The sequence below is a fragment of the Mammaliicoccus sp. P-M59 genome (assembly GCF_022386135.1).
Taxonomy (GTDB): domain Bacteria; phylum Bacillota; class Bacilli; order Staphylococcales; family Staphylococcaceae; genus Mammaliicoccus; species Mammaliicoccus sciuri_A.
In genome coordinates this window covers 1-57,671 of record NZ_JAJNJJ010000008.1, presented here as the reverse complement: position 1 = coordinate 57,671, position 57,671 = coordinate 1, and the positions used below count along the sequence as shown (strand labels likewise).

Genomic DNA, 57,671 nt, shown 5'->3' with positions numbered 1-57,671 from the left:
TTGATTTTTATTTTGTACCGAGTGTTTTAAATAGTAATAATGTTGACTTCCATAATGGTCTGCTTCAAAAAGCTGTTAAGGAATATGGCTATATGATGGATTTTGATGAAATTTTCTTAGAAGGCTATGTTGTCATGAATGAAGACAGTAAAGTAGCGCAATTGACAGATGCGAAAACAGATTTAGATGAAGAAGATTTAATCAGTTATGCAAGAATGGTGGATAAACTTTATCATTTACCTATTTTTTATTTAGAATACAGTGGTAAGTATGGAAAAGTGGAAGAAGTTAAAGCTGTTAAAGAACATTTAGAAAACGCCCGACTTATTTATGGTGGCGGTATAGATAATTTAGAAAAAGCGAAAGAAATGGCAGAATATGCTGACATAATTGTAGTCGGTAATGCCATTTATGAAGATTTGAAAAAAGCTTTACAAACAGTAAAAGTAAAACAATAAAGGAAGGTTTTTATGAACGCATTGTTAGATAGAATGAATGACGAACAGAAACAAGCAGTCAAAACAACTCAAGGGCCATTACTGATTATGGCAGGTGCAGGTAGTGGTAAAACGAGAGTATTAACGCACAGAATTGCGTATTTATTAGATGAGAAAGATGTTTCTCCTTATAATGTTTTGGCAATTACATTTACTAATAAAGCAGCTAAAGAGATGAAAGAAAGAATTAGCCATTTAGTTGGTCCTGAAGCTGAAAGTATTTGGATATCTACATTCCACTCAATGTGTGTAAGAATCTTAAGAAGAGACATTGACCGTATTGGAATTGAAAGAAACTTTACAATTATAGATCCGACTGACCAAAAATCAGTGATTAAAGAAATATTGAAAAAGCAAAATATAGATAGTAAAAAATATGACCCAAGAACATTTATTGGTGCGATTTCTAATTTAAAAAATGAATTAAAAACAGCAGAAGATGCTGAAAAAGAAGCTAGTGATTTTCATGCCAATATGGTTGCTAGTGTATACAAAGGCTACCAAGAAAAATTACTTAGAAATCACGCATTGGACTTTGATGATTTAATCATGATGACGATTCAATTATTTAATAGAGTGCCTGAAGTATTGGAGTACTACCAAAATAAATTCCAATATATTCATGTCGACGAATATCAAGATACTAACAAAGCACAATATACGCTCGTTAATTTATTAGCAAGTAAATTTGAAAATATATGTGTCGTAGGTGACTCTGACCAATCTATTTATGGTTGGAGAGGTGCAGACATTAAAAATATTTTATCATTTGAAGAAGACTATCCAAATGCACAAACAATTTTCTTGGAGCGTAACTATAGATCAACTAAGACGATTTTAACTGCAGCAAACGAAGTGATTCGTAATAATGCTGAACGTAAACCTAAAGCATTATGGACGGATAATAACTCAGGCGAAAAGATAAAATATTATGAAGCGACAACTGAAAGAGATGAAGCAGAATATGTCATCCGTCAAATATTAAAGAAAAAACAAGAAGGCTATAAAAACCAAGATATAGCTGTGTTATATCGAACAAATGCGCAATCACGTGTACTTGAAGAAACGTTCTTGAAATCTAACATTCCTTATACAATGGTTGGCGGAACAAAGTTCTATGACAGAAAAGAAATTAAAGACATTTTGAGTTATTTAAGATTAATTTCAAATAGTAATGATGATATTAGTTTTGAAAGAATCATTAACGTACCTAAAAGAGGTATTGGACCGACATCAGTTCAAAAAATTGCTCAATATGCAGCGATGAATCAATTGAGTTACTTTGATGCATTAGGAGAAGTTGATTTTATCGGTTTATCTAAAAAAGTTACTGAAGAAGGCGCAGCATTTTATGAGATGATGAACAACTTTATGCAACAACAAGAGTTCTTATCAGTAACTGAAATTGTAGAACAAATACTAGAAAAATCTGGTTATAGACGTATGTTAGAGAACGAACAAACGATTGAATCACAAAGTAGACTTGAGAATATTGATGAGTTCTTATCAGTACCAAGAGACTATGAGAAAAACACACCAGTTGAAGAGCAATCATTGATGAACTTCTTAACAGATTTATCACTCGTTGCAGATGTTGATGATGCAGATTTAGAAGCCGGTGTAACATTGATGACAATGCACTCAGCGAAAGGTCTAGAGTTCAAAGTTGTATTTATCATTGGTATGGAGGAAAGTATTTTTCCACACTTTAGAAGTCTTCAATCAGGTGAAGAACATGAAATGGAAGAAGAACGCCGAATTGCATATGTGGCTATTACGAGAGCCGAAGAAGAGTTACACTTATCTCATGCGACAACTCGTACATTGTTTGGTAGATCTCAAGCGAACTTAAAATCAAGATTTTTAAAAGAAATTCCAGAAGATTTACTGGATGGCGTGAAACCAAAAACATCATTCAAGCAAAAACAAACATCAACACCTAAACGTAGTTTTGCAGGGCGTATGAATACGAAGCAGAAACCAGAAACATCATGGAATGTTGGGGATAAAGTAACTCATAAATCATGGGGTGAAGGAATGGTAAGTGCTGTGAATGATAAAAATGGTTCTGTTGAATTAGATATCATTTTCAAAAAAGAAGGACCAAAACGTCTATTAGCGCAATTTGCACCTATTGAGAAGAAAGGGGAGTAAACTATGGAAGATTTAAAATCAAGAGTTAATGAACTTCATCAATTGTTACATCGTTATAACCATGAATATCATGTGTTAGATAATCCAACTGTTCCGGACAGTGAATATGATCAATTATTGCATGAGTTAATCTCTATAGAAGAAAAGCACCCTGAACTAAAAACGGACGATTCACCAACAGTTAGAGTTGGTGGACCACCGTTATCTCAATTTGAAAAAATTAATCATGACACACCTATGTTGTCATTAGGTAATGCTTTTAATGAAGAAGATTTAAGAAGATTTGATCAAAGAGTTAGAGAAAAAGTAGACAATGTTCGCTACACTTGTGAATTAAAAATTGATGGATTAGCAGTATCATTAAAGTATGTAAACGGACGATTTGTTCAAGGATTAACGCGTGGAGATGGTACAACTGGTGAGAATATCACTGAAAATTTAAAAACGATACATGCCATTCCATTAACAATTAAAGAACCTCTTTCTATTGAAGTTCGTGGTGAAGCATACATGCCTAGAAAATCTTTTGTTTCTTTGAATGAACAAAAAGAACAAAACGGTGAACAACTATTTGCAAACCCTAGAAATGCCGCTGCTGGTTCATTAAGACAGCTTGATTCAAAATTAACTGCTAAAAGAAAGCTCGATATTTTCTTATATAGTGTTAATGACTTAACGGAAATAGAAGCGGATAGTCAATCAGAGGCATTAAATAATTTAGATGAACTTGGCTTTAAGACAAATAAAGAAAGAGAAACATTTGATGATATAGAAGGTGTATTATCTTTTATAAGTAAGTGGACTGAACAACGCAATAATTTATCATATGATATAGATGGCATTGTCATTAAAGTTGATGATTTAAGTCAGCAAGAAGAATTAGGATTTACTCAGAAATCACCTAGATGGGCAATTGCGTACAAGTTCCCAGCTGAAGAAGTCTTAACTACATTAACAGATATTGAATTAAGTATAGGTAGAACGGGTGTTGTGACACCAACTGCGATATTAGAGCCTGTTAAAGTGGCAGGAACTACTGTTTCTCGTGCATCATTACATAACGAAGACTTAATCCATGAAAAAGATATCCGTATAGGAGATAAAGTTGTTATCAAAAAAGCAGGTGATATTATACCTGAAGTCGTTAAAAGTATTGCTGAAGAAAGAAGCGAAGATAGTGAAGTTTATCATATGCCAACACACTGTCCTAGTTGTGAGCATGAATTGGTTAGAATAGAAGGCGAAGTTGCATTAAGATGTATTAACCCTAAATGTTCTGCCCAATTAGTAGAAGGTATGATTCATTTCGTATCACGACAAGCTATGAATATCGACGGTTTAGGAGATAAAATAATCGAACAACTTTATCAAAACGATAAAATTAAAGATGTTGCGGATTTATATTATTTAACTAAAGATGATTTACTACCATTGGAAAGAATGGGCGAGAAGAAAGTTCATAAATTATTAACAGCAATCGAAGCTTCTAAAGAAAAATCACTTGAACATTTATTATTTGGTTTAGGTGTGAGACATTTAGGTACAAAAGCAAGTCGTGTAATAGCTGAAAAATATGAAACAATTGATCGTTTATTCGAAGTAACGATAGAAGATTTAACTGAAATTCCAGATGTGGGGCATAAGATGGCTCAATCACTTGTTACGTATATGGAAAATGATGATATAAAAGTATTAATCGATAAACTTAAACAAAAAAATGTTAACATGACTTATACAGGTATTAAGCAATCTGAAATTGAAGGTCATCCAGATTTTACTGGAAAAACATTCGTCTTAACTGGTAAAATGACAGAGATGACAAGACCTGAAGCAACAAAAGTAATCCAATCATTAGGTGCAAAGGTAACAGGAAGTGTCACTAAAAATACAGATGTTGTTATTGCTGGTGAAGATGCTGGATCCAAACTTGAAAAAGCTGAAAAATTAAATATAGAAGTTTGGTCAGAAGAAGATTGGTTAAACAAATATCGTAATATCAATGAATAGAGGTTAAAGATATGAAAAAAGGATTTCTTATTTTAGCGTCTGTAATATTGCTTACAGCATGTTCATCAGATACTACTCAAAAAGATAATCAAGATAAATCGGATAAAGAAAAAGAGCAAACAAAGCAAATTTCTACAGGTATGCAAATTTCCAGTGATTATTATCGAACATTACTACCTTTTAAAGTAAGTGCTGCTAGAGGATTAACTCAAGATAATATGATTTCTAGTTATAACAGTGAAGCATTTGAAAGTGGTTTGTTAGATATAAGTAAACAAACATTTTCACCTGATGATTACTTATACAGAGATGGCCAATTCTTAGATAAAGATACTGTTAGAGCATATTTAGCACCTAAATATACTAAAGCAGAAATTAAAGATATGAGTGATGATGAAAAAGAACAAAATAATGCTAGAGAAAATTTAGGTTTGAATCCAACTCATAAAGGGGAAACAGATCCTGAAAAAATAGCTGAGAATTCACCTACATATTTATCACATATCATCGAACAAGATTACTTCACAGAAAGTGATGCTAAAAAACAAAAGATTTCTGGTATGACAATTGGTTTAGCCATGAATAGTGAATATGTTTACCAAAAAGAAGAATACGGTGAAACATATACGAAGAAACTGGATAACAAAGAAGTAGAGAAAAAAGGTAAAGAAATGGCTGAAGAAATCCTTTCACGACTTCGTGTAAGAGATGACCTTAAAAATATTCCAATTAACTTTGGTATCTTCATACAGTCTGGAGAAGGTGACATCAAACCAGGTAAATTTGTTTCTTATGCTTCTAGTGAAGGCGGTAAGCGTAATGTTAAAAGTTGGGAAAAAATGAATCAAAAATATGTCACAATCCCATCAAACGATGCAGCAGATTTAGATGAAAATTTAAATTCTAATTTTGAACAGTTCAATCAAGACTTACAAAAATACTTCCCTAACTTTACACAATCAGTAGGAACAGGTAAATTTGATGACGATAAACTGACAGAACTAGAAATAAAAGTACCACTTGATTATTATGGAAAAGCAGAAGTAATTGGTGTGACTCAGTACGTAGCAGACCTATCTCAAAAATACTTTAAAGGTATAGATGATTTAGAAATATCTATCGTAGACGGAGAAGAACCACAAGCACTAATTACAAAGACTAAAGATGATGACGAACCACAAATTCATATTTATAAATAATTAAAAAGAGAGTCTGGAACAGAAATGTTCTAGACTCTTTTCGTATTTTCGGAAATATGGGCCTGAACATTGCAAGTGAGGCGTGACAAGCAATGTTGGGAGGACTGAATATTGCAAGTGGGGTGTGACAAGCAATGTTGGAGGACTGAACATTGCAAGTGAGGCGTGACAAGCAAAGTTGGGAGGCTGAACATTGCAAGTGAGGTGCGACAAGCAATGTTCAGGAGCTCGAATTTATCAAGACTTACGAAACAAGATAAATAGAAGGTCTGTATTTATCAAGACTAGCCAAACAAGATAAATATGAGCCTTGTATTTATCAAGACTAGCCAAACAAGCAACATAGACGCTCTCTATATTGCAAGACTGTCCAAACAATCAACATAGATCGCCCATATATTGCAAGACTAGCCAAACAAGCAACATAGAAGCTTCCCATATTGCAAGACTCCCTAAACAAGCAACATAGCCCCCAATGTTACAGCTATTTTTCCATAAAAAAAGAGTCTGGGACATAATGTAATGTCTCAGACTCTTTTAGTCTCTTGGCAGTAGATGTCTGAATTGAAAATGCGCTTGTACCAAGCTTTTTTCAACTCTAGTCATCCTTGGCGGGGCGGGACGACGAAATCTTTTTTATCTAAATTAGATTTCTGTCCCGCTCCCTCTTCCATATTAATCTTCTTTTAAGATACGTTTCATACGATCTAAGTTATCAATAACTTCTTTGTCTGGCTTTTTAGTAAATGAACTTACAATAACTGTAACGACGATGTTAGTGAAGAATCCTGGGATAATTTCGTATAATTCGAAAATACCGCCATGACTTTTCATCATAATCCAGAATAGTACGACGATTGAAGACGTAACCATACCTGCGATTGCACCGTTTTTCGTTAGGCCTTTCCAGTATAATGACATTAATACAAGTGGTCCAAATGCTGCACCGAATCCTGCCCAAGCATTACCTACAAGGTTAAGGATAGTATCGTTTGGAGTCCAAGCAAGTAATATTGCCACGACTGCTACAGCTAATACTGCAAATCTACCTACCATAACAAATTCTTTATCTCTATCTGGTTCATAACCACGTTTTTTAGTTATGATTTTATAGAAGTCTTGTGTTAAAGCACTTGATGTAACGAGTAATTGAGATGAAATTGTACTCATAATAGCTGCTAAAATTGCTGCTAAGAAGAACCCGCCAACTAATGGGTGGAATAACACTTGACTCATTAAGATGAAGATTGTTTCTGGGTTATCAATTGTTTGGCTCGTGTCATGAATGTATGCAATACCAGTTAAACCAACTAAACATGCACCTAATAATGAAACTGCCATCCAACCGATACCGAATCTTCTTGCTGTTGGTAATTGTTTATGTGATTTAATAGACATAAATCTTACAATAATATGTGGTTGTCCAAAATAACCAAGTCCCCATGCAATTAATCCTATGATACTTACAACTGAAGTTCCTTTAAACCAATCTAAGTTTGTTGGTTTAACTTCTGCTACAGTGTGGAAAGTATCTAACCCGTTTAAAGTTAATAATGCTGCGATAGGTACCATAACCATCGCTATTAACATGATCACACCTTGGAAGAAGTCTGTTAGAGAAACAGCTAAATATCCTCCGAAGAATGTATATATTACAACGATACCAGCAGTTAAGATAATACCAAGACGATAATCCATACCAAATGCACTTTCGAATAAAGTACCGCCTGAAACCATACCAACTGAAGTATATAGTGTAAAGAATACTACAATGATAATACCTGAAATAATTTTTAAAGCATGTGTATTATCTGCAACACGTTTCTCGAAGAAGTCTGGAATGGTAATAGCATTTCCAGTATGTTCAGTATATACACGTAATTTCGGTGCTACTAATATGTAATTTAACCATGCACCTACTGTTAAACCGATAGCAAGCCAAGTTGCTGATAATCCAATACTGTAAACTTCACCAGGAAGTCCCATAATCATCCAACCACTCATATCGGATGCACCAGCGGATAATGCTGTTACATAAGGACCTATACTACGGCCACCTAACATGTACTCATCTAAATTGCTTGTTGATTGTTTATAAGCATAATAACCAATTGCTAATAGAACAACAAAATAGGCTATAATCATGAAATAAGTTTGCCAGCCTGAAGCAACTCCAGTGCTCGCATCAATTTGTCCTAAAATAAACATATTCCCGCTCCTTTATTTAAATATTTTAAAGTTGCACGTTGACCATTATACACAAATAAAATAATAATCAAAGGGTAAAAAGTAAATTATCCGTATATTCAGTTTATCATTTATATAGAATGATGTCACAATTTGTTCATATTTAATATTGCTCTATGCCTTGCGGTGTAAATGTTTACAAAGGATATGCATATGACTTATTTTGCTCATAAAATTACGATGTAAACTTTTTTAAAAATTTTTAGCTTTTTAAAATTTGTTCCATGTCGTCAAACTTTTTAAGGTCATATTCAACAGGTGGTTTCGTCATTAAACTCACAATAACTGTTACAATCATACTTGAAATAAATCCAGGTATGATTTCGTAAAATTCAAAAATGCCACCATGATCTTTCATGAGTATCCAGAAAATAACGACTAATGAACCAGTCAAAATTCCTGCAATCGCGCCGTATTTAGTTAGACGTTTCCAATATAGTGATAATAATACTAAAGGTCCAAATGCTGCACCGAATCCAGCCCAAGCATTACCAACTAAATTTAAAATTGTATCATTTGGATTCCACGCGATATACATCGCAACGATTGATACAAGTAAAACAGATAAGCGTCCTACAAGAACGAATTCCTTTTCATGACTTTTATCTTGTAACGTTTTTCTGCGCAATAACATGTAAAAGTCTTGCGTTAATGCACTAGATGTTACAAGAAGCTGTGAAGAAATTGTACTCATAATCGCAGCTAAAATTGCTGCTAAGAAGAACCCTGCAATGAGTGGATGGAATAAAATTTGACTCATCACGATAAAGATTGTTTCTGGGTTTTTAACTTCTATATTAGTGTGTTCAACAAAAGCAATACCAATTAATCCTGTCATACAAGCACCTAATAAAGAAATTGCCATCCATGAAATACCAATTCTACGCGCTCTAGGCATTAGTTTATGCGTTTTGATAGACATAAAACGTACTATAATATGTGGTTGACCGAAGTAACCTAATCCCCAAGCGAGTAAACTGATGATACCAACTGTTGTTGTACCTTTGAACCAATCTAAATTCGTAGGCTTTAAATCACCAACTTCACTAAACGTGTCTAGACCATTTAACTTTAACAACGCAACGATAGGTACTAATACCAATGCTAAGATCATAATGACACCTTGGAAGAAGTCCGTTAATGATACAGCTAAATAACCGCCGAAAAGTGTATACAAAATAACAATACTAGCGGCTATAAATAAACCGACATGGTAATCTAGTCCAAATGCACTATTAAATAGTACGCCACCAGCTACCATTCCAGAATGTGTGTATAACGTAAAGAATACAACGATAACTAATCCTGAAATAACTTTAACGATTCTTGTATGATCTGATAATCTTTTTTCGAAAAAGTCAGGTAAAGTAATAGCGTTATCAGTCAGTTCAGTATAAATTCTCAAACGTGATGCAACGAGTATGTAATTAAGCCAAGCACCTATTGTAAGACCAATCGCAATCCAAGTTGCTGATAGACCAATACTATATACAGATCCCGGCAAGCCCATAATCATCCAACCACTCATGTCTGAAGCACCTGCTGATAGGGCAGTAACAAGTGCACCTAAATCTCTGCCGCCTAACATATATTCATCAAGCGTACTTGTCGAACGTTTGTAAGCATAAAATCCAATTGCTAATAAAATGGCAAAATAAATAGCAATCATGACGTATGTTTCCCAAGAAGTTTCGACTTTAACATTCTTAAAAGTATTTCCAAGTATAAACATGAAAAACCACCTCTCACTCATTGACATAAAATTCAGAAAAAATTCTGATAATTTATTATACACAATGTATGCGCTTTCATGTAGTTAATTTTTAATAACTTTAGATTTTTATATGAAAATTTGTTAAAATTATATGATGTTAGATTAACTAAGGAGGCGTCGCACATGACGAAGGTAACATCTGAGCAAGTTGAACATGTTGCTAATTTAGCTAGACTTGAAGTTTCACAAGACGAAGTCAATGAATTCACACAATCTTTAGAAAAGATCTTAAATTTTGCAGGACAATTAGATGAAGTTGATACTGAAAATGTTGAACCAACATTCCACGTATTAGACTTACAAAATGTTCTAAGAGAAGATAAGAGTGAATCAGGAATTCCTCAAGAACAAGCATTACTTAATGCGAAAGAAAAAGAAGCGGGGCAATTTAAAGTTCCAGCAATTATGAACGAGGAGGACTAAAGCATGACAATTCGTTATGAAACAATTGAACGTTTATCAGAAATGATTAAAAATAATGAAATTAAGCCATCTGAAATTGTTAGAGATATTTTTGATGCGATAGAAGCAGACGACGCAAATATTAAAGCATTCTTAGCTTTAGATAAAGAACAAGCAATTAAAAAAGCTGAAGAACAAGATAAATTACAAGCTGAAGGTAAAATGGAAGGTAAGTTATTTGGTATTCCAATGGGTATCAAAGACAATATTATTACTGAAGGTGTAGAAACTACATGTGCAAGTAAAATGTTAGAAGGCTTTATTCCTATATATGAATCAACAGTTATGAATAAATTAAATGCTGAAAATGGTATTTTAGTTGGTAAACTTAACATGGATGAATTTGCTATGGGTGGTTCAAATGAGAACTCTTATTTCAAGACAACTGTTAATCCATTTGACCATAAAGCCGTACCAGGTGGTTCATCAGGTGGTTCAGCAGCAGCTGTTGCAGCAAGCTTAGTACCATTTGCATTAGGTTCAGATACTGGTGGTTCAATCCGTCAACCAGCATCATACTGTGGTGTTGTTGGTATGAAACCTACATATGGTCGTGTATCTCGTTTTGGTCTAGTAGCATTTGCTTCTTCATTAGATCAAATTGGACCTATTACACGTAGTGTTAAAGATAACGCGTTAATCTTAGAAACGATTTCTGGACATGACGCACAAGATTCAACAAGTGCACCGATTGAAGATGTAGACTTTACGTCTGAAATTGGTAAAGATATTAAAGGCTTAAAAGTAGCTGTACCAGAAGAATTCATTGGATCTGGTGTATCTGAAGAAGTTAAGAACTCAGTAAATGAAGCGGTTAAAACTTTAGAATCTTTAGGTGCTACAGTTGATCGCGTATCATTACCAAATACTAAATACGGTGTAGCAAGTTACTATATCATTGCATCTTCTGAAGCATCAGCTAACTTAGCAAGATTTGATGGTATCCGTTATGGTTATCATTCAAAATCAGCAAATACACTAGAAGAACTATACAAAAAATCTCGTGGTGAAGGCTTTGGAGATGAAGTTAAACGTCGTATTATGCTTGGAACGTTCGCATTAAGTTCAGGTTATTACGATGCTTACTACAAAAAAGCTCAAAAAGTTCGTACATTAATCAAACAAGACTTCGAAAAAGTATTTGAAGATTATGATGTTATCGTAGGACCAACTGCACCAACGACAGCATTCAATATTGGTGAACAAATTGATGATCCATTAACAATGTACGCTAATGATATTTTAACGATTCCAGTTAACTTAGCAGGTGTACCATCAATCTCTATTCCTTGTGGTAAATCAAATGGTCGTCCAATTGGTTTACAAATTGTTGGTAAACCATTCGATGAAAAAACGATATACAAAGTTGCTTATCAATATGAAACACAATATAACTTACATGATGACTATAAAACTTTACAAGGAGTGTGAAACTGAATGCATTTTGAAACAATTATCGGCTTAGAAGTTCACGTCGAATTAAAAACAGAATCAAAAATGTTTTCACCATCACCCGCTCATTTCGGTGCGGAACCTAATACAAATACAAACGTTATTGACTTAGCATATCCAGGCGTATTACCAGTTGTAAACAAGACAGCTGTTGATTGGGCTATGCGTGCAGCAATGGCATTAAATATGGATATTGCGAAAGAATCTAAATTTGATAGAAAAAACTATTTCTACCCAGATAATCCAAAAGCTTATCAAATTTCTCAATTCGATCAACCAATTGGTGAAAATGGTTGGATTGATATTGAAGTAGATGGAGAAACTAAACGTATTGGTATCACACGTTTACACATGGAAGAAGATGCAGGGAAATTAACACATAAAGATGGATATTCTTTAGTTGATTTAAACCGTCAAGGAACACCTTTAATCGAAATTGTTTCTGAACCTGATATTCGTTCTCCTAAAGAAGCATATGCATACTTAGAAAAATTACGTGCAATTATTCAATATACAGGCGTATCAGATTGTAAAATGGAAGAAGGTTCATTACGTTGTGATGCCAACATTTCATTACGCCCATATGGTCAAGAAGAATTCGGTACAAAAGCAGAGCTTAAAAACTTAAACTCATTTAACTATGTACGTAAAGGTCTTGAACATGAAGAAAAACGCCAAGCAGAAGTATTATTAGCTGGTGGAGAAATTTTACAAGAAACACGTCGTTTCAACGAATCAACTGGCGAAACAATTTTAATGCGTGTTAAAGAAGGTTCAGATGACTATCGTTACTTCCCAGAGCCAGACTTAGTACCATTATACGTTGATGATGAGTGGAAAGAACGTGTACGTCAAACAATCCCAGATTTACCAGACGTACGTAAAGAACGTTATGTTAATGAATTAGGATTACCAGCTTATGATGCACATGTATTAACATTAACTAAAGAAATGTCAGATTTCTTTGAAGCAGCAATTGAACATGGTGCAGACGTTAAGTTAACATCTAACTGGTTAATGGGTGGCGTTAATGAATACTTAAATAAAAATCAAATCGAATTACAAGATACTGCATTAACTCCAGAAAACTTAGCAGGTATGATTAAACTTATTGAAGATGGTACAATGAGTAGTAAAATTGCTAAGAAAGTATTCCCTGAATTAGCTGAAAACGGTGGAGACGCACATCAAATTATGAAAGACAAAGGTCTTGTACAAATATCTGATGAAGCAACACTATTAGGATTTGTTACAGAAGCATTAGACAACAATCCACAATCAGTAGAAGACTTTAAAAATGGTAAAGGCAAAGCGATGGGCTTCTTAGTAGGTCAGATTATGAAAATTTCAAAAGGCCAAGCAAACCCACAAATCGTCAACCAATTACTAAAATCAGAATTAGAAAAAAGATAATAAATATAATGAAAATCTCGTCACAGAGTGAAGTACTCGTGACGAGATTTTTTTGAATGAGTTGGTGGCACGGCTGTTAGGGACAGAATTCTGAGAAGTGTCCGTAAGAGGTGCTGTTAGGGACAGAATTCAGAGAAGGGTCCGTAAGAGGCGTTGTTAGGGACAGAATTCCGAGAAGTGTCCGTAAGAGGTGCTGTTAGGGACAGAATTCTGAGAAATGTCCGTAAGAGGTGGTGTTAAGGACAGAATTCCGAGAAATGTCCGTAAGAGGTGCTGTTAGGGACAGAATTCTGAGAAATGTCCGTAAGAGAGCGCCCACCTAATTACCAGAATTCAGAATAATGGAAGTAACAGCGTTCTAACTACCAGAATTCGAAATAATGGAAGTTAGCGCCCACATAACTACCACAATTCAGAATTATGAATGGTACGCCACCATTAATTCTTAATCTTATTAAATTGCAAATTCTATATCTAATTACTTGCATGGTTGGTGTGTTGAAGTACAATAGTATTAAATCATAATGACGATGGAGGCGTAATTACATATGACGCAAATTAAAATAGCTAAAAATGAAAATGAAATCAATTTAGAATTAGGTCAAGCTAATAGACATGGTTTGATTGCTGGTGCTACTGGTACTGGTAAAACAATTACTTTAAAAGTATTGGCTGAACAATTTTCTAAAGCTGGTGTTCCAGTCTTTATGTCAGATGTTAAAGGGGACATATCAAGTATTGCAGAGGCTGGCTCTATCAATGATAAGATTCAAGAACGTATTGATATGATGAAAATTGATGATTACAAAAATAATGCTTTTCCTGTAACGTTGTTTGATGTATTTCAAAAAACGGGCGTACCTGTTCGTACAACGATCACAGAAATGGGTCCGCTATTAATCGGTAAATTATTAGATTTAAATAATACTCAATTAGGTGTATTAGATATTGTATTTAAAGTTGCTGATGAAAGTGGTCTGCTTCTGATTGATATGAAAGATTTTAAAGCGCTTTTAAAAGAAATTAATGAAAATAGAGCAGAGTATGCTGAAAAATACGGTAATATTTCTTCTGCGTCTATTGGTGCAATTCAGCGTGCATTATTAAGATTAGAATCTGAAGGTGCTGAAACATTCTTCGGAGAACCTGCGTTACAATTAGAAGATTTTATTAAGTTTGATGAATCAGGCAGAGGTATGATTAATGTACTTGATGCATCTGTTTTATATCAAAAGCCTAAATTATATGCAACATTCTTATTATGGTTATTATCGGAGCTATTTGAAAGTCTTCCAGAAGTAGGCGATCCTGAAAAACCAAAAATTGTCTTCTTCTTTGATGAAGCCCACCTTTTATTTAATGATAGTTCTAAAGAGTTAATTGAAAAAGTTGAACAAGTTGTACGTTTAATCCGTTCTAAAGGTGTAGGTATTTATTTCGTAACTCAAAATCCGATTGATATTCCAGAATCAGTGCTTGGACAACTCGGTAATAGAGTACAGCATGCACTTAGAAGTTACACACCTAAAGATCAAAAAGCGATTAAAAGTGCTGCACAAACTTTCCGTCAAAATGAAAGTTTCGATACTGCTCAAGTAATCGGAGAATTGAAAACTGGGGAAGCGTTGATTTCATTCTTAAATGATGAAGGCCAACCTAATGTTGTTGAACGTGCATTTATTCGTCCGCCTGAAAGTAAAATTGGTGTAATCGATGAATCTGTTAAAAAAGATTTAATTGATAATGCACCATTAAATGAAACGTATAAAGAAACATTTGATCGTGAAAGTGCATATGAAATGTTACAAAATAAGATTGAAAAGCAACCTGAAGAAGAACCAAAAACTAAGAAATCAACGTCAACTAAGAAAGAAACAACATCCAAGAAGAAAGAAAAACCTTCACAATTCCAAAAAGAAACATCTAAATTCTTATCAACAGTTGGAAGACAAATTGGTAGAGAAATCGTACGTAATATATTTGGAACGAAAAGACGTTAATTATTTTTTGCTTTCTTATATTTAGTATATGCTTTAATATAAAGATATAAGAATATACAAGAGGGATCATAATGAAGAAAAAAGCTAGAATCATTTACAACCCAACATCAGGAAGAGAATTATTTAAAAGAGCATTACCTGATGTATTAATTAAGTTAGAACAGGCTGGTTATGAGACAAGCGCTCATGCTACAACAAGTGCTGGAGATGCGACACATGCTGCTAGGGAAGCTCTAAAATATGATTATGATGTAATCATTGCTGCTGGTGGAGATGGTACTTTAAATGAAGTTATCAATGGTATAGCAGAAGCAAAGAAGCGACCTAAACTAGGGTTAATTCCTATGGGGACAGTTAACGATTTTGGTAGAGCACTTCTTATTCCAAACAATATAATGGAAGCTGTAGATACAATCATTAAAGGCGATCTTGTACCTGTAGATGTTGGTAAAATGAACAATCGCTATTTTATTAATATTGCTGGTGGCGGTAAAATAACAGAAGTTTCTTATGAAGCGCCAAGTAAATTGAAAACAATGGTTGGACCACTCGCTTATTACATTAAAGGCTTAGAGATGTTACCACAAATTAAAGCGACTGATATACGTATCGAATATGATGGTAATGTATTCCAAGGCGAAGCGATGATGTTTTTAATTGGCTTAACGAATTCAATAGGTGGCTTTGAAAAGCTTGTACCAGATGCTGATATTAATGATGGTAATTTTACTTTGCTTATATTAGAAAAAGTGAATATAGCAGAACTTGGACATATTATGACATTGGCTTCTAGAGGTGATCATATCAATCATCCGAAAGTTCATTACACTAAAGCTAAAACAATTAATGTCTCATCATTTGAGCAAATTCAATTAAATGTTGATGGTGAATTTGGTGGCGTATTACCTGCTAATTTCTTAAACTTAAAACAACATATACAAGTCTTTTCTAAACTTGAGAGGGTTAAGAGAGAGCACGGAATTGAAACAGTAGAAAGAGAACGAGAAAGACTACACGAAGAACAAACAGAAGAATAAATACATAGGGACATTATTTTGTCCCTTTTTTCTATGTTTATCGTGAAAGAGGGAGTTAATATGGCAGGAGTCGTAAATAAGAATGAAATATATACTGGAGAGGTTATCGATTTTACACATGAAGGGCATGGTGTTGTAAAATTCGATCGTTATCCAATTTTCGTACCAAATGCAATTAAAGATGAAACCATTTCATTTAAAGTCATCAAAGTGAAAAAGCAATTTGCTATTGGTAAATTAATCTCCATTGAAGAAGCATCAAAGGACAGAATTGAACCACCATGTGAATATTATAAAGTTTGTGGTGGATGTCAACTTCAACATTTAAGTTACACAGCGCAATTAGAAATGAAAAAAGAACAAGTGATTAATCTATTCAAGAGAAAATCACATTTTGAAGATACAATTATTCACGATACAGTTGGTATGGAGAATCCTTGGCATTATCGTAATAAATCACAAATACCAGTCGGGAAAAATAAATCTGGTGAAATTGAACTAGGATTCTATAGACAAAGAAGTCACGATATCGTGAATATAGATCATTGTATGATTCAAGACGAAAAGCATGATTTAATTATGAAGAAACTTAAGCAACTTCTAGATGAAACAAAAATCAGTATTTATAATGAACAAAAACATAAAGGTGAATTAAGACATATCATCTTGAGAACTGGTTATTATACTGGAGAAACAATGGTTATATTCGTGACGAATAGTAAACAACTTAGCCATAAAAATAAAATAATTGATTTTATACAAACAGAATTTGAAAATGTGGTCAGCATTAAACATAATATTAATTTAGAAAAATCAAATGTTATTATGGGACATACGTCACATACTTTATACGGGAAAGATACAATTACAGATAAACTTTCTGAATATGAATTTAAAATATCCGACACTTCTTTCTATCAAATCAATCCAACACAAACAGAAAAACTTTATCATAAAGCACTAGAATATGCACAATTAGATGGAGAAGAAACAGTCATAGATGCGTATTGTGGTATTGGGACAATCGGTTCATACATGTCACAAAAAGCAAAACACGTTTATGGCGTGGAAGTCGTAGAACAAGCTATAGAAAACGCAAAAGAAAATGCGCAAATCAACCATATAGACAACGCGACATGGGAAGCAGGAAAAGCAGAAGAGATCATCTTAAAATGGCAACAAGAAGGTATTAAACCAGAAGTTGTAATGGTCGATCCACCAAGAAAAGGATGCGATCAAACATTTATTGAAACATTAATCGAATTATCACCAAAAAGAATCGTATATATCTCATGTAACCCTGCAACACAGGTGAGAGATGTAGAATTGTTGAAAAATAGCGGTTATCAACTAAAAGAAATCACACCAGTGGATATGTTTCCACATACAACACACGTCGAAACAGTAGCTTTAATCGAAAAAATAACAGAATAGAATTTACTAAGGAGATTGGGACATAATGGAATGTCTCAGTCTCTTTTAGTATCTAGGCAGTAGCTGACTGAATTGAAAATGCGCTTGTAGCAAGCTTTTTTCAACTCTAGTCATCCTTGCCGGGGCGGGACTACGAAATCTTTTTATACAAATTAGATTTCTGTCCCGCTCCCTTTGAGCGTTATGTTTGTGTGAAAGTGTTTACAACTGTATAAATAATGTAAGGAGGGTTGTTTATGAAGCGACTAATGATTAGTGCGATTTCGGCTAGTTTTATTTTATCTGCTTGTGGTAATGATTCGCGTGATGAAACTGAAGATAAAGGTAAGCAAACTCAGAATGAAATGGAACATGAACAGAGTCAGTCAGATGACAACCAAGGACGTAAAGAAACTAAAGGTATTGAAACGGTAGCTCAAGGTTTAGATACACCGTGGAGTATTGTGAAATCAGATGATGTGTTTTATTTATCAGAACGCCCTGGCAAAATTATTAAAATCGATGGCAACAAAAAGACTGAGCAACAAGTGGATTTAGAGAAGGAAGTTTCTACTGCTGCTGAAGCGGGTTTATTAGGATTCGTTCTTGCACCTGATTTTAAAGATTCTCAAGAAGCATATGCGTATTACACATATGAAGATAATGGCCAGTTTAATCGTATCGTAAAATTAAAATTAGAAAATGATACGTGGAAAGAAGAAGAGGTATTAATTGATAAAATACCGAGTGGTCAATATCATCATGGTGGTCGGTTGAAAATTGGACCGGATGATAAATTGTACGCGACAACTGGAGATGCTTCAGACGAACAAAATGCACAAGATAAAGATACTTTAGGTGGTAAAATTTTAAGAATTAATCTTGATGGTAGTAAGCCTAAAGATAATCCGATGTCTAATTCATATGTTTATAGTTATGGTCACAGAAATCCACAAGGAATTGTATGGACCCCTGATGGAAAGATGTATGCGAGTGAACATGGTAATCAGGCTAATGATGAAATAAATGAGATTAAAGAAGGTCATAATTATGGTTGGCCAGTGATTGAAGGTAATGAAGAAAATAATAATATGGAAACACCGATATTTACTTCAGGATCAGACGATACATGGGCACCTTCAGGCATAGCATTTAAAGACGGTATCATTTATTCAGCTGCATTGCGTGGAGAAGGTATTATGAAATTTGATGTCGAAAAAGATGAAATGAAAAAAGTGGCGACTAAATATGGAAGAATTAGAGATGTTTACATTGTAAATGATGATTTATATTTTGTAAGTAACAATACAGATGGTAGAGGTAATCCATCTAAAAACGATGATAAGATGTATAAAGTTTCACTAAGTCAATTAAATTCATAATTCAAACCGAGCATAAAATCATTAGTATAAATTGAATTTATATTTTATAATCATTATGTAAAGGTTATTAAGAAATGGTTTCACGGGGGTATTGTATGCTTAAAATTGACTTAGTTAACAATATATCTGTATTAAAAAGGTTAGCACTTTTACAATTTGTTTTATTTCTTTCATTAATATTAATTAGTTTTAAGTTAATTGCGAATATTATATATATTTATGAAGAAGGCTTTGTAAGAAATATTATAGTCGGGTTAGTTGGTTTAATTATATTAGTGTTTATCCATGAGTTAATACACGGTATTTGTTTTAAAATATTTAACCCAAAGGGAAAAGTTAAATATGGATATATGAAAGGCATGTTTTATGCAACGATGCCAAATGCTATTTTTACAAGAAAACAATTTTATATCATATTATTAGCACCATTTGTTTTAATTAGTATAGGATTATTAATTGTATTATTATGGCTTCAAGTCACTTCTATTATTTATGTATTTGCTTTTCATGGTGCTGCATGTATCGGTGATTTTTACATGGCGCAAGTGATTTATAGTAATAAACAGATGAATTATGTAGAAGATACAGAAGTAGGCATTAATTTATTTACGGATAATAAAGACGTTCAATCAACAAGTTAAAAAGATTTTTGATATAATATATAGGAATTTGGGCAACCAACTTCCTATTTTTTTGTAGAGGTGTTTAGAATGGAACGGCGAATCATTCACATTGATATGGATGCTTTCTTTGCTCAAGTAGAAATAAGAGATAATCCAAAATTAAAAGGAAAACCAGTGATTATAGGTGGACGTGCTTCAGGTAGAGGGGTTGTTTCGACAGCTAGTTATGAAGCTCGTAAATTTGGTGTTCATTCAGCTATGCCCATGGCTCAAGCACATCAACTTTGTCCGGATGGTTATTATGTACGCCCAAGAATTAATTATTATCGAGAAGTGTCGAATGATATAATGGCAATTTTTAAAAGTTATACAGATATTGTTGAACCATTATCGTTAGATGAAGCTTATTTAGACGTTACTGAACTTGTGAGAAAAGACTTACCTGCGTCAACGATTGCACAATATATTCAACGAGATATTTATGATAAGACGCATCTTACATCTTCAGCAGGCGTTTCTTATAATAAATTTTTAGCAAAGCTCGCTAGCGGTATGAATAAACCGAGTGGTCGGACTGTAATAGATTATGAAAATGTACATGATTTGTTGATGTCGTTGCCGATAGGAGATTTCGCGGGTATTGGAAAAGTAACCGAAGAAAAGATGAAATCATTGGGAATCAATAGTGGTAAAGATTTATATGAATATGACCAAATGGAATTGATTCAATTATTCGGTAAACGTGGTGTAAGCTTTTATAATAAAGTACGCGGTATTGATCATTCTCCAGTGAAACCAACACGTGTTAGAAAATCAATCGGTCGAGAAACAACTTTTGAAACAGATCAAAATGATGATGACTTCATACTCAATACAATTAGAAAATTGAGTACGGAAGTTGCCAATAGAGCTGATAAACATGAACTAGCAGGACGAACGATAACAGTTAAACTTAAGACACATAACTTTGAAACATTATCTAAACAAACAAGTAGTCATACACCAGTCTATGACGAAGTTGAAATATATAATATAGCATATGATTTATATAATTCATTAAAAGACCCCGAGACTTCTATACGTTTAGTAGGTGTATCTATCGGAAATTTAGTTTCGAGAACGTATCGCAATTTAACGATATATGATTTTATTTAAACCGATTTACTTGATATCATCATGTATCCTTAGTATTCTGAATATTGTTGAATGCGCGTTTCGACTAAATGAGAAGTGGGTATTTATTAATACTTATAATAAGAAAGTAGAGATTGATATGAAATTTAAATTTTCAATTATTGCAATTACAGTATTATTAATCATTTTATTTATTAAAAGTTCCATTGAAACAGGTACATTCGATATTATCAAATTACTAGGTATTATTGCGATAGCAATATTATTATTCTGGGTTGATAGAAAATTAGAAAGACCTGTTAATAAAGCGAGTTTAAAAAGAGACATAAAAAAAGAATTCCAACACAAAGAGTAAATAAAAAATAAAAGCTTCTAGGATGCGTCATGATATCCTAGAAGCTTTTTATTTATACATATTTTTTATCGGTTAATGTTTTGCCGTAAATATCTAATACAGCATCTAAGTCTGGGTAATGTTTTAACAATCGATACGTAATGATCGCACATGCTTTAGCATCATTTAACGCATGATGGTGACCTTTAAAATCAATATTATAATAATCCATCATTGGCGCAAGTCCATATCTATGGTTGTTGACTGTTTTTCTAGCTAATATACATGAACAAAAATACGTTAATTCAGGAATTTCGATTTGGTGTTTAATGAGAGATTTAAATAATACAGTCATATCAAATTTAGCATTATGTGCTACAACTGGTAGTGTACCGATGAAATCCATCATATATGGAAACACGACATCGAAAGTAGGTGAATTTGTCACATCAGAAGGTTTAATTTTATGAATTTTAATATTTATATTTGAAAAATAATCTTCGGGATTCACTAATGTATAAAATGTTTCTGTAATTTGATGATCAATTACTTTGACCATTCCGACAGAGCAAATACTTTCCGGACTTCCATTTGCTGTTTCAAAATCAAGTGCTACAAATGAAGACATGCCATCACTTCCTTTAGAAAGTTATTATAAACATTTGTTGGAATAATGTAAATGATGATGGTATGTAGATAGAATGAATAAAGACCATCTGCCATGAATAGCTCACGGAGATGGTCTTCATTTAAGTATTGTAAGACTATAAATTATTCAGCATCTTCATCGAAGTGACGAGAAGCTAAATCTTTTTCATAGATAAATAATGCGTTATTGTCTTCTTGAATTCTTTCTAAGTAGTCAATATGTGTTTCAAACATAGATTCTTCTTCAACTTGTTCATCCAAGAACCAGTTTAAGAATGAAATTGTTGCAAAGTCTTTTTCTTCTTTAGCAATTTCAGATAAATTATAGAATCGACGTGTAACATCTTGTTCTTGAGCTAATCCATCTTTAAATGTCTCTAATAAAGAACTGAATTCAGTCTTAGGTGCATCTAAAGCTGTGAAAATAGCTTTTTCACCACGATCGTTAATATAGTCATATATTTTCATACCATGGAAACGTTCTTCTTTAGCTTGTTGAATATAGAAGTTTGCAAATCCATCGTAACTCTTATCTGCACAATAAGCTGCCATTGCCATATATGCATGTGCTGCGTAAAATTCATGATTCAACTGATTGTTTAAAGCATCTAAAATGTTTTTAGATAACATAGAAATCTTCCCTTCTATAATAATTTTAACTTACATTTTTATTATACAATAACAACAAAATGAAACCAATGATTTGATACAGTTAAACACTTTTTTTAAAGCTTTTGAACGTGGTATAATGATGTGACAGAACAAGGAGGTAACGTATGAAGAAGTATGTTGCGAAAAATATAGCAAAGCTAGCTCGATATGCTAGTAGAAAAGTAGGTAAACAAGGTACGGATCTTCCGGGACAAATAGCTCGAAAAATAGACCCGCTTATTTTAAGAAAGTTAGCAAATGAAGTAGATGAAATCGTGATGATTAGTGGTACGAACGGTAAAACGACGACATCGAACTTAATAGGTTATACATTAAAGAAGAACAATATTGAAATTATACATAATACTGAAGGTGCCAATATGGCAGCTGGGATTACTTCAAGCTTTATTGTTCAATCTAATAAAAATACTAAAATTGCTGTTATAGAAATAGATGAGGGTTCTATACCAAGAGTGTTAAAAGAAATGACACCTTCTATGATGGTAGTGACAAACTTCTTTAGAGACCAAATGGATAGATTTGGTGAAATCGATACGATGGTAGATAACATTGCCAACTCAATCAAAGATAAAGGGATCAAACTATTACTGAATGCAGATGATCCTTTCGTTAGTCGATTAAAAATAGCAAGTGATGACATTGTTTATTATGGTATGCAAAAAGGGATACACGACTTTGAACAGAGTACAATGGTAGAAAGTAAATATTGCCCTAATTGTGGTAGATTATTAAATTATAGTCATATTCATTACAATCAAATTGGTCATTATACATGTGAATGTGGATTCAACAGAGCGACTCCACAATATGAAGTGACAGCATTTAAACAAGAACCATTTATACATGTAGGCTTAAATGATGCTCATTTTGATATGAAGATTGCTGGTGATTTTAATGTATTTAATGTCATTGCAGCTTATTCAGTATTAAGAGAATTAGGTTTAAATGATCAATCTATTAAAGCTGGATTTGAAACATATACTTCTGATAATGGGCGTATGCAATACTATAGAAATAGTAAAAAAGAAGCGCTTATTAACTTAGCTAAAAACCCTGCAGGTCTTAATGCAAGTTTATCTGTTGGTGAACAAATTGATGGAGAAAAAGTTTATTTAATCAGTTTGAATGATAACGGCGCAGATGGAAGAGATATTTCATGGATTTATGATGCAGACTTTGAAAAATTATCTAGACAGAATATCAAAACCATCATCTGTACAGGACAAAGAGCTGAAGAATTAACATTAAGACTGAAATATGCTGAAGTTGAAGCGGAAGTTATTATAGAACATTCAATAGAAAAGGCAACGGAACTATCAATGACATACAATCAGTTTACAGTTGCAATTCCAAACTATACATCTTTATCACCAATGCATCGAACATTGAATAAAGCCTTCAAGGAGGAAGCGTAATGTCATCAATAAAAATATTTCATTTTATGCCAGATAAATTAAATTTATACGGCGATATTGGCAATATCATTGCACTGAAACAACGTGCGAAATGGCGTAATATAGAAGTAGAAGTAATAGATATAACAGATACTGATCAATTAAGTTTAGATGATTGTGACATTTTCTTTATTGGCGGTGGAAGTGATAGAGAACAAAGTTTAGCAACAGAACAATTAAAGAAAATTAAAACACAACTTAAAGACGCAATTGAAGACGGCATGCCAACCTTAACAATATGTGGAGGCTATCAATTTTTAGGATCTGAATATGTAACACCAGACGGAACAAGATTAGAAGGTTTAAACATTCTTGATATTTTTACAGAATCTAAGAAAGACCGTCTAATAGGAGATATTGTAATTGAATCAGAAACATTTGGACAAATTGTCGGTTTCGAGAATCATGGTGGTAGAACATATCACGAATATCCTACATTAGGTAAAGTCGTTGATGGTTATGGTAACAATGATACGGATAAGAAAGAGGGTATCCATTATAAGAATTTATTAGGGACATATTTACATGGACCAATATTACCTAAAAACCACGAAATCACGGATTACTTATTAAAACAAGCTTGTATCCGAAAAGGTATAACATTCGAACCAGAACAACTAGACAATACAGTTGAAGAAGCGGCAAAACAAGCTATTATTAAACGATTGTTAAAAGCAAAATAATAAGATGTGAGTTAAAGGAGTAGTAAACTCACGAGATCGCAAAACATGTGAGTTAAAGAGGCAGTAAACTCACAAGATTGAAAAAGATGTGAGTTAAAGAGGCAGTAAACTCACAAGATTGAAAAAGATGTGAGTTAAAGAGGCAGTAAACACACAAGATTGCAAAAGATGCGAGTTAAAGAGGCAATAAACTCACAAGATTGAAAAAGATGTGAGTTAAAGAGGCAATAAACACATGAGATTGCAAAAGATGTGAGTTAAAGAGGCAGTAAACTCACGAGATCGAAAAAGATGTGAGTTAAAGGAGTAGTAAACACACAAGATCGCAAAAGATGTGAGTTAAAGAGGCAGTAAACTCACAAGATCGTAAAACATGTGAGTTAAAGAGGCAGTAAACTCACAAGATCGTAAAACATGTGAGTTAAAGAGGAAATAAACTTACATCATTAATAAATAAAAAGCGGCTGGGACATAAATTATTGTCTCAGCCGCTTTTGTATGTTTTATCTTAGTTATTTTGTTAATCTTGAATATCTATCGTTTAAAATTTTATTAATCATGAGTATTTCATAAATAATGTGACTTTTGATTTGGTTTTCATCAAATTCGTTCAGTCCTTTAACACTATTTTTTAATGTGGATGCTGCATTTTTTTGTTTTTTATATTCATTTGCTTTTATTAAATGTTCATAGGATTTGATGAAATTTGAGATTGCTGTGCGTTCTTTTTCGGTAAAGACGATGTGTGTATTCTCAGGTAAATATACTAAGTTTAGTAAATGGGCGTTTAGTAGTCGGTTAATGTGATATTTCATTTCGACTTTTCTAATATGAGATTTAGATTCTTTCTTTGCTCTATGGTAATCGTATTCTTCTTTTTGGTATTTGATAAGTTGTTCAATTTTAGTGGCTTGTTGTTGTAATGTTGATACTTTTTTCATGGATAGGGCAGATTCATATTCACCTAGTAAGAGTTCTTTAAGTCTAGATATGTATATTTCTAAAATACTTTGATCCATTTTATGATTGATGTCTTCTATTTGATTTATATATTTAGGTGGCAAAATAATAAAATTGACGATGCCTGCTGTTGCAAGTCCAATTGTAGTCGTCGCTAATCGTGATACGAAATTATATACAAATGCTTCATGGATAACAGGAACCATTGCAACAGCTGTAATGGCAGCTACTAACATACCATCAAATAATTTAAGCTTATAACAAACTAAAATTGTGACGGTTGCTGCTAATGAATAACTTAAAGGTGATTCTCCAAAGAAGTATGTACTAATAACGGCTATAAATGCACCGAGTATAGAAGCGGGGAACCTAACAAATGCTTTCTTTAAGGATGCTTTAGCTGTAGGTTCAATTGTCACAATAGATGTGATAACCGCAAATATAGGATTTAAATTTAAAGACATACATATTAAAGCAGTTAAAAAAGTTGCTAATCCAGTTTTAATAATTCTTGCACCGATAATTCGAGATAACCAATTTTCTTTCATATTCAAAACTCCGAAATCATTTTTTTATAGTATAACATGCATTTTCTGATATAATGATAAACGACAAAAAAATTTTAAAAGAAAGAACGGGATTTAAATGATAATTCAAAACAATGAAGAACTTGAAGGCCTAAAAGAAATAGGTAAAATTTGTGCAATAATTCGTGATGAGTTAAAAGAAGCAACTAAACCCGGAATTACAACTAAAGAATTAGATAACATAGCAAAGGAAAGATTTGAAGAGTTAGAAGCAGAATCAGCACCTATTGCAGAGTATGATTTTCCTGGTTACACATGTATAAGTGTAAATGAAGAGGTTGCGCACGGTATACCTGGTAAACGTGTGATTAACGAAGGCGATCTTGTAAATATAGACGTTTCTGCTCGTAAAAATGGCTATTATGCAGATACAGGTATTTCATTTGTTGTTGGTAATGCAGATGATCCGAAAAAACAATTAGTAGTAGATGTAGCAGCTATGGCTTTTGAAGAAGCAATGAAGAAAGTTAAGCCAGGTGCTAAATTATCTCAAATTGGTAGAGCAGTAAATGCAACAGCACGTAAAAATGGCTTAAAAGTTATTAAAAACTTAACTGGTCATGGTGTAGGACGTTCATTACACGATTCACCACAACATGTTATGAACTATTATGATCCATTAGAAAAACAATTGCTTAAAGAAGGTATGGTACTTGCAGTAGAACCATTTATCTCATCAAATGCAACAATCGTTAGCGACGGTAAAAATGATTGGGCATTTGAAACGAAAGATAAAAGTTTCGTCGCTCAAATTGAGCACACAATTGTTGTAACTAAAGAAGGACCATTATTATTAACTAAATTAGAAGACTAAAAATATAAGAGGAGTGGATAGAATTGATTAAACATACAAGATTCTATACTACTCCTTTTTATTTTTCTAAGACTAAGGTCCTATTGAAAATTCAATCCTAGGTCCATTTTTAGAATTGAAATAACATTTTATAATAGAGTCTAATATGACAGAAGTAGGTGATTCTATGTTTAATGTTGTTTCAGATCAACTAAAGCAATTAATTCTTGTTTCGTATTATGAAAGTTTAGATACATGTGCTAAGCGCTTAGATGTTAAAATTAAAGCTATGAAGCAGTACTTAACGTATCTTGAACAAAAACGTTGTCAATTAAGTAAATTAATTGATAAATATACTTTAGAATTAGACAATAAGTATATGGACAAGATTGAAGATTTTAAAATTAAATGTGCTAAAAAATTAGAAGATCATGATTTACAATGGTTACAAAAGCAAATTAATATGTTAGAAAGTGAATTAGCGAAAATTGACGAAGCTATGAAAAGTACTTTAGATAAAATTGCTGATACGATAGCTGAGCGTACGATGCTTACTCAGATGAATTCACTTCTCTAAAAAAGGAGTGGTATGTTGAAGAATAAATTTATATCAACGGAATTGTTGATCGTATTATCTGTATTGATTTTGTTATCAAACATTTACTATATTTTCTTTGAGAAAATTGGCTTATTACTCGTTGTTGTAATGGGTACGATATTTATATATGTAGGGTATTTATATTTTCATAAATTACGGGGATTAATTATATTTTGGATAGGCGCCATTTTAATGATTTATGCATTACTTTCTAATCCATACATGCTTGCCATTTTATTTTTATTCTTAGTATTTTTAGTTATTAGATATCTTCTATATCGTAAGAAACCATTAAGAGTAGAACATGTCGATCAAACGTCCAATGAAAATATTAACGAATCATTTATAAAACAGCGATGGTTCTCACCACAAAAGACACCACACTATATTTATAAATGGGAAGATATACAAATTCAACAAGCAATTGGAGATATTGAATTAGATTTATCTTTAGCTGCTAATTTATCTGAGCATAATGTTATTGTCGTGAGACAGTATATTGGAAAGACGCAAATTATTGTTCCTTATAATTACCATGTACATGTACATATAACTGCTTTATATGGCAGATTATATATGAATGATCAAGTGTACAGAGTAAAAAATGAAACGGTACATTATGAGGAAAATAGTCATAAAAATTCATTTAAAGTTAATATATTCTTCTCAACATTTATGGGAGATGTTGAGGTGATTTATCGATGAATAACTACACGAGAATTATAGGTTCAATGCTTATTCTTGTTTATACAATTGTCGGCATTTTATTTTTCTTAGATCGAATTTTTATTAATATTATATATTTTCAAGGTTTATTTTACACACAAATATTAGGTGTACCAGCATTCCTGTTTATTAATATTGTAGTGATTTTACTATGTATCATAATAGGGACTGCAGTAGCTTACAAAATTAATCAACAGCACCATTGGATTAAAGAACAAATCGAAAGATCTTTTCAAGGAGAAATGTTAGGTGTGAATCACCATGAAATTGATTTGCACAAAGAAACTTTAGAAATTTATCAAACATTAATTCCGTTGCATGAAGAACTATACACGTTGAGATTAAAGTCTCAACAAATAATTAATGAATCGTATCAAATGCAAGATTCTGTCGTTAAAAAAATCATAGAAGACGAGCGACAAAGATTAGCAAGAGAATTACATGACTCTGTAAGTCAGCAATTATTTGCGGCAAGTATGATGTTATCTGCAATTAAATCATCAGAATTAAAAGAGCCATTAGCTAAACAAGTAGACTTATTAGAAAAAATGATACAAGATTCGCAATTAGAAATGCGCGCTTTATTATTACATTTAAGACCTTTAGGATTAAAAAATAAATCCCTTGGTGAAGGTATTAAAGATTTAGTAGTCGACTTGAAACAAAAAATACCAATGAAAGTTGTTTATGATATAGAAGATATAGAAATAGCCAAAGGTACGGAAGACCATCTGTTCCGTATAACTCAAGAAGCCATATCTAATACGTTACGTCATTCTAAAGGTACAAAAGTTTCAATAGAGTTAATAGATACGAATGATTATGTTATATTACGTATACAAGATGATGGTGTAGGTTTTGACACATCTAAAAGAGATCCACAGAGTTATGGGCTAAATACTATGAACGAACGTGCATTAGAAATTGGAGCCACTCTCAATATTATTTCAATGCCTGAATCGGGAACGCGTATTGAAGTTAAGGTACCAAATAATAAGGAGGAACAATATGACAATTAGAGTATTATTTGTAGATGATCATGAAATGGTTCGAATCGGAATCTCTAGTTATTTATCTACACAAGAAGATATTTCCGTCATAGGGGAAGCAGCATCAGGAAGAGAAGGTATTGAAAAAGCTGAAGAATTAGAACCCGATGTCATTTTAATGGATTTAGTGATGGATGATATGAATGGTATAGAAGCAACACAACATATAAAGAAGCATCAACCAAGTGTTAAAATCGTCATGTTAACAAGTTTCATTGAAGATAATGAAGTCTACCAAGCTTTAGATGCAGGTGTTGATAGTTATATATTAAAGACGACTTCTGCAGATGATATCGCAAATGCGATACGTAAGACGTACAACAAAGAGTCTATTTTTGAACCAGAAGTACTTGTAAAAATGAGAAATAGAATGAACCAGAAAGCTGAATTATTCGAAATGTTGACTGAACGTGAAATGGAAATATTATTATTAATCGCTAAAGGTTATTCAAACCAAGAAATAGCAAGTGCCTCACATATTACGATTAAGACAGTTAAAACACACGTTAGTAATATATTAAGTAAATTAGAAGTACAAGATAGAACACAGGCTGTTATATACGCCTTTCAACATAATTTAATATCATAATAAAAGAAGTTGAGCTTCCAGAAAGGAGCTCAACTTCTTTTATTTAGTAAATTCATATCCATTTTGTATAACTTCTAAATCACCATTATGTGGATCAATTACGAGTCCATGTATCGGAACAGATTGATCAAATAATGGATGGTTATATACTTTTCGTATATTTGTTTGAACATTTTCAGTTACATCATCAAATCCTCTTAAGAATTGATGAATATTAATACCTGAATGTTCGATTGTATTTAGTGTATCATCTGTGATACCACGACTTTTCATTGTATCTATTACTGAATCAACATCTAAATTCCCCATACCACAGTCTTTATGACCCATGATAATGATTTCTTCAGCGCCAAGTGCATAAATGGCTACTAATAAACTACGCATTGTAGAACCATATGGATGAGAAATTGTTGCGCCAGCATTTTTAACAACTTTGATATCGCCATTTTTAAAGCCTAATGCACGTGTAGAAAGTTCTGTTAGTCGCGTATCCATACACGTGAGTAATACTGCTTTAGCGTTAGGTGTCTTTGTTGTTATAAGATTTTCATATTCCTTATTTTCTATAAAAGCTGCATTATATTCTAAAATATCATTCAATAGAGGCATTAGTCATATCACCGTTTTCTGTTAAATTATTAAATGTTTGTTCTTCTGGTGATCCATTTTTAAGCATTTTCTTCTGATGTAGTACTGCGTTTATTTCTGCACCGATGATAATAATTAATCCAGTTAAGAATAACCAAATCATCAATACGATAATACCTCCGATACTACCATATGTCTTAGAGTAGTTAGCAAAATTATTTACATATACACCAAATAATGCACTTGAACCTAACCATGCAATTGTTGTAAAGGCTGCACCAGGAACAACTGATAATAATTTAATTTTGATGTTTGGTGCGAGTGTATAAAGTGTGATGAACACGATAAACGTCACAATTAATGGTAGTACGACTTTTATTAAACTAAATATCCAACGTAATTCAGATTCTAATCCTAAAGGACCAAATAATAAATTGCCGATTTGTTGACCAAATATAGGTAGTGCTATCGCAATACCGAATACAACAACCATAATAACTGTGAAGAAGACACTCATGATTTTAAGTATGATAGCATTTCTTCCATCTTCAACATCATAAGCGACATTAAATGCGTTCATTAAAGCAGTCATACCATTTGATGCAGACCATAATGCTGCGATTAAACCGAATGAGAATAAGCCACCACTAGCATTATTCATAACGTCATCAATTATGCCAGTAATTAACTTTGCTGTATCGCCAGGTGCATTTTCTGATATCATATTTGTAATTGTATCAGGATTGACTTGGAATAACGGTATCAACGTTAACACAAATATTAGAGTAGGGAATAACGCAAGTAAGAAATAGTATGAAAGCTGTGCTGCAAGTCCTGTAGCATTATCCTTACCGATTCTGTAAATTAAAGTTGATAAAATATTACCGTCTTTCGTAAATTTAGCTGGCTTATTAATCTTTGATACATAAAATATTTGATTATCTTTCTTTGCTGTCTTAGATTCAAATTTTTGTGGTGGAATATAATATTCTTTCTTAATAGACTTTTTTTGTTCGTCTTTAAAGTTTTTAGCTTGTTCTAAAAATTTTGAGCTCGATTTATCATTTCCCATATAAACTCTCCTAATTTAATATGATGTTAAAAAAGACTAGGTTAGATGAATAAGCCTAGTCTTTAATATAAATTATGAATGGTTTGAACCTGAGATTTGTCTTTGATTCTTTTTCTCAATGAATGTATCTTTAGCATCCATAATTGATTGCTCTAATTCTGGATTTTTACGACGAATTTCTTCGATTACATCTTTCCAGTATAGAACTTCATCTTTAATTTGATCTAATTTAGAAGGTTCTCTTGAAGTGTTGCCTTCTTTAATGTTTTGCACTTGGTTTGATAACGATTGGCGAGTATTTTTATCAGCTAATGCAATAATTGCGCCAATTGTACCACCTATTAAAATAGCAGGAACTAATTTGTTTTGCATAATGTTTTTCCCCTTTCAAGAATATAACTTTAAATTAACATTGACCTACATATCATATCACATATGAATCTCAAATTAGAGAATATAGGCGTTAATATATGTTATAAATATCACTAATGTTGTTTATTCCCATAAATTTAGAGATATAAACACAATTGTAGTTTATAATAGTGCATTAGACAATAGCTTTTCAAAAGGCATAATATCTAAATTTCTGCCTATTTTAATTTTAAAATGCCCAGCTCTCGTCCATAATGTGATTTCACCGTTTAAATCAAGTAGTTTACCAGCATTCTCAGTAGACCACATCAGTATAATGTTATAAGGTATAGAGTAAGTTTCTATTTTCTTACCGGTGATACCTTGCATATCGCGAATGATAATTCGTTTGTTTGTAAATACTGCAGTATCTCTAAATGTCTTAAAAGCACTATAAGCTTCTTCGCCATCAACGAGGTATTGCGAAATATTATCTGGTACTGCAACTTGTTCGAAAAGCGTCCACGAAAGTATATCTTGAACAGCCACTAGAATCACTCCTCACCTTATAATTCATGTTTATTGTATAAAATATTCATATAAATTGTAAAGTGAATATATAAGTTTGATAGTTTTAATTATAATTACTTTTTGCTAAACTAAATTTTGAAAGGATGATAAAAAATATGACTGAATCAATAGAACAAATGGTAGATGATTTAAAAGGCAAGCTACGATTAGTAAATACAAGTGTATTGAATAAAGATGCAATACCTGAAGAAAAGAAAGAAGAATTGAAAGAAATACATACTATGGTCATGTCTAGAAAAAACATTTCAGCTAGTGAAATGACAGCTATTACACAAGCTTTAGGTGACCTTAGAAAATAAACAAAGGTGGTTAAACAAATGGGTTATGAAAAACAGCTTCAAAAATATGCAGAGTTATTAGTGAAAGTTGGTTTGAATGTTCAGGAAAAAGAACCTGTATATATTCAAGCTTCAATTGATGCAAGTGAATTTGTACATTTAGTTGTTGAGGAAGCATACAAAATAGGGGCAGAAGATGTAAAAGTTAGTTACAAAGATGATAGAATTGCACAGCTTAAATATCAATACGAACCTGAAGCATTTTTTGAGAATGTTAAACAATATGATATTGATGAAAAAATGGATTATTTAGATAGAAAAGCAGCATTCTTATCAATTGTTTCATCTAGTCCAGATAGTTTGAAAGATGCAGATCCTAATAAAATTCGCAAAGCTATGGCAGCAAACGGGAAAGCATTTAAAGACTATATGGTTGCTGTTCAAAGTGATCGCATGAGTTGGTGTGTAGCTTCATATCCATCAGTAGGTTGGGCTAAAATGATGTTCCCTGAATTAAGTGATGATGAAGCGGTCAATAAATTGCTTGAAACAATTTTAAAAACAGTACGAGTTGATCAAGAAGACCCAGTGAAAGCTTGGGAAGAACATGATCACTTATTACATGAAAAAGCGGATTATTTAAATAACAAAAAATATAAAGCATTACATTACAAATCAGAAGGTACTGACTTAACAATTGAATTACCAAACGGTCAATATTGGTCTGGTGCAAGTTCTGTAAACTCAAAAGGCAACAGCTTTGTAGCGAATATGCCTACTGAAGAAGTATTTACTGCACCTCATAAAAATGGTGTTAACGGAACAGTAAGTAATACATTACCTTTAAGCTATTCAGGTAATATTATTGATGACTTTACTTTAACATTTAAAGATGGTGAAGTAGTAGACTACAAAGCCGGTGTTGGTGAAGAAATTTTGAAATCGATTCTAGAAACAGATGAAGGTTCAAAACGACTTGGTGAGGTAGCATTAGTACCTGTTGATTCACCAATTTCTAACATGAACACGTTATTCTATAATACATTATTTGATGAAAATGCTTCTTGTCACATTGCATTAGGTTCAGCTTATGCATTTTGTATTGAAGGCGGGAAAGATATGTCAGCTGAACAGTTAGCTGAAAATGGTTTGAATGATTCAACAACACATGTTGACTTTATGATTGGTAGCAAAGATTTATCAATTGATGGCATTTTAGAAAATGGTGAGAAAGAACCAGTATTTAGAGATGGTAATTGGGCATTTTAAAAGATAGCCATTTAAGAATACATCATGTATAATAAAGATAAATAAAGTCTTTATAGCCATTCAAAGGAGGGGATATCATGAGTACACCAATGGAATGGAGTGTAATGATCGCATTTGTGTTCGCAATTTTTGCATTTGGCGGCGCATTAATGATGTATCTTGTTCAAACATTCGATAGTAGAGAGTCTGTACGAATTGATACTGCTGAAGAAGCACTAGAGAAGAAAGTCTTTGATGATGAGGAACATTATCATTAATAACAATGTATAGCCAGGGAAACCTGGCTATTTTTTTCAATAAAAATAGCAAATATCGAACGGGGTTATAATATGAAAACGAAGAAACCAATGAAAGAATCAAGAAGTGTAAAATCCATTCAAATATTTCCAGAGGACACAAATCACCACAATACGATGTTCGGTGGTAAATTAATGGCGGAAATTGATGAAATCGCAGCAATCGCAGCGATGAGACATAGTGGGAATTCAGTTGTAACAGCATCTACAGATTCAGTAGATTTCTTACAACCAATCGGAACGGGTGAAGTGATATCGTTAGTTTCATTTGTCACTTATGCAGGTAAATCATCTATGGAGATCTGTGTAAAAGTCATTAGTGAAGACAATATTAATCAAAAGAAACATTTAGCAGCGTATAGCTTTTTAACATTTGTTGCTTTAGATAAAGAAGGGAACAAAGCAGAAGTTCCAGCAATCTATCCTGAAACAGATGATGAAAAATGGTTCTATGAAAGTGCGCAAGATAGAGTGAAACTACGCCAAGAAAGAAGAAAAGAAAGCAAGAAAACATTAGACTTCATGTCTACAAAACTATATATCTAATTTAAATAAAGGGCTAGGACAACAATCGTTATCCTAGCCCTTTATTATATTATTGATTCATTCTTAATTCGTTTGCTTTAAAGTCAACATCTTTATAGTACATATCTTTTACGAGTAGATTTGGACCTAAACATCTCACTTTAGGACAGTGACAGTTAAGTGATTTTGCTAAAGATGAATTCATCCATGTTTGATATACATCTTCAAGTTTATCTTGTTTAATATTTGCGATAGATCCCGTTTCATCGCCGAAGTCTGTAACAATCACATCTCCAGAAAATACATTTACGTTTAATCTGCTTCTTCCATCTGGATCATTTCTTAAACTTACATTTTTAGATGATTTTAATCTAGATAATAAGTTTTGGTCTGATTCATTCATGAAACAAGGGTAAAAAGGTAACGTTCCAAATAACATCCAAGTATCTTCATCTCTAAAGTCTAAAATTTCATGAATAGTATCTTTCATTTCATCTAAACTCATAATATTTAACTGACTCGCAAAGTCAGAAGGGTACATAGGATGTATTTCATGACGACTACATTTCATATCATGAACAATTTCATTATGGATTTTTTGTAAATAAGGTTTCGTACTTTTATTTAACATCGTTTCAGCAGATACAAACATACCTTGTTCTGATAGTGTGGCAGAGTTTTGAACCATTTGTTCGTATAGACGATATCTTGCTTTTAAAGGTGGTTTCTTGTCCATCACATGGAAACCAACTTCACTGAATTCATCGATTGTTCCCCAGTTGTGTGAGATATGCATAACATCTATATACTCAGCAATTTCTAAATAACGATCAAGTGGTAACGTTAAATTAGAATTCATTTGCGTGTAAATGCCTCTTTTGTGTGCATATTTTAATAAAGGAACGACAGTTTCTCGAATTGATTTTTTACTGAACATTGGTTCTCCGCCAGTAATAGAGATAGTTTTTAAGTGAGGAACTTCATCAAGTCTCTTTAAAATTAAATCCATCGGTAACGTGTCAGGGTCTCGTAATTGCAACGTATAACCTACTGCACAATGTGCACAACGCATGTTACAGAGTGTAGTCGTTGTAAATTCTATATTACTCAGTTGTAATGAACCATGTTCATCTATATCGTTATAGGCTTCCCACGGGTCGTTTTTTATTGAAATAGGACTTTTCAAGTCGTATATCATGATATATCCTTCTTTCTGATTTTTTTCCTATCTATGAGCGTAACATTTGTTATCAAATTTTCCAATACTGATTTATGATTGTTTTTATACTTGTTATCATTCATAATAATATTATTAAAAATAAAGGAGTATTAAAATGAGTAAAAAAACATCACTTAATGAAATCAAACAAAGGTTATCAGACTTTTTAGATGAAATGGAAGCAATGAATCCTGAAGATATGGAAGTATCTGATGTAGATGAATGGATTGCTTTGCTTGATGAACTTGAGAAAAAAGTTCAAGCTATGCATGATTAATGGTGATCATAGATGAATGTTTCAGTAAAAGTAGGACAGAAGTTTCCTTTAACGATCAAACGATTAGGTATTAATGGTGAAGGTATTGGCTATTATAAGAAGAAGATAACATTTGTAGAAGGTTTATTGCCGGGAGAGGTTGGACTTGTCCAAGTTGTAAAAGCGAAACCAAATTTTATCGAAGCGAAAGTAGTCAAAATCCGTGAACGTAGTAAAGAAAGGGTTAAACCTAAATGTAAAGTTTATGATATTTGTGGTGGATGCCAACTGCAACATTTAAATTATGATGCGCAACTTTTATTCAAATCACAAATTGTAAAAGATGCGTTAACTAAATATGCGAAAAATATCCCAACAAAAATTGTAAAACCTACAATCGGTATGGATAATCCTTGGGGATACCGTAATAAAAATCAATTTCCTGTTCAGAAGAAAGGAAATCAACTCATTGCAGGCCTTTATGAAAAAGACAGTCATCAATTAATTGATATTAAAAAATGTCCAGTTCAAGATAAACGTACGATTCAAGTTACGAATGAATTGAGAAATATTTTGACAAATTTACAAGTTAAAGTATGTAGAAATCCAAATAAAGAACAAGGGCTAAGATATATTGTTACGAGAGTAGCAAAGCATAGTCAACAAATACAAGTTACGTTAGTTTGTACGGATGATCAATTGAAGTATAATCAGTCTCTTATTGATCAAATCATGAATTTGTCTTTCGTGGAAAGTTTATCCATCAATATTAATAAAGAGAAGACATCACGAGTACTTGGCAATCAAACGATTCATGTAAGTGGTAAACAACAAATTACAGAAACGCTTGGTCAATACTATTATGATTTATCGCCAGATTCATTTTTCCAATTAAATCCGGAACAAGCTACAAAAATGTACGGTGAAATTGAAGCTCAAGCGAATTTAACAGGTAATGAATCAGTTGTAGATGCATTTTGTGGAACAGGTACAATAGGTATTTGGCTTTCTAAAAATGCGAAAGAAGTAAGAGGTATGGATATCATTAAAGAAGGTATTGATGACGCTAAGAAAAATGCCGAACTCAATAATCGTCATAATGTACACTATGAAGTTGGTGATGCATATAAAGTTATGGATAAATGGATTAAAGAAGGTTTTAAACCAGACGTGATAACAGTTGATCCGCCAAGAACAGGATTAGGTATTAAAGCTGTTGAACTTATTAAATCCGTTCATCCAAAAACATTTGTGTATACAAGTTGTAATCCATCAACTTTAGCTAAAGATTTAGCACACTTATCTAAAAAATACAAAGTCGTAAGCATGCAACCTATTGATATGTTTCCACAAACAGCACAAGTAGAAGTCGTAGCAAAATTAGTTGCAAAATAAGTTTAAAACCTTTCAAAAGTGGTATATAAATATTAGACATACTATGAAAGGAAGAGATTGATATTATGAGTAAAAAAGTAGCAGCAGTTGTAACAGATTTATTCGAGGACGTTGAATTAACAAGTCCACAAAAAGCATTAACTGATGCTGGACATGAAGTTGTTATTATTGGTGAAGAAAAAGGTAAAGAAATCACTGGTAAAAAAGGCGAAAAAGTTACAGTAGAAGTTGGTATTGATGAAGCAAATGCTGCAGATTATGATGCAGTCTTAATTCCTGGCGGATTTTCACCAGATTTATTACGTGGAGATGAACAAGGACGTTTTGGCGAATTTGTTAAACATTTCGTACAAAATGAAAAACCTTCATTTGCAATTTGCCACGGACCTCAATTATTAATTGATACAGATTTATTAAATGGCAGAACTGTTACTAGTTTCTTGTCAGTTAGAAAAGACTTACAAAATGCAGGTGCAAAAGTCGTTGACGAATCTGTAGTCGTTGACAATGGCATCGTCACAAGTCGAACTCCAGACGACTTAGAAGACTTTAACCGTGAATCACTTGCATTGCTTCAATAGATGCTTTGATGAGCCACTCACTTTTATAGTGAGTGGTTTTTTTGTGCAGGCTATTATATAATTTTTTTATAATATGTAAGGAGCGTGGTTTATGGAAAGTAAGTATGATACAAAGTATTTTCAGTCATTAATAGGGCGCGCTGAATTAACCGAAAATATTTTGAAATCAATTCAAAATAAATCAAGTGGAAACGATGGCGAAAACTATTTTAGTGCTATTTTAAATTGTGATACGGATATCGTATATTTGAATGACTTTCAATTTACTTACAATAGTCAAGTTCAAATAGATACAATCGTCATCGATGATTATGCAATATATTTATTCGAGATAAAGAATTATAAAGGCATTTATTATTTAGAAGACACGTTGTTAAAAAATAATTTTGGAAGTACATTTACCTCACCGTTCATACAAATGGAACGAGCTAGAAATGAATTCAATAAACTATGTCACTATTTAGAAATTGGTAAACCCGTCATTTCAAAATTAGTCTTTACCAATCCTTACTTTAACTTCAAAAATAGAAACCTACTAAAAGATCAAGTTATCTTACCCTCAGAATTAGGCTCCATTACCCAACTTTTTAAAAATCAAAATCAATCAGAAAATATAAGAATTAAACAGAAACTATTGTCAGTAAGAAATTCATTTGATGCACAATACAGTAAAGGTGTGACAATACCGTTTGAACAAATCAATCCAGGTATTAAATGCCCTAGATGTAATCGCATGTTCACAGTAAAAATTGAACAAGACAAACAGAAATGTACATGCCAATATTGTGAGTCCGTCATGGATAAAAAGTATCTTTATGAATATAATTTGCAAGAACTGTATTATTTAAAACAAGAGCCATTCACTATCACCGAAGCAGTATGGTGGTTAGGAGGGAATAGTAAGACAATTAGAAGAATTTGTGATAAATGTTTCATAAGTAAAGGAGCTAGAAATAAAAAATACTATTTAAGCTAATGCTATGAATTTTAATGTAAGGTAGTTAGGGACAGAATTCCGAGAAGTGTCCGTAAGAGGTGCTGTTAGGGACAGAATTCCGAGAAATGTCCGTAAGAGGTATCGTTAGGGACAGAATTCCGAGAAATGTCCGTAAGAGGTATCGTTAGGGACAGAATTCTGAGAAATGTCCGTAAGAGGTGCTGTTAGGGACACAATTCCGAGAAATGTCCGCAAGAAGTGCTGTTAGGGACAGAATTCTGAGAAATGTCCGTAAGAAGTATCGTTAGGGACACAATTTCAAAAAATGTCCCTAACATCCGTTAACAACCTCCATCACAATCTACAAAATTCCACATCTCAGCGCGCTATTTTAAAATTTTTATTGAAAATACTTAAATTTAACCCAACAGAAAAAGCAGTGAAGTTCTTCATAAACTTCACTGCTTCTTTATTTTTATTAGAAGAATCTTCTTATTAGTGTTTTGAGTGGTGGCATTTTTTCGAGTCTGTTTTCTTCTAATGCTGTTCTAATTTCGAATTTTGCATATCCTTTTGCTTCGTCCCATATAATTTTACCTGGTAATGGAGCAGCATCTGGATCTACTTTTACGTTAACAACTACAGGTTTATTCGCATTTTTAGCTTTTTCAAGTGTAGGGGCGATGTCTTCTACATCTACGACATTATAGCCTATACCGCCACAACTATCTGCAAATTTAGCGAAGTCGATATCGCCTAAATCAATAGCATATTCTAACTCACCAGCTGCTTGTTGTTCGTATTTTATGAAAGCTAATTCTTGGTTATTCAGTACGACGACGATAATAGGTAGTTTATATTGTACCGCTGTAACGAAGTCTTGCATAACCATCGCAAATCCTCCGTCACCTGTAATAGCAATTGCTTGCTTATCTGGATTTGCGACTTTACTTGCTATCGCTCCTGGTAATGCACAGCCCATCGTGCCTAACCAAGATGACGTGATAAATTTATGATTGTGACCGAGTTGTAAATATCGTGTGCTCCATACTGTTGAAGTTCCGACGTCAACTGAAAATACTGTGTCATCTGTTGAAATTTTTTCTATTTCAGACATTAATAATTCTGGTCTGATTGGTTTGCTGTCATTATTTCTATCTTCTTCTAACCATCTGTTCCATGCTTTCATATTTTCTTGGCATGCTTTTAAGAATTTACGGCTGGTAACTTTTTCAGACGCTTCTGTTAATGCAGCTAATACATTTTTTGTATCGCCTATTAAGCCTACATCAACATTAAATCGTTTGCCGATATTTGTTTGATTAATATCAATTTGGATACATGGTATATCTTTATCAGGTAAATAATCTACATATGGATAATTCGTACCAACTAAAATTAATAAATCAGCATCTTTAGACGCTTCAAATGCTGGTTTAGTACCAATTTTACCTAAGTTACCCATGAAATTAGGATGTTTATCCGGTATGATACCTTTTGCTGGTAATGTAATTAAACCAGGTGCATCGATATGATCTAAGAAGTTAAGTAATTCTTCCTTAGCATCTTTAGCACCAACACCAGTTAGGACGACCGGTTTTTCACTTTTATTTATAAGTTCTGCAGCTTTTTTAACATCTTCATCTTTAGCGTAAGTTACTGCATTTTCAAATTTATAAGTTTCTCTAGGGACATTGTCTTCAATTTTCTCACCTAGGACATCACTTGGAATCGTTAATACTGCAACGCCTTTTTTAGCATATGCAGTTTTGATAGCTTCATCTACAATTTCATGTACATTTTCAGCTGATTCTAATTGTTTATTATAAACAGCTACATCTTCGAAAAGGGCTGTTAAATTAACTTCTTGGAAGAATTTTGTGCCCAATAATTTTGAATCTGTTTGACCAGCTAAAACGAGCATAGGGACATTATCCATTTTAGCGTCATACATACCATTTAACATATGTATTGCGCCCGGACCACCAATACTTAATGCCACTGCTATCTTGCCTGTTAATTTGGCATAACTACTAGCAGCTAAAGTTGCAACTTCTTCGTGTCTTACATCATAGAATTTAATATTATCTTCTTCTGTTTTAAGTGCATCTACGACTTTATCTATTGAATCACCAGGTATGCCATATACGTGGTCAATTTGCCAATTCTTTAAGACTTGTACGAGTGCTTTGTTTGCTTTAATTTTTGCCATATAAAATTCCTCCTTATCGTTATCTATACCCAAATACGCTAAAAGTTATACTTATAAATAAGACTCAGGACTGATTTTGTTGTTTTTCAGTAAAAAGAAGTGTTTAAATTCATTATTACAAGCTATAATGATGTAAGAAATATGAATAAGGGAGAATACAGATGGGGCTATTTAAGAATAAGAAGAATGAAATACCACAACCTAATTCAGAAGAAGTTCAATATAGAAGATATCAACATTATTATCAAGAACCTGTACAGCCAAGAAAGAGAAAAAGAATTTCAAAGCTATTTGGTCTTGTAACAATACTTATTATACTTGCGATTGTTTTTTATTTAGCAGTTATGTATATGTGGTCAAGAACATCTGATGTAGATGATTTAGTAAAAATTGAAGATAAACAATCTTATGTTCAAGTTGAAGATATGCCTGATTATACTAAAAATGCTTTTGTAGCAGTTGAAGATAAACGATTTTATGATCATGATGGAATTGACTTAAGAGGTGTATCACGTGCGCTTGCTGTAAGTTTGAAAAATGGTGAACTTACACAAGGTGGAAGTACGATTACACAACAAGTCGTTAAAAACTATTTCTATACGAATGAAACGCAACTGACAAGAAAAGTGAAAGAGATGTTTGTGGCGAAACGTGTTGAAGATAAATATAGTAAGAATGATATTTTGAGTTATTATGTCAATAATATTTATTTCGGTCAAAATAATTATACGATTGAAGAAGCGGCAAATTATTACTTCGGTGCAACAGTCGATAAAAATAATCCAAACCTTCCTCAAGTAACGGTATTACAAAGTGCAATTTTAGCGAGTGTCGTAAATGCACCATCCAATTTTGATATTAATAATATTAGTGATAGTTATATGACACGTATCAAAACAACGCTTGAAAAAATGAAACAACAGAATTATATTACTGAATCAGAGTATACTGAAGCTATAAATGAATTAAATCAATAATAAACACACTGAGTTAAGAGATTAAACTTTTAAACTCAGTGTGTTTTATTGTATCCTATATATATGTGTGGAGGGATGTAAAATGCTTAAAATAACTAAACTTGAAGTACAAAAGAAAAACAAAGAACGTTTAAATTTATTTATTAATAATGAATTTGAAATGGGTATTGATCAAGCAACATACATCTACTTTAATTTAAGAAAAGATTTAGAAATTACAAAAAGTAAGTTACAAGAAATTAAGGACTACGATCAATATAGACAGGCACTTAATCAAGCGATTGTCTATTTATCACATAAAAAGCGTACGAAATATGAAGTAGAAAAATATTTAACAGACAAAGAATATGGCAGTGACTTAATTGATAGAGTGATAGAGTATTGTCAATCTAATAAATACATAGACCATAAAGATTATATTGAAAGTTTAAAAAACACCATTTTAAAAACAACTGATAAAGGTCCTGACCATTTTGAAAGAGTAGCTAAAGAAAAAGGTATTGAACAAGATTTAGTACACGAATACAAAGAAAAGTTTGAAATGGAAATGGCGGAAGATCGCATTCCGAATATCGCAAAAAAGATTATGCAAAAAAAGAAACAACCTCCTAACCGTTTAAAACAAACGATTGTCCAAACACTTCAACAAAGAGGCTATGCTTTTTCATTAATCAATGAAAATCTAACAGATTTGAATATTGAACCGACATCTGATGATGTTGAAAATATTTTGATGAAAGATTTGGAAAAGGTATATAATAAATATCAAAAGAAATATAATGGATATGAACTTAAGTCACATGTTATTCAAGCACTCGTAAGAAAAGGGTATACATTTGAAATGATTAATGACAAATTAGTAGAAAGTGGTATTGTAGATGAATAATGATAAAAAATTTGTTGAAATGACAGAATATGAACTTAAAAATGCAATTGCTGAATATCGCGAAAAGATGAGAAAATCAGAAATGATGGGTATACTAAATGAATATGAAGTATATAAGAGAAAAGCACTCATAGCAGAAAGTTACCTTGTCGACACTTCAAAAATAGAAGTAGGTAAAGTATATGGCTTAATAGGTGACACACCTAGTTACTTTAAAGTAGAACGCATTAATGGTGTATTTGCTTGGGGATTTAGATTAAAAGGATCAAAAATTGAAGAAGGCATTCCTGTAAGTCTTCTACAACTATAATGGTGGTGCAGAATGACACAGCAAATATTACTGAGAGTTGTTAACGCAACTAAATATTATTATATAAGTAAAGAACAGAATAAATTCAAATCATTATTTAAGTTAAAGCACCTTAATAAAGACATTGTACTTAAAAATGTTACCGTGCATCTTTATAGAGGCGAAGTGCTGGGCATTATCGGTGATGATCAGTCTGGTAAAGAAATGATCAGTAAATTAATGATTAAAGAAGTTGCACCTAATTTAGGTAAAGTAACAAATCATGCCCAAATATTTTTAGCGGATGTTAGACATAAAGCTGATGATCATCAAACATTAAATGAAATGATTATTCGTACTTTGAGTTTATCCGGTGTAGAAATTAGAGACATTACGACGATTCAAAGACAAATATTAAGCTTTGCCAAATTATCGGATAAAGCTTCAAAGACGTGCCAAGATATTAATGAAGCGGAATATGCGCAGTTGTTAGTTAGTATAGCCAAATATATGAGACCGACTGTTGCAATTTTTACGAACATCATTCAATACTTAGACGAATCATTTCAGAAGAAGTTCCATGAATTTTTAAATGAACAAAAAGAATACGATCGTGCAGCTGTTGTTATTGATGACCATATACACTCAATTGAGAAAATGAGTAACTATCTTATCTGGCTAACTTATGGTCAAGTTAGAAAAGAAGGTACCGTTAAAGAAGTATTAGGTCATTACCGAGAATATCATAAGAAATATAACCAAATTCAAGATAAAGACCAAAAAGAACTTTACGATCTTAAATGGAAGATGGCTCAACAAGAACTTCCTATAGCGCACGGCGAAGGTTATAAAAGAATGCGTAAATATCAATACGGTAGAGTGCCGAAATCTATTGAGAAAATGATATTTTATGGCTTAACATTTATCTTTGGTGCTACATTAGCAGCGCTATTTATGTTTATAGGTGTGGGTAGCTCGCCTACAGAAAAAGAAGTTACATCAAAACAGGTCATCACAACAAATAGTGAACCAAAATACATAGATAAGTCAGCTTATGTCCTATCGCTGAAACATGATACAGAACTCACACCTTCATCCAAAGGCTCAAAGTTAAAATTACCTCAGTATAGTTTTGTAGATGTAACAGGTGAAAATCAATCTAATTATAGACTTGAAGTAGATGACAAGACTTATATCTCTAAGAAGAATAACTTGTACTTTTTCAATCCGGCAGGACTATATGAAGACGTTGATTGGTCAGATTTAGAAGATTATGTTGATGATAGTTATTTAAATTATATTGATTTTTATAACAGCTTTATGCATAAATCACATAAGAAAGTTTCTGAGACGATCACAGCTGATAAAACAAACCGATTTAATGAACAAATGGAAGGCCAAAAAGTACATATGGTTTTCGACAGTGACAATCAACTAACTGGTTTTACATTTGATATGAAAAACAAAGCTAAATTAGTTAAGAAATACAATATTTCAAGTGACACTTGGGTAGTTAAATCAAGAGATGGCTTTATGATAGCAGACTTAGCAGAAAACAAATGGATTTTTATACAATTATAGGAGGTCAATATGAACGAATTATTTGAACAACATATTAAACATTTTCCACATATGCTTAAATATTGCTTCTATGAAGTTAAAACTCATTATAAATATTATGTATCTGCTTTTGCTATCATGTTAGTATTATTGATCTTCACATATTTGAAGTTATGGATTACTGATGCGATAGATGTACAGCAATCAACGTCTTATTATAAGTTGATTGGCTTTTTCGCTTACATGTGGGTCTTTTTATCACTTTTTAATTCAGAAAAGACAGTCAGAAAACAAGGGGCACTTTATAATAGATTATCAGTACCGTACTATGTTGGTGCTTCTTCACAAGTATTTTTAACGATGATTATGTTCTTGATTGTTGTAACACTTACTGGGATTGTTTCAACATTTTCGACATCAAATTTAATCGAAATTAACCATTTAGGATTTTTCTATTATTTAGTGATGGCATACATATTACTTGTACCAGTAGCATCTATTATCGGCGTGTTTGGTAAATATGTATATTCTGCACGGTTTATCGTTTTCGGATTATTGATTGTATTATTATTTGTCGTACCGATATTGTATGTACCTAATAATATGTATGCAGTTTGGGTCAATGTCTTAAAACTCAATCCATTATTCTATATTATTAATGGGTTCCAACAATCAATGGTGTTAGGTAACGCATCCGTTACGAATTTGCCATATCATATTCTGTTCTATTTTGAAGTAGCATTTATTTATTTAGCTTGGATCAATATTAATAAAGCTTATAAAACTGAATACTTTAAATAAAAAATAAGGCTGAGACGATTTAATCGTCTCAGCCTTATTTGTGTTTCTATGCTTCAAGTTTTTTCATTAATTTCTCTTCGGTAAATACCCAGCCGATATATGAGTTTGTCACTTTCATATCATCATCTAAATGTAGTATAGCTACAAATGGGTAATGACCATTTTTCAAATATCTTAAATCAATAAATCTTAGTTCTGTTGTTTTTTTATCTATTCTTGTAACTTCCCATCGATAAATAGAACTGAAACTTAAGAAAGATCTTAAATTCTCATCATATTTAGCATAAGCCATTATATGGTCATTCGGGAATGCTTGTCTTTTGAATACATCATTAAATGCTACGTTACGACCATAACTGCGTCCAACATAATCATGTGTTTCAGTTTGAATGGCAATTCGCCATTCCATAAATCGTATTGTCGGTGCAACAAATATTTTAACAGGATTATCTTCTTGTTGTATTTGTTTTAAAGCTTGGTCTTTTATCGCTTTTTGTAATATGAATCGCACAATATAATAGAATATTAACAAGAAGTATAATGTACCAAAAGCAATGCCAGCATTAACACCGAGTGTCCAGAACAATATGGCAACTAAGTGTGCTACAAAGATAATGGGGTCAAACGTATTAATAATACTTAATTGAATCCATTTATTAGATATCGGTCTAAGCGCCTGTGTACCATATGAATTAAAAATATCTACAAAAACATGAAAGAATACGGCAAATTGCGTCCATAACCAAATATGCAAGACATCTACTCCTGGAAAGATAACGAATATTAGAAATGTTAATATTAAAGGCCATAATAATGTAAAAGGTATAGAATGAGTGATACCTCTATGGTTTTTAACATATATCGCATTATTTTTTAATTTTAATACTGTATCAATATCAGGTATTTGTGATCCAACCATTATACCAGTTGCCACTGCAGCAAATGTAGGTGTAACATGTGGATCTAATGTCGCAAGACCAGTTAACGCAACACCCATAACAACGTGTGTACCAGTATCCATAAAAATCACCACTTTACTTTAATCTATATGATATATATTATATAGCATATGCATAGTAATCTGAAAGCAATTCACAAGAAAGTAGTGTCATAAATGATAGAAACGAAACAATTTAAAGACGATTTGCTTAATTGGTTTCATAAAAATAAACGACAAATGCCATGGAGAGAAACAACAAATCCATATTATATTTGGTTAAGTGAAGTTATGTTGCAACAAACACAGGTTAATACGGTTCGACCATATTACAAAGCTTTTATTGAGCGTTTTCCAACTATAGAAAGTTTGAGTGAAGCAAACGAAGAAGATGTACTTAAATATTGGGAAGGTTTAGGTTATTATTCTAGGGTTAGAAATTTTCAAGAAGCGGTTAAAGAAGTTCACCATAGTTATCACGGAGTAGTACCAGATAACCCTGATGATTTTAAAAAGTTAAAAGGTGTCGGCCCATATACAAATGCAGCAGTTATGAGTATCGTGCATAATCATCCGATACCAGCAGTTGATGGCAATGTGTTAAGAGTGTGGAGTAGATTGACTGGTAATGACAGTGATATAGCTGCACCGAAGACGAAAAAATTATATGAAGATGAATTACAGCCATTTGTAGAAGAACATTCTGGAGATTTTAATCAAGCAATGATGGAATTAGGAGCAACCATTTGTACACCTAAAAAGACTTTGTGTATTATGTGCCCTGTTCAAAAACATTGTTATGCATTTGCTAATGGTATAGTGGATGAATTACCGGTTAAAAAGAAAAAAATAAAGAAAAAGACAATTGATTTTAACGTATTATATATCACGAATCGTTCTGGAGAAATATTAGTACGCCAAAGAGATACGAAATTATTAAATGGCATGTGGGAGTTTCCAATGTTTGAGGCTGATGAAAGTATACACAGCATTGAAGAAACTTTAGATGCAGTTATAGATATTGATCAAACACCTGAATATACTACTAAACATGTTTTTACACATATGACATGGAATATGAATGTATACCGTGCGCATACTCAAAAAAGTGATTTTGATTACCCATATAAATGGATTAAAAAAGAAGAAAAAGAACAGTTATCATTTTCAACATCTATGAGTAAGATTTTTAATCAACTCAATGGATAATGATAAGAAACATAATTTTAGCTTATTTTTTTAAATATGATATAATAACTTGGTAAATATTTAAAAGGTGGTGTGGAACATGGTCAAAGAATCCATACCAAAAGAAGGCCAAGTAATTAAAATACAAAGTTATAAACATGATGGTAATATACATCGTGTGTGGTCTGAAACAACAATTCTTAAAGGTACGAGTCATGTTATTATTGGTGGGAATAATCGTACACTCGTAACAGAAAGTGATGGTAGAACTTGGGTAACAAGGGAACCAGCGATTGTTTATTTCCATTCAGAATATTGGTTTAACGTCATTTGTATGTTCCGCGAAGACGGTGTTTATTATTATTGTAATTTATCATCACCATTTGTTTGTGATGAAGAAGCGATTAAATATATCGATTATGATTTAGACATTAAAGTTTATCCAAGCGGCAAATATCATTTGTTGGATGAAGATGAGTATAAACAACATATGAAACAAATGAATTATCCTAAAGACATTGATGTAATACTTAGAAGAAATGTTGATATTCTACAACAATGGATTGAACGCAAGAAAGGACCATTTGCGCCAGACTTTATTAAAGTTTGGCAAGAAAGATTTCATTCAATTGATAGACGTAATTCTTGAGAATGAAAATATCACAGCCTAGCTAAAGCTAGGCTGTTTCGTTTGGACTAAGATTGGGGGAACAATAATGATTAAAAGGTATTTACAATTTGTAAAACCATACAAGTGGCATATTGTAGGTACGATTATCATTGGAATTTTAAAATTTGGTATCCCGTTATTACTTCCATTACTGATTAAATATGTAATCGATGATGTCATTAATAATGGTGCACTATCAATTGGACAAAAAACAGAAAAATTAACATATGCAATGTTAATTATGGGATTCATATTTGTTGTACTAAGACCACCTATAGAATACTTCAGACAATATTTAGCACAATGGACATCTAATAAAATTCTGTATGATATTCGTAAAAAATTATACACACATTTACAGGCATTAAGCTCAAGATTTTATGCTAATAATAAAGCAGGGGAAGTTATATCACGCGTGATTAATGACGTTGAACAAACTAAAGACTTTATCCTTACAGGACTTATGAACGTTTGGTTAGATTTAGTGACTATCGTCATCGCATTAAGTATTATGTTTGTTTTAGATATTAAATTAACATTTACAGCAATTGCGATTTTCCCAGTATTTATATTTAGTATTTATTACTTCTTCGGAAAATTACGTAGTTTAACGAGAAGAAGATCGCAAAGTTTAGCAGAACTTCAAGGATTTCTTCATGAACGTGTTTCAGGGATGTCTGTTATTAAAAGTTTTGCTATTGAAAAAAATGAAGAAAAACGATTTGATAAAAGAAACCAAAACTTCTTAACTAAAGCAACTGATCATACGAAATGGAATGCTAAATCATTTGCAGTTATTAATACAGTTACAGATATTGGTCCATTATTAGTAGTAGGTATCGGTGGTTTTCTTGTTATTCAAGGGAATTTAACTGTTGGGACATTAGCAGCATTTGTAGCATATCTTGAACAGTTATACGGACCTTTAAGAAGATTGGTTTCATCATCTACAACTTTAACGCAAAGTATCGCTTCAATGGACAGAGTATTTCATTTGTTTGATGAAAAATATGATGTCAAAAATGAAGATGACGCACAAGACATTGTCATTAAAGAAGGGCACATTACGTTTGATGACGTATCATTTAAATATAATGATTATGAAGATGAAGTGCTTAAACATATTAATTTAGATATTAATAAAGGTGAAACCGTCGCATTTGTAGGTATGAGTGGTGGCGGTAAATCGACACTTATTAGTTTACTGCCTAGATTCTATGATGTGACAAAAGGTAGTATTAGTATTGATAATCATAACGTTAAAGATTTCACAACTGAAAGTCTCAGAAATCAAGTAGGTATGGTTGAACAAGATAATATTTTATTCTCTGATTCTATTAAAGAAAATATTTTATTAGGTAAACCGGATGCATCTGATGAAGAAGTTATAGAGGCTAGTAAAAAAGCGAATGCACATGACTTTATTATGTCATTGCCAAATGGTTATGATACAGAGGTCGGCGAACGTGGTGTAAAATTATCAGGTGGACAAAAACAAAGAGTTTCTATTGCAAGAATATTCTTGAATAACCCTCCTGTATTAGTACTTGATGAAGCGACGAGTGCACTTGATTTAGAAAGTGAAAAAATTATTCAAGATGCACTTGAAATATTAAGTACTGAAAGAACGACTTTAATAGTTGCACATAGATTATCAACAATTACACATGCGGATAAAATAGTTGTTATTCAAAATGGACAAATTGAAGAAGTTGGTTCACACAAAGAATTAATGGCTGCACAAGGTAGTTATTACAACTTATATAACATTCAATCATTCGGGTAAAATTACAACACCCCCTCATTCTATGCTATTATTAATTTAATAGAGATAGACTGAGGGGGAATTTTTATGACTTTTTTAAGCATACTACAATTGATTGTGAATATTTTATTCTTTGTCATCATTATTGGTGGTATTATTGCCTGTATTTCTTTGTATGTTATAGATAAAAGGCAAAAGCATCATAGTGTATTAAGAAATTACCCTGTACTTGGTAGAGTGAGGTACTTTTTAGAAAGTATAGGACCAGAACTTAGACAGTACTTAATATTAAATGACAATGCTGGAAAACCATTTTCAAGAAAGCAATATTTAAATATCGTCATGCCAGGTAAATATAAAAATAGAATCGAAAGCTTTGGGTCGTTGAGAAAATTTGAAGAGCCAGGATTTTATTTACAAAATACAATGTTTCCAGTAGACCATGACGAATTAGAAATTAACCAAGATGAACAAATGTCTACTTTCATTTATGAAATTTCTAATGAAGGACTTTTTGATCGTAAAGAAGAACAAAAACAAAAAGATGTTGATCCATATAAATTAACAACAGACAACCAAATTATTATAGGTGGTGACTTAAAACATCCATTTATCGTTAATAGATTGGTTGGACAATCAGGAATGAGTTATGGTGCACTAGGTAAAAATGCGATTACTGCATTGTCAAAAGGATTGGGCAGAAGCGGTTCATGGATGAATACAGGAGAAGGAGGATTAAGTGATCATCATTTAAGTGGAGAATGTGATATCATCTTTCAAATAGGACCAGGTTTATTTGGTGTTCGAGATAAAGAAGGTAATTTCGATGAGAAAGAATTTATTGAAAAAGCCAATATGAAACAAGTTAAGGCATTTGAATTAAAGTTAGCGCAAGGTGCCAAAACGAGAGGTGGACATATTGAAGGAGCAAAAGTAACAGAAGAAATTGCTGAAATTAGAAATGTAACGCCTTTTGAAACGGTTAACTCACCTAATAGATTTGAGTTTCTTCATAATAATAAAGAGTTGTTACAATTTGTTCAGAAGTTAAGAGAACTATCTGACAAACCAGTTGGCATAAAAATAGTTGTCGGAAACATAAATGATTTAAAGAAATTAATACATGAAATGGTATCATCAAACATTATTCCTGATTTTATTACTGTCGATGGTGGAGAAGGTGGAACAGGTGCGACTTATCAAGAACTTGTAGATACTGTTGGTTTGCCATTATTTTCTGCATTACCAATATTAGATGTAGAACTTAAAAAATTTAAAATAAGAGATAAAGTGAAAGTATTTGCATCTGGAAAACTCATTACGCCTGATCAAATAGCTATTGCATTAGCATTAGGTGCAGATCTCGTTAATGTAGCAAGAAGTTTAATGATTAATGTAGGTTGTATTATGGCTCAACAATGTCATACAAATAATTGCCCGGTAGGTGTAGCTACTACAGATCCCAAAAAAGAGTCGGCTTTAGTTGTATCAGAAAAAGAATACAGAGTTTCAAATTATATTGTAAGTTTACATGAAGGGTTATTTAATTTAGCTGCAGCAGTAGGTGTGAAAAGTCCCAATCAAATAAATGAGAACCATTTATTATATAGAAGTGCTAATGGAAATGTCATGAATGTTAATCAATATAAAAAATCCATATATAAAGAGCAATAAAATAGACCTGAACAGAAAACTGTTCAGGTCTATTTTTATAAATCAAAATCTTCATCTTCAATTTGAATGTCGCTATCTTCTGGATGGTATTTGAAATAACTAGAAGATAATTTGTCTAAATGTAAAATAGTCGCTTTATAATCTAACATAGCTGAAATAACTTGCATGACGTTCTCAATATAGTAATCTTCTTGATCAGGATTTTCCATAATATCTTTAATGAATATTTCCATTAAATCTTCTTTATAAGGTTCTACTAAATAATCAGGAACTTGATCAATTTCGTGTTTAGCTTTTTGTGATATTCTTACTAATATTTGTTCATGCTGCGCCATCAGTTCATCCAGTTCAAACTTCATTTGTACTTTGAGATCATCATTTAAGTTATGAATATCGTTTTCGTAACGATTCATTTTTCTTAAAACTTCGTATGCTCTACGTGTTGATGCAATAATCTCTTTGAAAAGAATCTTCTTACGCATTTGACTAAAAGCTTGTTTCTTTGTGTAGGCTCTTTCTTCTTTATAATATAAATAAAATTGTTCAAGCTTTACGATACGTGTTCTGATTGTTTCTAAATCTTGCTTTACGTAGTGGAATTCAGTTGTACCATTTAACACTAATCTAAACCATTTAAAGATATCTGTAGAAATATTAAGTGAGTTATAATACATTTTAGTTTCGAATTTCGGTGGTAAAAACGTAAAGTTAACAAGGAAAGCACTTAAAACACCAATCATAACTAAGACGAAACGATAGAATGCAGAGATATAGAAATCTCCTTCATGATGTCCAAGTATGATTAAAGCTGTAACAACTGCTAAGTTAGAAACATGTTGTAGATTAAATTTGTAAAGTATTGAAATAATGATAATCGCTGTTAAACCGATAAATACAACATTGTTACCAAATATAGAGAATATGGTAACAGCTGTAATCGCACCAATCACATTACCTTGAAATTGTTCTACAATCGTTTTGAACGAACGATAGACACTTGGTTGCATGGCGACCATTGCAGCAACACCAGCTATTGATGTTATCATTGCTGGTCCTGGCAGTAAATTAGCTATAAATATTGCTAGGACAATCGCGATACCAGTTTTAAATATTCTTGCCCCAAATTTCATAAAACCATTCCTTTTTGTTTTTAAAACAGGGTTGTAACAAATATCACAAGCCTAGTATATATTGGTTATACAACGTTTTGGCTAACTTTTCAAGTTTATAATTGAGAGAAAGCGTAATCAACTGCATTTAATGTTTGATTTATGTCTTCTTCAGTATGTTCAGTCGTTAAGAACCATGCTTCATATTTAGAAGGTGCTAAATTAATACCTTGATTTAACATTAACTTAAAGAATTTTGCGAACTGTTCGCCGTCAGTATTTTCAGCTTGAACATAATTTTCAACTTTTTCGTCTGTAAAGTAAAGAGTTAAAGCACCTTTGATTCGATTAACTGTTGCTTTAACGTTATGTTTTTTAATTAATTCCAATAAACCTTCTTCTAATTGTTGACCTAATTGATCCAATTTATCGTAAACACCAGGTTGTTCCAATATTTCTAATAAAGCAATTCCAGCTCTCATAGAAAGTGGGTTACCCGCCATTGTACCTGCTTGGTATGCTGGACCAAGTGGTGCAACATGTTCCATGATTTCTTGACGTCCTCCGTATGCACCGATTGGTAAGCCGCCTCCAATAACTTTACCAAATGCAGTTAAGTCAGGATAAACGCCTAATAAATCTTGTGCAGCACCGTAATGGAATCTAAATGCTGTAATAACTTCATCATAAATCACTAAACCACCGTATTGATGTGTTACTTCATTTACTGCTTCTAAAAAGCCTTCTTTAGGCTCAACCATACCGAAGTTTCCGACGATTGGTTCTACTAATACACCAGCAACTTGATCGCCCCAATGTTCCATAGCTTCTTTAAATGAATCTATATCATTAAAAGGAACTGTAATAACTTCTTGTGCTACACTTTTCGGTACACCAGCAGAATCAGGTGTGCCAAGTTGAGATGGACCACTTCCTGCAGCAACAAGCACTAAGTCAGAATGTCCGTGATAACATCCAGCGAATTTAATGATTTTATCTCGCTTAGTATATGCACGTGCAACTCTAATAGTTGTCATAACAGCTTCAGTACCTGAGTTTACAAATCTGATTTTTTCTAATGATGGAATAGCGTTACGTAGTTTTTTAGCAAACGTAATTTCATATTCAGTAGGTGTACCGAATAATACACCATCTTCAGCTGCAGCTTTAATGGCTTCCGTTATATGTGGATGTGCATGTCCAGCTATGATTGGTCCATATGCTTGTAGATAGTCTATATATTTATTGCCATCAACATCGTAAAAATACGCACCTTTACCTTTTTGCATAACTACAGGAGCGCCACCACCTACAGCTTTATATGAACGAGATGGTGAATTGACACCACCAAGAATATATTCATTTGAAAGTGTTTGTAAGTACTCACTTTTTGTAAATTCCATATTATCAACCTCTTTTAATTTAATTATTTTCATTTATATCGTATCATAAAATTAAACATCTATCGTTTATAAGGAGTGTAAAATATGATACAAATTGGTGAAAAATTTCCGGATTTCAAGTTGAAAAATCAAAATGGTGAATTAATTAGTAATGAGGACTTAAAGGGATCTAAAGTCGTTGTTTATTTTTACCCTAGAGATAATACACCGACATGTACGACAGAAGCATGTGATTTTAGAGATAATTTAGAAGATTTTAATGAATTAAATACGAAAGTTTATGGTATTAGTGGAGATAGTGAAAAGAAACATGCTAATTTTTCTAATAAACATAATTTGAATTTTGATTTACTAGTAGATGAAGATTATAAGCTTTCTGAAGAAGTAGGCGTATATCAATTGAAGAAATCATTTGGTAAAGAATCAATGGGGATCGTTAGAACGACTTTTGTGTTAGATGAAGAAGGTACTGTCATACATAAAATTGACAAAGTAAAAGTTAAAACTCAAATTGAAGACTTAAAAAACTTTATAAAGGAATGATATAAATGAAAGTCGTTACTTTAATGAGGCTAAAAGAACAAGAAGAGAGACTAAAAGAAACATTTCCTAATGTAGATTTTAAATTTTATAAACATCCGAATGAAGCACGTGATGAAGATTTAGAAGATGTTGATGTATTAGTTAGTTATCATGGAGAAGTGAATCCTTCATTTTTAGATAAATGTAAGAATATCAAACTAATCGCATGGTTTGCTACAGGGGTGAATCAATTACCTCTAGGTTACATTCAAGATAGAGGAATTAAATTGACTAATGCAAGAGGGGTACATGCCATTCAAATCGCTGAATTTATTTTTGCATATATTCTAAATGATATTAAACTATTTAGTACTTCATATGAGTCTCAAAAGAAACGTGAATTTAATCATAAGCTTAAACCTGATTCAATAAATGAAAAGACTATTCTATTTTTAGGTACAGGTAAGATTCCGCAAAGAACTGCTGAAGTTGCTAAAGCATTTAATATGAAGGTTATTGGTATAAATACAACTGGACATGATGTTCCTGGGTTTGATGAAGTTTATTCTATAGAAGAAAGACGTCATGTATATCATAAAGCTGACTTTATTGTGAATGTATTACCTGAAACAGAAGATACGATACATTTACTACAGAAAGAAGACTTTAAACATATGAATGAAGATACACATTTTATAAATGTAGGTAGAGGTACTGTCGTATCAGAAAGTGTCTTATATGAAGCATTGGATAGTAAAGAAATTAGATATGCATCTTTAGATGTATTTGAAGAGGAACCATTACCTGAAAACTCTCGACTATATGATTTAGATAATGTGTTTATCACAGCTCATATTACAGGTAATGATCTTAACAATTTAAAGAGAAGTACAGATATTCTAATTGAAAATCTTAAACATATTGAAAATGATGAACTAGATAAGTTAATAAACATTGTTAACTCAGAAGCGGGATACTGATTAATTGTTTGACAAAATGCTACTAAAAGGGATATATTATAAATAATAATCATTATAAATTAGAAGGTGGGTGTAAGGATGCAACAAAATATTGAGAATGTTGAACATATGTTAGACGATGCAATTGGTACTTTAAGAAGTACTGGTGTTAGAATTACACCACAACGTCAATCGATACTTCAATATTTAATCGAAACAGATAGTCATCCTACTGCTGATGAAATTTATCAGTCACTTTCACCACAATTTCCAAATATGAGTGTTGCTACAGTTTATAATAACTTAAAAGTTTTTAAAGAAACTGGGCTTGTTAAAGAATTAACATACGGTGACGCTTCAAGTCGTTTTGATTTTGAAACACATAATCACTATCATATTATCTGTGATCAATGTGGTAAGATATCTGATTTTCATTATCCACGATTAGATGAAGTAGAACAATTGGCACAACATGTCACTAGTTTTTCAGTAACGCACCACAGAATGGAAATATATGGTGTTTGTCCAGAATGTCAAAATAAGAATAAATAAAACAAAAAGCTAAAGGCGGATGCCTTTAGCTTTTTTTCTTTTCTTCAGTATGTTCTTCAGTTTGCTGTTCTTCTAATTTCTTAGATTTGCGCTTATTATTATAATCTTGATTAAAGGCTTTACCCTCTAAATTCTTATCTAATGTAAGAGGTTGATTACAATTAGCACAAATATCTGCTCGTCCTAACATTTTTGTATAATGATCACAGTTTGGACATTGCACTTGTATAGTACGAGAACTCAACATGCCAATCCAAAAGTAAACTATAAATGAAAGACCAAGAGCTAACATTCCTAAAACTAAGAATATACTAAATACAATTTGGCTCTTAAAATAGTAAAAGAAGAATACACCTATGTACATAACAATCATACCTAAGAAGATTAATCCTAATGCAAAAGATCTAATTCTATTTATTTTACTAGTAGGTTTTTTGCGAAATAGCTTCAAATCTATTCCCTCCATACTTATTAATACTGATAAAGTATAGCATAATTTCTATTAAAATATATAGTCCCTAATAAAGCGAAATAATACACAATTTTGTTTATATAAATCGTTGACGTATAGTATATATCTTGATATTATATAAAAGTCGTCAAAACAGACAGACATCGCAAAATAAAACGATTGTTAAAAAGGTTAATAAAGTGTAAATTTAACGCTTGAAATTAACTAAATAACAATGTAATATAAATTATGCAAGTTGATTGAAACGGAAACGACCACTTGAAAAGCTGAGTCAAACCGGACAAAACAAATTATTATTTTTTAAAAATAATACTTGACTTGATATTTAATAACTAGTATAATTGTTTCTTGTAGCGATTAAAATGAACATTGAAAACTGAATGACAATATGTCAACGTTAATTCCAATAATTGAGTACTGAAAGTACTTCAGAGTGATTGGCTTAACCAA

Annotated in this window: 56 protein-coding genes (1 of these 56 running past the window's edge); 41 read left to right on the top strand and 15 right to left on the bottom strand. The window is 32.3% G+C overall.

Features of this window, described 5'->3' with window-relative positions; all coding sequences use genetic code 11:
• The 4 genes in view from pcrB to LQ617_RS12465 are tightly spaced (at most 12 nt apart) and all read left to right on the top strand, a layout consistent with a single transcriptional unit that may run on beyond the window.
• Nucleotides 1–458, top strand: the 3' portion of a protein-coding gene (gene pcrB, locus LQ617_RS12480) for a heptaprenylglyceryl phosphate synthase (protein ID WP_204168130.1). Its footprint begins 226 nt before the window's first position; the window shows 458 of its 684 coding nt (coding positions 227–684); the start codon falls outside the window, past its left edge; its stop codon occupies nt 456–458.
• Between the two features lie 12 nt (nt 459–470).
• Complete coding sequence (pcrA, locus tag LQ617_RS12475; protein ID WP_049320401.1) at nt 471–2,651, top strand: DNA helicase PcrA; 2,181 nt, start codon at nt 471–473, stop codon at nt 2,649–2,651.
• 3 nt (nt 2,652–2,654) lie between these two features.
• The gene (ligA, locus tag LQ617_RS12470) at nt 2,655–4,658 is read left to right on the top strand and encodes an NAD-dependent DNA ligase LigA (RefSeq protein ID WP_191836597.1); all 2,004 of its coding nucleotides are present in this window, start codon (nt 2,655–2,657) and stop codon (nt 4,656–4,658) included.
• A gap of 11 nt (nt 4,659–4,669) precedes the next feature.
• A complete protein-coding gene (locus tag LQ617_RS12465) occupies nt 4,670–5,857 on the top strand; it encodes a CamS family sex pheromone protein (protein WP_025905132.1) in 1,188 nt (395 codons plus the stop codon).
• Nucleotides 5,858–6,532: 675 nt separating this feature from the next.
• On the opposite strand, the gene putP (LQ617_RS12460) is transcribed toward LQ617_RS12465, so the two are convergent.
• Nucleotides 6,533–8,065, bottom strand: coding sequence for a sodium/proline symporter PutP (putP, locus tag LQ617_RS12460; RefSeq protein ID WP_275590281.1), 1,533 nt, complete (start codon nt 8,063–8,065; stop codon nt 6,533–6,535).
• Nucleotides 8,066–8,306: 241 nt separating this feature from the next.
• Entirely contained in the window at nt 8,307–9,836 is a 1,530-nt protein-coding gene (gene putP / locus LQ617_RS12455; RefSeq protein ID WP_037590581.1) for a sodium/proline symporter PutP, read from the bottom strand.
• Nucleotides 9,837–10,001: 165 nt separating this feature from the next.
• Here putP (LQ617_RS12455) and gatC point away from each other — a divergent pair, with 165 nt between their 5' ends.
• The 10 genes from gatC to LQ617_RS12405 all read left to right on the top strand — a co-directional run bounded on the left by gatC (nt 10,002) and on the right by LQ617_RS12405 (nt 21,149).
• The gene (gatC, locus tag LQ617_RS12450) at nt 10,002–10,301 is read left to right on the top strand and encodes an Asp-tRNA(Asn)/Glu-tRNA(Gln) amidotransferase subunit GatC (protein ID WP_025905135.1); all 300 of its coding nucleotides are present in this window, start codon (nt 10,002–10,004) and stop codon (nt 10,299–10,301) included.
• Between the two features lie 3 nt (nt 10,302–10,304).
• On the top strand, nt 10,305–11,771 hold the full coding sequence (gene gatA / locus LQ617_RS12445; RefSeq protein ID WP_025905136.1) for an Asp-tRNA(Asn)/Glu-tRNA(Gln) amidotransferase subunit GatA: 1,467 nt from the start codon (nt 10,305–10,307) through the stop codon (nt 11,769–11,771).
• 6 nt (nt 11,772–11,777) lie between these two features.
• On the top strand, nt 11,778–13,205 hold the full coding sequence (gene gatB / locus LQ617_RS12440; RefSeq protein ID WP_037590579.1) for an Asp-tRNA(Asn)/Glu-tRNA(Gln) amidotransferase subunit GatB: 1,428 nt from the start codon (nt 11,778–11,780) through the stop codon (nt 13,203–13,205).
• A 548-nt stretch (nt 13,206–13,753) separates the two neighbouring features.
• A complete protein-coding gene (locus LQ617_RS12435; RefSeq protein WP_191835826.1) occupies nt 13,754–15,205 on the top strand; it encodes a helicase HerA-like domain-containing protein in 1,452 nt (483 codons plus the stop codon).
• 71 nt (nt 15,206–15,276) lie between these two features.
• The gene (locus tag LQ617_RS12430; RefSeq protein WP_025905139.1) at nt 15,277–16,242 is read left to right on the top strand and encodes a diacylglycerol kinase; all 966 of its coding nucleotides are present in this window, start codon (nt 15,277–15,279) and stop codon (nt 16,240–16,242) included.
• A gap of 60 nt (nt 16,243–16,302) precedes the next feature.
• Nucleotides 16,303–17,676, top strand: a complete 1,374-nt coding sequence (gene rlmD, locus LQ617_RS12425; RefSeq protein ID WP_239740488.1) for a 23S rRNA (uracil(1939)-C(5))-methyltransferase RlmD — start codon at nt 16,303–16,305, stop codon at nt 17,674–17,676.
• Nucleotides 17,677–17,912: 236 nt separating this feature from the next.
• Nucleotides 17,913–19,037: a PQQ-dependent sugar dehydrogenase gene (locus LQ617_RS12420; RefSeq protein ID WP_239740487.1), complete on the top strand. Its 1,125-nt coding sequence runs from the start codon at nt 17,913–17,915 to the stop codon at nt 19,035–19,037.
• Nucleotides 19,038–19,132: 95 nt separating this feature from the next.
• Nucleotides 19,133–19,678, top strand: coding sequence for a DUF3267 domain-containing protein (locus LQ617_RS12415; protein ID WP_037590444.1), 546 nt, complete (start codon nt 19,133–19,135; stop codon nt 19,676–19,678).
• Between the two features lie 69 nt (nt 19,679–19,747).
• Nucleotides 19,748–20,815, top strand: coding sequence for a DNA polymerase IV (gene dinB / locus LQ617_RS12410; protein WP_204168608.1), 1,068 nt, complete (start codon nt 19,748–19,750; stop codon nt 20,813–20,815).
• Nucleotides 20,816–20,933: 118 nt separating this feature from the next.
• On the top strand, nt 20,934–21,149 hold the full coding sequence (locus LQ617_RS12405; RefSeq protein WP_025905144.1) for a hypothetical protein: 216 nt from the start codon (nt 20,934–20,936) through the stop codon (nt 21,147–21,149).
• A 52-nt stretch (nt 21,150–21,201) separates the two neighbouring features.
• On the opposite strand, the gene LQ617_RS12400 is transcribed toward LQ617_RS12405, so the two are convergent.
• Together LQ617_RS12400 and LQ617_RS12395 are read right to left on the bottom strand one after the other, a co-directional pair.
• Entirely contained in the window at nt 21,202–21,756 is a 555-nt protein-coding gene (locus LQ617_RS12400) for a 3'-5' exonuclease (protein ID WP_126477100.1), read from the bottom strand.
• Nucleotides 21,757–21,899: 143 nt separating this feature from the next.
• On the bottom strand, nt 21,900–22,406 hold the full coding sequence (locus LQ617_RS12395) for a ferritin (RefSeq protein ID WP_025905146.1): 507 nt from the start codon (nt 22,404–22,406) through the stop codon (nt 21,900–21,902).
• Nucleotides 22,407–22,552: 146 nt separating this feature from the next.
• Here LQ617_RS12395 and murT point away from each other — a divergent pair, with 146 nt between their 5' ends.
• Nucleotides 22,553–23,863: a lipid II isoglutaminyl synthase subunit MurT gene (gene murT / locus LQ617_RS12390; protein WP_239740486.1), complete on the top strand. Its 1,311-nt coding sequence runs from the start codon at nt 22,553–22,555 to the stop codon at nt 23,861–23,863.
• Complete coding sequence (gene gatD, locus LQ617_RS12385; protein ID WP_239740485.1) at nt 23,863–24,585, top strand: lipid II isoglutaminyl synthase subunit GatD; 723 nt, start codon at nt 23,863–23,865, stop codon at nt 24,583–24,585. The genes murT and gatD overlap by 1 nt, the downstream gene beginning before the upstream one ends.
• 512 nt (nt 24,586–25,097) lie before the next feature.
• On the opposite strand, the gene LQ617_RS12380 is transcribed toward gatD, so the two are convergent.
• Nucleotides 25,098–26,093: an FUSC family protein gene (locus LQ617_RS12380; protein WP_037590449.1), complete on the bottom strand. Its 996-nt coding sequence runs from the start codon at nt 26,091–26,093 to the stop codon at nt 25,098–25,100.
• A gap of 97 nt (nt 26,094–26,190) precedes the next feature.
• Here LQ617_RS12380 and map point away from each other — a divergent pair, with 97 nt between their 5' ends.
• The 5 genes from map (at nt 26,191) to LQ617_RS12355 (ending at nt 29,887) form a co-directional block, all read left to right on the top strand.
• Nucleotides 26,191–26,946, top strand: a complete 756-nt coding sequence (map, locus tag LQ617_RS12375) for a type I methionyl aminopeptidase (RefSeq protein ID WP_025905150.1) — start codon at nt 26,191–26,193, stop codon at nt 26,944–26,946.
• Between the two features lie 145 nt (nt 26,947–27,091).
• Entirely contained in the window at nt 27,092–27,502 is a 411-nt protein-coding gene (locus LQ617_RS12370) for a hypothetical protein (protein WP_224658943.1), read from the top strand.
• Between the two features lie 15 nt (nt 27,503–27,517).
• Complete coding sequence (gene liaF / locus LQ617_RS12365; RefSeq protein ID WP_025905152.1) at nt 27,518–28,228, top strand: cell wall-active antibiotics response protein LiaF; 711 nt, start codon at nt 27,518–27,520, stop codon at nt 28,226–28,228.
• The gene (locus LQ617_RS12360) at nt 28,225–29,268 is read left to right on the top strand and encodes a sensor histidine kinase (protein WP_037590451.1); all 1,044 of its coding nucleotides are present in this window, start codon (nt 28,225–28,227) and stop codon (nt 29,266–29,268) included. The genes liaF and LQ617_RS12360 overlap by 4 nt, the downstream gene beginning before the upstream one ends.
• On the top strand, nt 29,258–29,887 hold the full coding sequence (locus LQ617_RS12355; protein WP_025905154.1) for a response regulator transcription factor: 630 nt from the start codon (nt 29,258–29,260) through the stop codon (nt 29,885–29,887). Before LQ617_RS12360 ends, LQ617_RS12355 begins: the two co-directional genes overlap by 11 nt.
• A 39-nt stretch (nt 29,888–29,926) precedes the next feature.
• Here LQ617_RS12355 and LQ617_RS12350 read toward each other — a convergent pair whose 3' ends face one another.
• The 4 genes from LQ617_RS12350 to LQ617_RS12335 all read right to left on the bottom strand — a co-directional run bounded on the left by LQ617_RS12350 (nt 29,927) and on the right by LQ617_RS12335 (nt 32,447).
• Nucleotides 29,927–30,496, bottom strand: coding sequence for a beta-class carbonic anhydrase (locus LQ617_RS12350; protein WP_239740484.1), 570 nt, complete (start codon nt 30,494–30,496; stop codon nt 29,927–29,929).
• On the bottom strand, nt 30,480–31,547 hold the full coding sequence (locus LQ617_RS12345; protein ID WP_239740483.1) for a YihY/virulence factor BrkB family protein: 1,068 nt from the start codon (nt 31,545–31,547) through the stop codon (nt 30,480–30,482). The genes LQ617_RS12350 and LQ617_RS12345 overlap by 17 nt, the downstream gene beginning before the upstream one ends.
• A 72-nt stretch (nt 31,548–31,619) precedes the next feature.
• Nucleotides 31,620–31,919, bottom strand: a complete 300-nt coding sequence (locus tag LQ617_RS12340) for a YtxH domain-containing protein (RefSeq protein WP_025905157.1) — start codon at nt 31,917–31,919, stop codon at nt 31,620–31,622.
• A gap of 162 nt (nt 31,920–32,081) precedes the next feature.
• Complete coding sequence (locus tag LQ617_RS12335) at nt 32,082–32,447, bottom strand: PH domain-containing protein (protein ID WP_025905158.1); 366 nt, start codon at nt 32,445–32,447, stop codon at nt 32,082–32,084.
• A 137-nt stretch (nt 32,448–32,584) separates the two neighbouring features.
• Here LQ617_RS12335 and LQ617_RS12330 point away from each other — a divergent pair, with 137 nt between their 5' ends.
• From LQ617_RS12330 to LQ617_RS12315, 4 genes are all read left to right on the top strand, one after another.
• Nucleotides 32,585–32,788 (top strand): DUF1128 family protein, encoded by a 204-nt coding sequence (locus LQ617_RS12330; protein ID WP_025905159.1) that lies wholly within the window; start codon nt 32,585–32,587, stop codon nt 32,786–32,788.
• An 18-nt stretch (nt 32,789–32,806) separates the two neighbouring features.
• Nucleotides 32,807–34,036, top strand: a complete 1,230-nt coding sequence (locus LQ617_RS12325) for an aminopeptidase (protein WP_239740482.1) — start codon at nt 32,807–32,809, stop codon at nt 34,034–34,036.
• 77 nt (nt 34,037–34,113) lie between these two features.
• A complete protein-coding gene (locus LQ617_RS12320) occupies nt 34,114–34,293 on the top strand; it encodes a hypothetical protein (protein WP_037590455.1) in 180 nt (59 codons plus the stop codon).
• A 72-nt stretch (nt 34,294–34,365) separates the two neighbouring features.
• Complete coding sequence (locus LQ617_RS12315) at nt 34,366–34,878, top strand: acyl-CoA thioesterase (RefSeq protein WP_037590456.1); 513 nt, start codon at nt 34,366–34,368, stop codon at nt 34,876–34,878.
• Nucleotides 34,879–34,927: 49 nt separating this feature from the next.
• Here the strand turns inward: LQ617_RS12315 and yfkAB are convergent, their stop codons facing one another.
• A complete protein-coding gene (yfkAB, locus tag LQ617_RS12310) occupies nt 34,928–36,055 on the bottom strand; it encodes a radical SAM/CxCxxxxC motif protein YfkAB (RefSeq protein WP_204188921.1) in 1,128 nt (375 codons plus the stop codon).
• Between the two features lie 136 nt (nt 36,056–36,191).
• On the opposite strand from yfkAB, the gene LQ617_RS12305 reads away from it, so the two are divergent.
• The 4 genes from LQ617_RS12305 (at nt 36,192) to LQ617_RS12290 (ending at nt 39,284) form a co-directional block, all read left to right on the top strand.
• The gene (locus tag LQ617_RS12305; RefSeq protein WP_049320382.1) at nt 36,192–36,353 is read left to right on the top strand and encodes an SE1561 family protein; all 162 of its coding nucleotides are present in this window, start codon (nt 36,192–36,194) and stop codon (nt 36,351–36,353) included.
• 12 nt (nt 36,354–36,365) lie between these two features.
• The gene (gene rlmD, locus LQ617_RS12300) at nt 36,366–37,727 is read left to right on the top strand and encodes a 23S rRNA (uracil(1939)-C(5))-methyltransferase RlmD (RefSeq protein WP_159315345.1); all 1,362 of its coding nucleotides are present in this window, start codon (nt 36,366–36,368) and stop codon (nt 37,725–37,727) included.
• Between the two features lie 65 nt (nt 37,728–37,792).
• Complete coding sequence (locus tag LQ617_RS12295; protein ID WP_025905630.1) at nt 37,793–38,308, top strand: type 1 glutamine amidotransferase domain-containing protein; 516 nt, start codon at nt 37,793–37,795, stop codon at nt 38,306–38,308.
• A gap of 91 nt (nt 38,309–38,399) precedes the next feature.
• A complete protein-coding gene (locus LQ617_RS12290; protein ID WP_204168121.1) occupies nt 38,400–39,284 on the top strand; it encodes a nuclease-related domain-containing protein in 885 nt (294 codons plus the stop codon).
• Between the two features lie 439 nt (nt 39,285–39,723).
• Here the strand turns inward: LQ617_RS12290 and LQ617_RS12285 are convergent, their stop codons facing one another.
• Nucleotides 39,724–41,457 (bottom strand): pyruvate oxidase, encoded by a 1,734-nt coding sequence (locus LQ617_RS12285; protein WP_239740481.1) that lies wholly within the window; start codon nt 41,455–41,457, stop codon nt 39,724–39,726.
• A 161-nt stretch (nt 41,458–41,618) separates the two neighbouring features.
• Here LQ617_RS12285 and sgtB point away from each other — a divergent pair, with 161 nt between their 5' ends.
• The 5 genes from sgtB to LQ617_RS12260 all read left to right on the top strand — a co-directional run bounded on the left by sgtB (nt 41,619) and on the right by LQ617_RS12260 (nt 45,970).
• Nucleotides 41,619–42,434, top strand: a complete 816-nt coding sequence (sgtB, locus tag LQ617_RS12280; RefSeq protein ID WP_025905627.1) for a monofunctional peptidoglycan glycosyltransferase SgtB — start codon at nt 41,619–41,621, stop codon at nt 42,432–42,434.
• A gap of 82 nt (nt 42,435–42,516) precedes the next feature.
• A complete protein-coding gene (gene recX / locus LQ617_RS12275) occupies nt 42,517–43,320 on the top strand; it encodes a recombination regulator RecX (RefSeq protein ID WP_206166877.1) in 804 nt (267 codons plus the stop codon).
• Nucleotides 43,313–43,630 carry a YfhH family protein gene (locus LQ617_RS12270; RefSeq protein ID WP_025905625.1) on the top strand — a complete coding sequence of 106 codons (318 nt, stop codon included), beginning with the start codon at nt 43,313–43,315 and terminating at the stop codon, nt 43,628–43,630. The genes recX and LQ617_RS12270 overlap by 8 nt, the downstream gene beginning before the upstream one ends.
• A 12-nt stretch (nt 43,631–43,642) precedes the next feature.
• Nucleotides 43,643–45,190: an ABC transporter ATP-binding protein gene (locus LQ617_RS12265; RefSeq protein ID WP_239740480.1), complete on the top strand. Its 1,548-nt coding sequence runs from the start codon at nt 43,643–43,645 to the stop codon at nt 45,188–45,190.
• A gap of 9 nt (nt 45,191–45,199) precedes the next feature.
• Nucleotides 45,200–45,970 carry an ABC transporter permease gene (locus tag LQ617_RS12260; protein ID WP_058611102.1) on the top strand — a complete coding sequence of 257 codons (771 nt, stop codon included), beginning with the start codon at nt 45,200–45,202 and terminating at the stop codon, nt 45,968–45,970.
• Between the two features lie 46 nt (nt 45,971–46,016).
• Here the strand turns inward: LQ617_RS12260 and LQ617_RS12255 are convergent, their stop codons facing one another.
• Nucleotides 46,017–46,991, bottom strand: a complete 975-nt coding sequence (locus tag LQ617_RS12255) for a metal-dependent hydrolase (protein ID WP_025907185.1) — start codon at nt 46,989–46,991, stop codon at nt 46,017–46,019.
• 93 nt (nt 46,992–47,084) lie between these two features.
• Here LQ617_RS12255 and mutY point away from each other — a divergent pair, with 93 nt between their 5' ends.
• The 4 genes from mutY to LQ617_RS12235 all read left to right on the top strand — a co-directional run bounded on the left by mutY (nt 47,085) and on the right by LQ617_RS12235 (nt 52,204).
• Nucleotides 47,085–48,116, top strand: a complete 1,032-nt coding sequence (gene mutY, locus LQ617_RS12250) for an A/G-specific adenine glycosylase (protein ID WP_239740479.1) — start codon at nt 47,085–47,087, stop codon at nt 48,114–48,116.
• Nucleotides 48,117–48,195: 79 nt separating this feature from the next.
• Nucleotides 48,196–48,744 (top strand): nucleoside tri-diphosphate phosphatase, encoded by a 549-nt coding sequence (ntdP, locus tag LQ617_RS12245; protein WP_025907189.1) that lies wholly within the window; start codon nt 48,196–48,198, stop codon nt 48,742–48,744.
• Between the two features lie 67 nt (nt 48,745–48,811).
• A complete protein-coding gene (locus LQ617_RS12240) occupies nt 48,812–50,551 on the top strand; it encodes an ABC transporter ATP-binding protein (protein ID WP_037590537.1) in 1,740 nt (579 codons plus the stop codon).
• A 66-nt stretch (nt 50,552–50,617) separates the two neighbouring features.
• A complete protein-coding gene (locus tag LQ617_RS12235) occupies nt 50,618–52,204 on the top strand; it encodes an FMN-binding glutamate synthase family protein (protein ID WP_037590538.1) in 1,587 nt (528 codons plus the stop codon).
• A gap of 35 nt (nt 52,205–52,239) precedes the next feature.
• Here the strand turns inward: LQ617_RS12235 and LQ617_RS12230 are convergent, their stop codons facing one another.
• Together LQ617_RS12230 and LQ617_RS12225 are read right to left on the bottom strand one after the other, a co-directional pair.
• A complete protein-coding gene (locus LQ617_RS12230; protein ID WP_037590539.1) occupies nt 52,240–53,334 on the bottom strand; it encodes an FUSC family protein in 1,095 nt (364 codons plus the stop codon).
• 95 nt (nt 53,335–53,429) lie between these two features.
• On the bottom strand, nt 53,430–54,716 hold the full coding sequence (locus LQ617_RS12225; RefSeq protein WP_048540694.1) for a glutamate-1-semialdehyde 2,1-aminomutase: 1,287 nt from the start codon (nt 54,714–54,716) through the stop codon (nt 53,430–53,432).
• Between the two features lie 84 nt (nt 54,717–54,800).
• Between LQ617_RS12225 and bcp the strand changes: the two genes are divergently transcribed.
• The 3 genes from bcp to perR all read left to right on the top strand — a co-directional run bounded on the left by bcp (nt 54,801) and on the right by perR (nt 56,749).
• Nucleotides 54,801–55,259, top strand: coding sequence for a thioredoxin-dependent thiol peroxidase (gene bcp / locus LQ617_RS12220; RefSeq protein ID WP_037590541.1), 459 nt, complete (start codon nt 54,801–54,803; stop codon nt 55,257–55,259).
• 5 nt (nt 55,260–55,264) lie between these two features.
• Nucleotides 55,265–56,218, top strand: coding sequence for a phosphoglycerate dehydrogenase (locus tag LQ617_RS12215; protein WP_239740478.1), 954 nt, complete (start codon nt 55,265–55,267; stop codon nt 56,216–56,218).
• 78 nt (nt 56,219–56,296) lie between these two features.
• Nucleotides 56,297–56,749, top strand: coding sequence for a peroxide-responsive transcriptional repressor PerR (perR, locus tag LQ617_RS12210; protein WP_025907200.1), 453 nt, complete (start codon nt 56,297–56,299; stop codon nt 56,747–56,749).
• A 25-nt stretch (nt 56,750–56,774) separates the two neighbouring features.
• Here perR and LQ617_RS12205 read toward each other — a convergent pair whose 3' ends face one another.
• Nucleotides 56,775–57,215, bottom strand: coding sequence for a YgzB family protein (locus tag LQ617_RS12205; protein WP_037590543.1), 441 nt, complete (start codon nt 57,213–57,215; stop codon nt 56,775–56,777).
• Nucleotides 57,216–57,671: the final 456 nt, after the last annotated feature.

Coding starts and splice junctions, on each gene's coding strand:
- pcrA (WP_049320401.1), top strand. CDS start 471: ATGAACGCATTGTTAGATAGAATGAATGACGAACAGAAACAAGCAGTC.
- ligA (WP_191836597.1), top strand. CDS start 2,655: ATGGAAGATTTAAAATCAAGAGTTAATGAACTTCATCAATTGTTACAT.
- LQ617_RS12465 (WP_025905132.1), top strand. CDS start 4,670: ATGAAAAAAGGATTTCTTATTTTAGCGTCTGTAATATTGCTTACAGCA.
- putP (WP_275590281.1), bottom strand. CDS start 8,065: ATGTTTATTTTAGGACAAATTGATGCGAGCACTGGAGTTGCTTCAGGC.
- putP (WP_037590581.1), bottom strand. CDS start 9,836: ATGTTTATACTTGGAAATACTTTTAAGAATGTTAAAGTCGAAACTTCT.
- gatC (WP_025905135.1), top strand. CDS start 10,002: ATGACGAAGGTAACATCTGAGCAAGTTGAACATGTTGCTAATTTAGCT.
- gatA (WP_025905136.1), top strand. CDS start 10,305: ATGACAATTCGTTATGAAACAATTGAACGTTTATCAGAAATGATTAAA.
- gatB (WP_037590579.1), top strand. CDS start 11,778: ATGCATTTTGAAACAATTATCGGCTTAGAAGTTCACGTCGAATTAAAA.
- LQ617_RS12435 (WP_191835826.1), top strand. CDS start 13,754: ATGACGCAAATTAAAATAGCTAAAAATGAAAATGAAATCAATTTAGAA.
- LQ617_RS12430 (WP_025905139.1), top strand. CDS start 15,277: ATGAAGAAAAAAGCTAGAATCATTTACAACCCAACATCAGGAAGAGAA.
- rlmD (WP_239740488.1), top strand. CDS start 16,303: ATGGCAGGAGTCGTAAATAAGAATGAAATATATACTGGAGAGGTTATC.
- LQ617_RS12420 (WP_239740487.1), top strand. CDS start 17,913: ATGAAGCGACTAATGATTAGTGCGATTTCGGCTAGTTTTATTTTATCT.
- LQ617_RS12415 (WP_037590444.1), top strand. CDS start 19,133: ATGCTTAAAATTGACTTAGTTAACAATATATCTGTATTAAAAAGGTTA.
- dinB (WP_204168608.1), top strand. CDS start 19,748: ATGGAACGGCGAATCATTCACATTGATATGGATGCTTTCTTTGCTCAA.
- LQ617_RS12405 (WP_025905144.1), top strand. CDS start 20,934: ATGAAATTTAAATTTTCAATTATTGCAATTACAGTATTATTAATCATT.
- LQ617_RS12400 (WP_126477100.1), bottom strand. CDS start 21,756: ATGTCTTCATTTGTAGCACTTGATTTTGAAACAGCAAATGGAAGTCCG.
- LQ617_RS12395 (WP_025905146.1), bottom strand. CDS start 22,406: ATGTTATCTAAAAACATTTTAGATGCTTTAAACAATCAGTTGAATCAT.
- murT (WP_239740486.1), top strand. CDS start 22,553: ATGAAGAAGTATGTTGCGAAAAATATAGCAAAGCTAGCTCGATATGCT.
- gatD (WP_239740485.1), top strand. CDS start 23,863: ATGTCATCAATAAAAATATTTCATTTTATGCCAGATAAATTAAATTTA.
- LQ617_RS12380 (WP_037590449.1), bottom strand. CDS start 26,093: ATGAAAGAAAATTGGTTATCTCGAATTATCGGTGCAAGAATTATTAAA.
- map (WP_025905150.1), top strand. CDS start 26,191: ATGATAATTCAAAACAATGAAGAACTTGAAGGCCTAAAAGAAATAGGT.
- LQ617_RS12370 (WP_224658943.1), top strand. CDS start 27,092: ATGACAGAAGTAGGTGATTCTATGTTTAATGTTGTTTCAGATCAACTA.
- LQ617_RS12360 (WP_037590451.1), top strand. CDS start 28,225: ATGAATAACTACACGAGAATTATAGGTTCAATGCTTATTCTTGTTTAT.
- LQ617_RS12355 (WP_025905154.1), top strand. CDS start 29,258: ATGACAATTAGAGTATTATTTGTAGATGATCATGAAATGGTTCGAATC.
- LQ617_RS12350 (WP_239740484.1), bottom strand. CDS start 30,496: ATGCCTCTATTGAATGATATTTTAGAATATAATGCAGCTTTTATAGAA.
- LQ617_RS12345 (WP_239740483.1), bottom strand. CDS start 31,547: ATGGGAAATGATAAATCGAGCTCAAAATTTTTAGAACAAGCTAAAAAC.
- LQ617_RS12340 (WP_025905157.1), bottom strand. CDS start 31,919: ATGCAAAACAAATTAGTTCCTGCTATTTTAATAGGTGGTACAATTGGC.
- LQ617_RS12330 (WP_025905159.1), top strand. CDS start 32,585: ATGACTGAATCAATAGAACAAATGGTAGATGATTTAAAAGGCAAGCTA.
- LQ617_RS12325 (WP_239740482.1), top strand. CDS start 32,807: ATGGGTTATGAAAAACAGCTTCAAAAATATGCAGAGTTATTAGTGAAA.
- LQ617_RS12320 (WP_037590455.1), top strand. CDS start 34,114: ATGAGTACACCAATGGAATGGAGTGTAATGATCGCATTTGTGTTCGCA.
- LQ617_RS12315 (WP_037590456.1), top strand. CDS start 34,366: ATGAAAACGAAGAAACCAATGAAAGAATCAAGAAGTGTAAAATCCATT.
- yfkAB (WP_204188921.1), bottom strand. CDS start 36,055: ATGATATACGACTTGAAAAGTCCTATTTCAATAAAAAACGACCCGTGG.
- LQ617_RS12305 (WP_049320382.1), top strand. CDS start 36,192: ATGAGTAAAAAAACATCACTTAATGAAATCAAACAAAGGTTATCAGAC.
- rlmD (WP_159315345.1), top strand. CDS start 36,366: ATGAATGTTTCAGTAAAAGTAGGACAGAAGTTTCCTTTAACGATCAAA.
- LQ617_RS12295 (WP_025905630.1), top strand. CDS start 37,793: ATGAGTAAAAAAGTAGCAGCAGTTGTAACAGATTTATTCGAGGACGTT.
- LQ617_RS12290 (WP_204168121.1), top strand. CDS start 38,400: ATGGAAAGTAAGTATGATACAAAGTATTTTCAGTCATTAATAGGGCGC.
- LQ617_RS12285 (WP_239740481.1), bottom strand. CDS start 41,457: ATGGCAAAAATTAAAGCAAACAAAGCACTCGTACAAGTCTTAAAGAAT.
- sgtB (WP_025905627.1), top strand. CDS start 41,619: ATGGGGCTATTTAAGAATAAGAAGAATGAAATACCACAACCTAATTCA.
- recX (WP_206166877.1), top strand. CDS start 42,517: ATGCTTAAAATAACTAAACTTGAAGTACAAAAGAAAAACAAAGAACGT.
- LQ617_RS12270 (WP_025905625.1), top strand. CDS start 43,313: ATGAATAATGATAAAAAATTTGTTGAAATGACAGAATATGAACTTAAA.
- LQ617_RS12265 (WP_239740480.1), top strand. CDS start 43,643: ATGACACAGCAAATATTACTGAGAGTTGTTAACGCAACTAAATATTAT.
- LQ617_RS12260 (WP_058611102.1), top strand. CDS start 45,200: ATGAACGAATTATTTGAACAACATATTAAACATTTTCCACATATGCTT.
- LQ617_RS12255 (WP_025907185.1), bottom strand. CDS start 46,991: ATGGATACTGGTACACACGTTGTTATGGGTGTTGCGTTAACTGGTCTT.
- mutY (WP_239740479.1), top strand. CDS start 47,085: ATGATAGAAACGAAACAATTTAAAGACGATTTGCTTAATTGGTTTCAT.
- ntdP (WP_025907189.1), top strand. CDS start 48,196: ATGGTCAAAGAATCCATACCAAAAGAAGGCCAAGTAATTAAAATACAA.
- LQ617_RS12240 (WP_037590537.1), top strand. CDS start 48,812: ATGATTAAAAGGTATTTACAATTTGTAAAACCATACAAGTGGCATATT.
- LQ617_RS12235 (WP_037590538.1), top strand. CDS start 50,618: ATGACTTTTTTAAGCATACTACAATTGATTGTGAATATTTTATTCTTT.
- LQ617_RS12230 (WP_037590539.1), bottom strand. CDS start 53,334: ATGAAATTTGGGGCAAGAATATTTAAAACTGGTATCGCGATTGTCCTA.
- LQ617_RS12225 (WP_048540694.1), bottom strand. CDS start 54,716: ATGGAATTTACAAAAAGTGAGTACTTACAAACACTTTCAAATGAATAT.
- bcp (WP_037590541.1), top strand. CDS start 54,801: ATGATACAAATTGGTGAAAAATTTCCGGATTTCAAGTTGAAAAATCAA.
- LQ617_RS12215 (WP_239740478.1), top strand. CDS start 55,265: ATGAAAGTCGTTACTTTAATGAGGCTAAAAGAACAAGAAGAGAGACTA.
- perR (WP_025907200.1), top strand. CDS start 56,297: ATGCAACAAAATATTGAGAATGTTGAACATATGTTAGACGATGCAATT.
- LQ617_RS12205 (WP_037590543.1), bottom strand. CDS start 57,215: ATGGAGGGAATAGATTTGAAGCTATTTCGCAAAAAACCTACTAGTAAA.